The organism is Rubinisphaera margarita (genome assembly GCF_022267515.1).
GTDB lineage: Bacteria > Planctomycetota > Planctomycetia > Planctomycetales > Planctomycetaceae > Rubinisphaera > Rubinisphaera margarita.
In genome coordinates, this window is sequence record NZ_JAKFGB010000013.1 from 57,672 (window position 1) to 112,043 (window position 54,372).

Sequence of the window (54,372 nt, forward strand, 5' to 3'; positions counted from 1 at the left end):
CTTCGGCTGGTTGCCGACCTGCTTTGCAGCCGAGAATCCGGTGTACATGTAGGACTGGTTGACTTCGCCGATGGCGTCGCCAACATCGTTCAGTTCAGCAACAACAGCGTGCTGAATGGAGCTCAGACCGACGATCAGACCGATCACCAGCAGGGTGGCGACCAGAACGAGTTCAGCCGAAACGATGAAACCAGCTTCGTCATTAAGCAGTGCTTTAATCATGAGGGGTTACCTTAATCTGTTGAGATTTCGATTTTGTGAAACTTTTTAGACTTGGTGCACTTCATGACTCAGTGCCTTGCGAATTTGCGGCTGGAAGCCGGAGTCTCACTGGGGCGCCGAACCTTTGCCCCGACAGATGAGTAATGACGTGCGACTCACTTTTTTTTCCGGTGTCCGCTGGCCAGAACAGAAACCGAAACCTTCTTCGCTGCAGCGACGGGAAACCGTTTGAACGAAGCCAAAACGGCCATCCATTGGCTTCCCGTGCCTCCGACCGTGTTGCAGAAAAGCAACGTTGTCGGACAACGGGTAGGAACATAATCGAAGGTGAACTTAAGGCAATATCCAATTTTACCGATCTTTCCTATTTTATCCAAATTTACCGATATTGTCGGTGAGAATGCCAATTGACAAGCAGAAAAGACGTGATCCAAACCCCCGAAAATGGCGTCCTGGTGCAGGAAATACTGACCCGCTGCACGGGATATCTCGATCAGATTTCGTCCCATTCCCTGCAGCCATACCGGGGCTGCAGTTTTGGCCGATCTCTTTGTGGAGTCGGGTGTTACGTCCAGCACAACTTTTTCGTCACCCGGGGGCGCCCCTGGGGGAGTTTCCTGGAGATCCGCCGCAATGCGGCTGAGGTTTATCTGCGGACGGTCGAGCGTGAACGTCGCTGGGCGAGCCGCCAGGAAAAAAAGTTTTCAGTTTTCTGCTCCAGTTCCACCGACCCCTTCGTTCCGCAGGAACGGAAGTCCGGCATCACTCGATCGGTCCTGATGGCGATGATGGAGCAGCCTCCGGAGGAATTGATCCTGCAGACCCACTCCGCCGATGTGGCCCGAGAGGGTCCGCTGCTCGCTCAGTTGCGGGAGCGAACGAAAGTTCGCGTGCATGTGTCGATCGAATCAGACCGAGAGACTCTGCCGTCATTACCGCCCCCGGCGGCTTCGGTGGAGCGGCGGCTGGAAGCCTGCCGACAACTCACGCAGGCCGGCATTCGCGTTCTTGTGACCGTGGCTCCGTTGCTGCCGATCAAGCATCCCGAGAAATTCTTTGAACGAATCGCCGCCGTCGCGGATGGGGTGATCATCGATCACTTCATCGAAGGGGACGGCAGCCCGACCGGACAGCGGACCCGTAAAACGCCGCTGGTGGAAGCGATGCGAGCCGTCGATCCCGCGTCCGTGGAACTAGACTATCGGGATCGCATGGTCGAAATCGCCCGCCAGGTTTTACCGGGAAGAGTGGGTGTCGGTCAGGACGGCTTTGCCGATCGTCTGTTTTGATCGATCCACGAGGTTTTCGGGTCGACGCGGACTCTCGTTGCATACAATAAATCGAGTTTCGTCTGCCGGGAGTGCTTCATGTCCGACCGTTTCCAATCCGATCTCCTCAGCCGCGTTCGTCAGGGCGACGAATCAGCCTGGCGGCACGTGATTGAAACCTATGAAGGGCGATTACAGGCCTTCGCGATCAGCAGGCTGGGAGACGCGGCTCTGGCGGAAGATGTGGTCCAGGAAACGTTCGTCGGCTTTCTGACCGGACTCCCGAACTACGATGAAGAACGGACCGCGCTGGAGTCATTCCTGTTCCGCATTGCCGCCTACAAGATTACCGATGTTCTGAGACGGCAGGGGCGTCGACAGACCTTCGCCATGACCGAGGGGGGACCGGAACTCAGCGGAGGAGCCCGCAAAGCATCCAGCATGGCCCGCAGCCGAGAAGGAGCTCAACAGAAGAAGCGACATCTGGAAGAGACGTTGCGGGACCAGATCCGCTCCTGGATTCAGGAAGCACAATACGAGCGGCTGCAGTGTTGTGAGTTGCTGTTTGTCCGTGGCTGGCCGAACAAGGTGGTGGCCGAGTCGTTGGATCTGACCGAGCAGCAGGTCGCCAACCATAAGCAGGCGCTGTTGCAGAAACTGAAAAAGCACGATCTTCCAGAACTGGCGCAGTGAGCGGGAACAGCTGCTCGCGTTAGACCAATGCCCTCCCGATAATGTACAGTACCAGATGCTTTGGCACTCGACCTAGAATCGTGCTGAACTGGAATCCTCGGAAGCGGATTCCGCGACACCAACGAGGCTTCCGGAAAGTATGACACGATGATTTCACCGGACGACGAACAATACGAAGACGACCAGAACTTTGACAGCGTGGAATCGGCTCTTGCAGCCATCCGCGAGGGAAAGGCGGTCATCGTCGTTGATGCCCGGGATCGGGAAAACGAAGGCGACTTCATCTGCGCCGCGGAAACGATCACGCCGGAACTGGTCAACCTGATGCTTCGGCATGGGGCAGGCGTGCTCTGCGTTCCGCTTGTGGACGATGTGGCTCATCGGCTGCATTTGAGTTTCGCAGCCGGGCAGGACCCGAACACGAGTCCTCATCACACCAACTTTCTGGTCCAGGTCGACCACCGCGACGCTGGGACCGGCGTCAGCGCGGAAAACCGCGCGCGAACGATTCGGGCCCTGGCCGATCCCCATTCGGAACCGGCTCACTTCGTCCGTCCCGGGCACATTTCGCCTCTCCTCGCCAAAGAAGGAGGCGTGTTGCGACGGGCCGGGCACACTGAAGCCACCATCGATCTGATGCGTCTGGCCGGCATGCGTCCCGTGGGAGCGCTGATCGAAATTCTGAGTCCGACCGGATCCGGCATGGCGACGTTGCCGGAGCTTCGTCAGATTGCCGAGCAGTTCGAACTGCCGCTGATTTCGATTTCGCAGCTGATCCACTACAGACGTCAGCGGGAGCAGCTGATTCACCGTGTCGCCGAGGTGCCGATCAAGACCCGAGACTTCGGCACGCCGACCTTCATCGGCTACAAAGTCGATCATGAAGACCAGGAGCCGCTGGCCATGGTCTGGGGAGACCTGCAGTCGGTCGAAGCTCCGCTGATTCGCATGCATTCGTCCTGTTTCACCGGCGACATCGTGGGCTCGCTCCGCTGCGACTGCGGCGACCAGCTGCACATGGCGATGTCGATGATCGTCAACGAAGGAGCGGGCGCGGTTGTTTATCTCCCGCAGGAAGGCCGCGGCATCGGGCTGAACGCCAAACTGCAGGCCTATCAGCTGCAGGACCAGGGATACGACACGGTCGAAGCCAATGTCCAGCTCGGCTACAAGCCAGACCTTCGCGACTTCATGGTCGGCCTGCAGATTCTGAAAGACTTGGGACTGAAGAAGATCCGTCTGCTGACGAATAACCCGAAGAAGACCGAATCGTTCCAGAAGTGGGTCGATCTGGTCGTCGTCGAACAGCTGCCGATTATCGCCCCGCCGGACGAGAACCGCGCCAAATACCTGGCAACCAAACGCGACAAAATGGGACACCGACTTCCACTGCAGTAGACCGGCAGTGACGTGTAAGCGAAGGCGGGGTTTCGTCTCGACGCACCGTGCCTCCCGTAACGGCAAGAGAGCCTCAACCAGGGTTGACTGGCGAAGACTGCGCTCTGATTTACTTCATCAAACCGCATTGACGCAGCAGGGCTGTCGGGTCTGGCTCGCGGCCGCGGAAGTCGCGGTAGATGTCCATCGGATGTCGGCTGCCCCCCTCAGAGAGGATCGTATCTCGGAAGCGCCGGCCGACTTCGGTAATGGCGTCGTCGTTGTCGAGCCCGGCTTCTTCAAACGCCGCAAACGCATCGGCAGACAGGACTTCCGCCCACTTGTAGCTGTAGTAGCCGGCCGCGTATCCGCCAGAGAAGATGTGCTGGAAGGAGCAGAGCATTCGGTCTTCGGGCAGCATCGGCATGATTGACGTCTTGTCCATCACCCGTTTCTGCACGTCGAAGATCGAGTTGTAGCCCTGCGGATCGAACTCGGTGTGCAGCAGCATGTCGGTCATGCCGAAGGTCAACTGCCGTAGAGTGTTCGAGCCGGCCCGGAAATGACGGGCTTTCACAATCTTGTTGAAGAGATCATCCGGCAGCGGTTCTCCGGTTTCCACATGTGCGGTCATGCCGATCAGCGTTGGCTTGTGATAGCACCAGTTTTCCATGAACTGGCTGGGGAGTTCGACGGCATCCCATTCGACGCCATTAATGCCGGCGACATCCGGTTCGTTGACGGTTGTCAGCATGTGCTGCAGGCCGTGGCCAAACTCGTGAAACAGCGTCTCGACTTCCCGGAAGGTCATCAGCGAGGGCTGATCGCCGATCGGAGGCGTGCAGTTACAGACCAGATGAGCGACCGGAACCTGCAGTCCGTCCTGGAGATGCCGCCGATTCAGGCAGACGTCCATCCACGCGCCGCCCCGCTTGTTCTCGGGTCGCGAGTACGGATCGTAGAAGAACCCGGCGATCGGCTCGTCGTTCTTGAAGACGGTGAAAAACCGGACGTCTTTATTCCAGAACGCGACATCCCCTTCGGTCTGACGGATCTGCACGTCGAAGAGCCGTTCGATCAACTGAAACAACCCATTGAGCACCCGCTCGTGCTGGAAATACTCACGGAGCGTTTCTTCGGTCACTTCGTACCGTTTCTCGCGGAGTCGTTCGGCCCAGAAGGCGATGTCCCAATGCTTGAGATCGCCGACGACGCCCTCGGCGTCTGCCATGACCTGCAGTTCGGAAAGGTCTTCTTTGGCCGGTTCAATTGAGTGCGTTCGCAGTGTTTCGAACATCTCGTTGACGGCACCGACGTTCTCGGCCATTTTCTCGGCGAGGCTGACTTCGGCGTAGTTCTCATAGCCGAGCAACCGGGCCTGTTCGCGACGCAGTTCGAGAATGCGATTGCAGAGTTGTGTGTTATCGAAGGAGCCGGACGAGGCCCGCGAAATATAAGCGAGATAGGTTTCCTTACGCAGTTCCGGATTGCGGCAGTGCTGCCAGAACGGCTGGACGATGGGAACTTCGAGTGTGATCCGCCACGGGCCGCTCTCGGCGGTGGACGCGGGATCTTCGGCTCCACGTGCCGCGTTGTGGGCCTGACTCGTCAGCTTCTTGAGGCTGGCCGGCCAACCTTCGGCATCTTTCGGATCGGTGACCGTGAGGTGATAGGCCTTAGTCGCATCGAGCACGTTGTTGGAGAACTTGTTAGACAACTGAGACAACTCGTGCGTCATCTCGTTGAAGCGTTCCTTCTGGTCAGCCGGCAGGGCGACACCGGAAAGCTCCGCGGAGAGGAGTCGCTGTTCAATGATTCGCTGACGGGTCGAACCGAGAGACTCCCAGTCCGCGGACTCGCGAATCGCCTTGAGTTCCCGATAGACCGGTTCACTCTGACTGACACGAATCCCGAACTTCACGACGTCCGGCAGGACCTTTTCGTAAGCCTCCCTCAGCTCGGGCGAGTTGTTCACACTGTTGAAGTGTCCGACCGGCTTCCAGGTCTGTTCGAAGAGACGGTCGATTCTGTGCAGCGGCCCAAACAGATCGTCCCAGCCGGGATGTTCGAGGGCTTCGACCTGATCGAAAAGTGCCGAGGCCTGTTCCAGCATGGCCTTCACGGCTGGTTCGACATGTTCGGCTCGAATATCGCTGTATCGCGGGAGGCCGGCAGCCTGCATCAGTGGATTTTCGGAGACCTGTTCCATCGTCGTTATCCTTCCCGATCAGCCATTCCGGCCGACCTCCATACCTTCAATTCGTTGTTCCGTCGTTCGATTCTTCGAGTGTGATGACTTCCGGACTTGCAGACAAGAGAGGGCTCAACTGCGAGTTTAAGAAGAAATCTGAATATGTTTTCGCTATTATTTAAGGAAATCTGCTTTCGGGAGCTCCGCGATCGAATAAGCTGCAGTTGATACACCCCTCATTTTTGTGCCCGCCCTCGGCCCGGTACTGTACCCAAAGGACGTCCTATGGCCCGCCTTCTCCCCCTTCTGCTGTCCGCCGCGTTTCTACTTCCACTGTTCGCTGGAACATCCCTGAAGGCTCAGCCAGCCGCTGAAGCTGATGCCGACGCCGGTGTGATCGTCGACTCGTCGATGCTGAAATTGCCGGAATTCGATCCTCAGGCTCCTCCCGAGGAAACCCTGAAGACTGTCGAAGGCCTCTGGCAGACCCGCATCGATGTCGAAACCCCAACTGAGGCCAACCTGCTGAAGGTGCGGGTGCTGGAACACATCATTAAAGGCGCCGAAGCGATTGTCGGCAACGACAAGGCGGAGGAAGAAGTTGCCCTGAAAGCGGTTCAGAACAAGATGGAAGCACTGGGCGTTCTCGCTCAGGCAGGGGATCCGGCGGCCACGCAGAAAGCCATCGCCATGGCTCGGGATCTGGCCGAAGACAAACGGCCGCTGCTGGCTCGTGAAGGTAAGCTCATCCTGCTCTCCAGCCGTCTGGCCGAACTGCAGACCATGGATGCCAAAGGACGACTCGCGTTTGTCGATGATCTGATGGGGCTGCTGAAGACCGCCAAGATCTCCGGCCGCGAAGTTCAAATTGCTTCGATCACCGCGGATATCCTCGAACAGCTCGGCGATCTCGAAGCGGCCCGGTCGCTCTACACCCAACTGGCTGAAGAAGCCGCGAAAGCCGATTCGCCGGAAACACGCGCTCGAGCCGAAGAGTTTGGGGGAGCCGCCCGTCGTCTGAGCCTTCCGGGTTCGGAAATCAAGATTTCTGGCGAGACGCTTGCCGGCGAGAAGTTCGATATCAAGAATCACCGCGGGAAAGTCGTGCTCGTCCAGTTCTGGGCGAGCTGGTGTGGGTACTGTCTGCAGGAGATGCCGAACATCAAGCAGATGTACAACACCTATCACGAAGACGGTTTTGAGGTGATCGGAGTCAATCTCGATGAATCGGCTGAACGTGCCTCAGCCATCGTGAGTGATATGAAACTTCCCTGGCCGAGTCTCTTCAGTAGCGACCCGACCGAACAGGGAATGGAAAACCCCAACGCCACGTTTTATGGCATCGCCAGCATCCCGCAGTGCATTCTCGTCGATCGGGAAGGCAAAGTGGTGACGCTGAATGCTCGTGGCGAAGAGCTGACCCGGCAGCTGGAACGTCTCTTCCTCGAGAACGCTCCGAAAACTCCGGAAACCACGGAAACGACTCCGTCTGATCCCGCTCCGTAGGTCGCTGTGCGGGTCCAGACGATTCCAGGGGGGAGCTTTCCAGGCTCCCCGTTTCACGACCATGTCCAGCTGCAGGTGAGGTCATGATGTGCTCGGATCGCTGTGCTTCGATCATCCTTCGATCATTGGTGCTGTTTTTTCTGACATTCGGTTCGATCGTCCACGCCGACGAACCCGCTGAACCCCAGCCGGAACAGCAGGGACCTTTCCCGCAACGATTTGACGCTCCTTCTCTCGAAGGAGGAAAAGGCTGGCTGAACACATCCGAGCCGCTGAACTGGGACGATCTCAAGGGCAAGGTCGTTCTGCTCGACTTCTGGACCTACTGCTGCATCAACTGCATTCACGTGCTGCCGGATCTGGAGTTCCTGGAAGAGAAATACGCCAACGAACTGGTCGTGATCGGCGTCCATTCGGCCAAGTTCGAGAACGAACAGGACACCGAAGCGATCCGGTCCGCCATCCAGCGGTACGAGATCAAGCACCCGGTGATCAACGACGCGGAGATGAAGATCTGGCGATCGTTCGGTTCGCGCAGCTGGCCGACGCTGGTCATTGTCGATCCGGAAGGCAAGTACATTGGATATGTTTCCGGCGAAGGGAATCGTGAAGTTCTCGACAACGTGATCGCCAAGCTCGTCGAATATCATCGCGAGAAGGGAACCCTGAACGAGAAGCCGCTGAAGTTTGATCTGGAACTGGCCAAAGTGCCGGAGACGCCGATCGAGTTTCCCGGCAAGATCCTCGCCGATCCTGAAAACAACTGGCTGTTCGTTTCGGACAGCAACCACAACCGGATCCTTGTGGGAAAGCTCGACGGTACCATCACCGATGTCGTCGGCAATGGCGAAGTCGGCCTGCAGGACGGCGACTACGCGACGGCCATGTTCGATCATCCGCAGGGAATGGAGCTGGTCGGGACGAAGCTGTATGTCGCCGATACCGAGAACCACGCGATCCGTGTCATCGATCTGGAGAAGAAGCAGGTCTCGACGCTGGCTGGAAATGGGAAGCAGGCCAGTTTTCGTTCGCCGGGCGGCAAGCTCTCGGAAGTCGCGTTGAACAGCCCCTGGGCGCTGACAGAACTGAACGGCATCCTCTATGTCGCGATGGCGGGTCCGCATCAGTTGTGGAAGCACGATCTCGGCTCGCCCACGATCGAAGTCTTCGCCGGCAGTGGACGGGAGGATATCGTCGACGGGTCGCTGACGAAGTCCGCTCTGGCCCAGCCATCGGGAATTACGACCGATGGAACGTCGCTGTTCTTTGTGGACAGTGAAGGCTCAGCGGTGCGCAAGGTCGACCTGGAAGGCCAGAAAGTCACCACGCTGGCGGGGCCCCGTGATTTGCCTCGCGGGCGGTCGCTGTTCGAATTCGGCGATATCGACAAGCCAGGTGAAGACGCCCGCTTTCAGCATCCGATTGGCCTGGTCTATCACAAGCAGAAGCTGTACATCGCTGACAGCTACAATCACAAGATTCGGACCGTCGATCTCGAAACTGGCGAAGTGTCGACGTTCCTAGGTACCGGCCAGGCAGGTCGCGAACTCGGAGCGATGCCGCAACTATCGGAGCCGTCTGGATTGTCCGTGGCCAACGACACGCTCTACATCGCCGATACAAACAATCACCGCATTCTCACGGTGAACCTCAAGACCCGCGAGGTCCGCGAGCTGAATCTCACTAGCATCAGCGACACGGGCAAGTGAGTTTTTGGCGGGTGATGTCGCTTCCGATGGCATCAATCAGCGCGGATCGATTCAATTCGGCGGGCTGGTGAGTATGATACAACTCGAAACCCATTCGAGTCCTGAACCAGCGAAGCCACGCCATGCTTTTTGAGATTGAAATCACCCCCCGGGAACCGTTTGTTGATCGTGAAGCCGGCCGCGTTGTCGGTGAAAGCGAGGGGCTCGGCTGCACGACCATCAGCGAGGTCGACACGGCTCGCGTGTTCCTCGTCGAAGGGGATCTCAATACCGAGCAGATCGAGTCGATCGAACGTCTGCTGGTCGATCCGGTCACCGAGACGGCACACATCACCCGTCTCGACGAGCACGACAGTCGTGCGGCTGCTGGCGATGGCCGGATGGAAATCAATGTCCTGTTCAAGCCAGGCATGACGGACAACGTGGCCTACAGCACGAAGCGCGAACTGCTCAGTCGTGATCTGCCTGTCACCGATGTGGCCACCTGCCGCCGTTACTGGTTCCCGAGCGATGCCAGTGCCCAGGACATTCAGCGAACTGTCTCGAAGGCTCTGGCGAACGACGCCATTGAGCGCGTGGTTCGCGGATCGCTCGACCTGAAGTCGATCGCACTGGGACAGGAAAAGCCGTTCAATCTGAAGATAATTCCGCTGGCCGGTCTCAGCGACGACGACCTGATGACGATCAGCCGAAACAATCTGCTGTCGCTCTCACTGGTCGAGATGAAAACCATTCAGCAACACTTCGCTGACCTGCAGCGGGATCCGACTGACATCGAACTGGAGACGGTCGCTCAAACGTGGAGCGAACACTGTTCCCACAAGACTCTCGCCGGCCGCATTCACTACACCGATGGCGAGCAGGATCTGCAGTTCGAGAACATGCTCAAGGAGACGATCTTCGCCGCCACGCAGGAACTGCGCAAGCGGTTCGGAGCCGACGACTGGTGCGTGAGCGTGTTCAAGGACAACGCCGGCATCGTCACCTTCAACGACGAATTCGACGCCTGCTTCAAAGTCGAAACGCACAACCGTCCCTCCGCTCTTGAACCTTACGGCGGAGCGAACACCGGGATTGGCGGCGTGATTCGCGATTGCCTCGGCACCGGACTGGGCGGACGGCCGGTCGCGAATACCGATGTGTTCTGCTTCGCGCCGCCGGAAACAAAGTACGAAGATCTTCCCCCCGGCGTGCTGCATCCCAAGACAGTTGCTCGTGGCGTCATTTCCGGCGTTCGTGACTACGGCAACCGGATGGGGATTCCGACCGTGAATGGAGCGGTTTATTTCGACGAACGATACATCGGTAATCCGCTGGTCTACTGTGGTAACGTGGCTCTGATTCCGGTTGGCAAGGCCGAGAAATGCGTGAAGCCCGGCCAGTACATTGTCGCCATCGGCGGCCGCACAGGACTCGATGGCATTCATGGTGCCACATTTTCTTCGGCTGTGCTGACGGACAAGAGCGAAGAAACCTCCGGCGGCGCTGTTCAGATCGGGAATGCCATCACCGAAAAGATGGTCGCGGATGCCATTCTGCGGGCTCGCGATCGGCAGCTATTCTCCGCGCTGACAGACTGCGGAGCAGGGGGCTTCAGCAGCGCGATTGGCGAGATGGGTGAAGAAACCGGAGCCGAGGTCTGGCTCGATCGGGCTCCGCTGAAGTATTCTGGCCTGTCGTACATGGAAATCTGGATTTCAGAAGCTCAGGAGCGGATGGTTCTGGCCGTGCCGCCGGAGAAGTGGGAAGAATTCGAGCAGGTCTGTGCCAGCGAAGGTGTCGAAGCGGTGATTCTTGGCAAGTTCACCGACACGAAACAGCTCGTCCTGAAGTACCGCGACGAAGTCGTCGGCGAGATGTCGATGGCCTTCCTCCATGATGGCCGCCCGCCGATTATTCGTGACGCCACCTACAGGATTCGTGAAGCCGAACCGATCTCCGTCCCTACGGGAGTGGACCTGAATCAGGATCTGCTCAGCATTCTGGGATCGCCGAACGTCTGCAGCAAAGAATGGATTATTCGCCAGTACGACCACGAAGTGCAGAGTAGTTCTGTCGTGAAGCCGCTGGTTGGTGTGCGGAACGATGGCCCCTCCGATGCCGCCGTGATTCAGCCGGACTTCGGTTCTGATCGCGGGCTGGTGATTTCCAACGGCATGAACCCGCGGCTCGGTGATCACGATCCTTACTGGATGGCGATCTCGGCTGTCGACGAAGCGATCCGCAACTGCGTGGCCGTCGGAGCCGATCCCGCGAAGATCGCCGTCCTGGACAACTTTTGCTGGGGCAATACCGATCGTCCGGAAACGCTCGGCTCACTCGTGCGGGCAGCGCTGGGTTGTAAAGACGCGGCTCTCCAGTACGGCACGCCCTTCATCAGCGGCAAGGACTCTCTCCACAACGAGTTCACCTACGAGAAAGACGGGTCCACTCAAGTGGTTTCCATCCCGTCATCGCTGCTCATCTCCGCTCTGGGACAGGTCGAACATGTTGAACATTGCGTGACCATGGACCTGAAGTCGCCGGGGAACCGCATTGCGATTGTCGGACAGACACGCGACGAACTCGGCGGCAGTCATTTCGCGATGATTCACGGTCTGAACGGAGGACAGGTGCCGACGGTTCACTTCGAGACTGCGAACCGGATTTTCACCGCGATGCATCAGGCGATTCGACAGCAACTGATCCGCAGTTGTCACGACCTCAGCGAAGGAGGCCTGGCCGTCGCCGCAGCCGAAATGGCGTTTGCAGGCGGCCTGGGCATGCAGCTCTCGCTGGCCGACGTGCCGCATGATTTCAGCGACAGTGACTCGGCCGACCTTCGTCTGCTGTTCTCGGAGAGCAACACGCGATTCCTCATCGAAGTGCCGGCTGGGGAAGTGGCGACCGTGGAATCGGTATTCGCCAATTCCCCATTCGCCTGGATCGGCGAAGTGACGGAGGCGACTTCCCTTGTGATCGAGAACGGTTCGGGGGCCCGGGTGATCGAGCAGGATCTCGCGACAATGAAAGCCGCCTGGCAGAAGCCGCTGGCGTGGGGATGATCGTCCCGGTCAAATCCCCAACTGTCGAGTGAGAGGGATTGCATTTGCCTGTACCGGGAGAGATCCTCGATCGAAGATGACCGTTACAGCCGCACCCTCACTGTCGTTGCGATCGTTACAGAGTGGCTGAACTGCCTGTTTCACCAAGCCCCCTGCCGAATTCGGTGGGAGGGGCATCGCGTGGTCGTATAATTGCGGCGACCACAAGTGATTCTGCATCGCGCCGACATTTTGTCGGATTGCCACTGAGAGACGAGGATTGACCCATGAAATTGACCGCTCCACTGACCCTGCTAATGGGCAGCCTGATTACGTTGACCGGCGCAGTCGCTGGTCCCATTTTGACGCCGCCCCCGACGACGTACTACGAAAGTACTCCGCCGGTGATGCAGGCACCGCCGAGCTACGAAGTCGCCCCGCTGCCGCCGACCGTGTCGCATGAGTCGATGTATGCTCCCGAGATCAACGAGTATCAGACGATCGTGCCTTACGTGCAGCAACCTGCTCGACTGGGGCCGGAGTTGTATCCAAATGTCGTCTACAAAGATGAACATCGCAAGCACCCGGCCGCGGTGCCGTATCTGGTCGAAGTCCCACTCTACAAGCCGATCCTGCCGCGTCGCAGGGCCAACTACTGTGGACCTGACTGTGCCCACGTGTTGATCTGCGTTCCGCCCTGCGACACTCCTCGAGTTCGTGTGACCCGACGTGGCCACAAGCTGCGATATGATTTCGGCAAGTTCGAAGTCGATGTCATCGTTTATCGAAACGGGCGAGTCGTCGTCGACTACGACTGCTGATCAGAAGCGAATCTCGTGCATAAGAAAAGGCCGCGTTGTCTGCATGACACGCGGCCTTTCTTCGTTCCGTTCCAGGTTGTCGCTTTACTGGCAACTACTCTTTGGAGGGCTTGCCGCCCTTCTTTGCGCCGCCTTCGGCTCGCTTTTCCATCATGGCTTTGATCTCGCTGACATCGATCCCACCGTTGCCGTCGGCATCAATTCGGTCGAAGTGAGTCTGCATGTTTTCCGGAGCTTCGCTCTTGGAAATGCTGCCGTTGCCATCGGCATCCAGTCGCTTCAGGAGACCTTCCGGATTAGGCCCCTGTCCGCTCCCTTTCGCACCATCGGGTTTTCCTTTGCCGCCCGGCCCCGCTCCCTGGCCGGGACGATTTTTCATTGCCGTGGCAAACTCTTGACGGGTGACCTGTCCGTTGCCATCGGCGTCCAGCTTATCGAAGTGGGCCTGCATGCGTTCAGGAACTTCAGACTTCGACAGTGAGCCGTTTCCGTCCTTGTCCATTCGCTCGAACATTTGTCCGGGCTCGCGTTGACCCGATTTTCCGCCGGGACCCGGCTTGCCCTTGCCAGCACCTTTAGCGCCCGGATTACCCGGACCAGCCAGTGCGATCGACGAAGCACAGCAGAGCGTGAGAGACAAAGCGCAGAGGGATGTCAGTTTCATGAAATGTTCTCCAACAGGGAATGCGAGAAGGAATCGCGAAGCAAGTGCAGGTGTGGGCTGCGATCGCGAGTGTCAGAGATCAAACACCGCAGATTGCTTGAAGTTCCTGCCCCGTTGGAAATATCGCGTCAGTTGAGCCGAAGTCGCTTGCGGGCGGCCACGAGTCCATCGAACAGCGCGTCGACCTCTTCGCGGGTGTTGTAGGCCGCGAAGCTGGCCCGGACGCTCGCCGAGATGCCCAGATGATCATGCAGTGGCATCGTGCAATGGTGGCCATGTCGAACGCAGACGCCATGTCGGTTCAGCAGGAAAGCAAGATCCTGCGGATGAGCTCCATCGACGGTAAAGGTAATGATCGCCCCTTTGTGCTCGGCGGCAGGGCCATAGACCGTCAACCCGGGAATGCCCTTCAGACGTTCCAGCCCATAGGTCAGCAGATCGAACTCGTGGGCACAAATCGCCTCAAGCCCGACAGACTGAACGAGTTCAACCGCGGGCCGCAAAGCGATGGCCTGCACGAATGGAATCGTTCCGGCTTCAAACTTCGCAGGCGGCTGCGCCCAGGTGGAATGATCCTGGAAGACGCGATCAATCATGTGTCCGCCGCCGAGCAGAGGCTCCATCATCTCCAGCAGATCGTGGCGTCCATACATCACGCCGACACCGGTGGGACCATAGAGCTTGTGTCCGGAGAACGTGAGAAAGTCGACTCCAGTGGAGCTGACGTCGATCTGTTCGTGCAAAATCGACTGAGCCGCATCGACAACGAATAGCGCACCGACCGCGTGGGCAGCCGCGGAGAGTTGCGGAAGATCGTTAATCGTTCCGAGCATGTTCGACATCCCGGTTACGCTGAAGATTTTCGTCTTCTCCGTCAGGTACTGCGGAAGCTGTTCCAGATCGAGACGGCCGTCTTCGGTGATCGGAAGAACGCGAACGATCGCGCCGGTCCGTTGAGCGACCATCTGCCACGGAACGATGTTGGCATGATGCTCCATCAGCGTAATGAGAATCTCGTCCCCTTCCTTGAGGATCGTGGAGCCGAGACCTTGAGCAATCACGTTGAGCGATGCGGTCGTGCCCGAGGTGAAAACAATTTCTTCCCTGCGATGGGCTCCGATGAAATTCCGAATCGTCTCCCGGCTCGCTTCCAGTTCGTCGTCGATTCGCTGTCCAAATTCGTACGCTCCGCGATAGGCGTTTGCGTAGAACTTCGTATAGACATCAACCGTGCGGTCGATCACCGATTGCGGCGTCTGAGCCGAGGCTCCGTTGTCGAGGTAGACGACCTTGCGGCCATGGTCGTCCTTCTGCTGCAGAATCGGAAACTGAGCACGGAACGCGGCGACATCGAGTGGCGTGTGTGTGGCTGTCATAACGTTTCCAATAGAGATAGAGCAGGCTCCCGCCTGCTGGGCGTGGATCGCACACCGGTCCCCTTCTTAACTCGAAGCGTGAGCGAGGGCTTGTCCGTCCGAGTCCCTCGCTGACGCCCCGGGTTGGGAGGTTGAGTCGTACGGGGAGTCGACCGTGGCGCTCCTGACATTGCCCCGCCTTGCCTCAGTCCGGTTACTCTTCAAGTCGAGCCAGTGCCGACTGGCGGATGCGGTTCACCATGCCGTTGAGGCCATTCTTTCGCTGGGGACTGAGATGACGATCGAGTCCGAGGCGATCGAAGACAGCGTGGATGTCCGTTTCCAGAATGTCCCGAGGTGTCCGCGACTGGAAGGCGGCCAGCAGAACGGCAATGAGTCCGTTAACGATCATCGCGTCGCTCTCTGCATGCAGATGCAGCTGGCGGGAGTCTTCGTCGTAGTCGGTCACCATCCAGACATTACTCTGACACCCGTGCACCCGATTGTGTTCGGTCTTCTCTTCCGCGGGCATGCGAGGAAGGTCGAGACCGAGGTCGATCAGGTACTCCATCTGCGCTTCGCTGTCGCCGAGGAAATCGAATTCGTCGTAGATTTCCTGGAGCGGCACGAGGTCGGAAGTGTCGTTGTTGGTCTTATCGATCATCACGCGGTTCAATCAACGGAAGTGGAGTAAGTCAGCAGGTTCCGGAGTTTGCGGCGGCTTCCTGTTCATTATTGCAGGATATCGAGCGTCGTCTTGGGGGGTTTGACAAAAAACTGCTTCGCGGCCTGCAGAGCCACTGCGGAAGCGACCGCTTCGAGCCGCTCGCGCGTGGCCGACTCTTCCGTAAACAGGCTTTTAATGCGGCTCTCGTCGCAGCGGATGCGAATATTGGCGTCGGTCGGAATCTCGCCCAGGAAGGGGATTCCCTTCTCTCTGGCCGTCTCTTCCGCTCCACCTCGACCGAAGATTTCTCCGCTCATGTTCTCGACCATTCCCAGAATCGGAATGTTCACTTTCTGATACATGCCAATCGCTTTCACGGCGTCGAGCAGTGCTACTTTCTGCGGCGTGCAGACAACCACGGCTCCGGCCAGCGACATCATCTGGGAGAGAGTCAGGGCCACGTCCCCGGTTCCGGGAGGCATGTCGACGATGAGATAATCGAGATCGCCCCAGTGTGTCTCCGAGACGAACTGTGTGAGCAACTTGTGAAGCATCGGTCCACGCCAGATGACTGCTTCTTCTTCCGGCACCAGAAAGCCGATCGACATCACTTTCAAACCGTCGTGTTCAACCGGATGGATGCGCTGGACGACGGAGCCGTCCTGATTGAGGTGCTCGCGAACCTCTGGCTTGCCGGTAGCGCCGGTCAGATGCGGAATACTCGGCCCGTAAACATCGGCGTCGAGCAGTCCAACGGTGGCTCCCAGTGAACGCAGACCGTAAGCCAGCGAAGCGGAAACCGTGCTCTTCCCGACGCCCCCTTTGCCGCTGCCGACCGCGATGACGTTCTTCGCCCGCAGTCCGACAGTTCCGCCCGACTGGGGTCCCTTCACATCGAGTTCACAGCTGACTTCGACGTTCTGCACGTCACCCTTCTTCAAATGTTCGGTAACGACTTCAGTCAGCTTCTCCTGCAGACCTGCGCCCGGAAAAGGAAGCACCAGTTCCACACGGGCGGTGCCATTTTCGATGGTGCACGAGCGAATCGCCTTCACGGCGTCGAGGGTGCGATCCAGGCCGGGGAACACGACCGATTTCAGGGAGTCGGGAATCTGGGAGCTCATCAGGAATCCGCTTTACAAAGTCATACTTCCGGGGTCGGGACGGCAGCGTCCAGCAACCTACGTAATAACAAGGTCAGGGCCCGAATTACAAATGCAGCAACGCCGATGGATCGACTGAACCCCGGCGGGCTTCCCGGCGAAGTCAGCTTACGATTTCAGGATCGCGTGCACCGACGTCTGCGGGTTGACCCCCGTGAGCCGCATATCCAGTCCCTGCGACTGGAACGTGAAGCGGGAATGATCGATGCCCATGCAATGCAGGATCGTGGCATTCAGGTCATGAATGTGCACCGGGTCTTTGATGACATTATAGCTGAAGTCGTCGGTTTCCCCATGAACAATGCCCGGCTTCACGCCGCCGCCCGCCATCCAGACACAAAAATTGCGAGGGTGGTGATCGCGGCCGTAATTCTCGCGGGTCAGCTTGCCCTGGCAGTACACCGTGCGGCCGAATTCTCCCCCCCAAACGACCAGGGTGTCGTCGAGCATGCCCCGCTCTTTCAGGTCCTGAATCAACGCCCAGGCGGGTTGATCGACATCGTGACACTGATTGACCAGATCGCGGGCGATATTGGCGTGCTGATCCCAACCGCGGTGGAAGATCTGCACGAAACGCACGTCCCGTTCCGCCATTCGACGGGCCAGCAGACAGCTCGCGGCAAACGTCCCCGGCTTCGTGACATCCGGGCCATATTTTTCCAGCGTCTCCTTCGTCTCGTCGGACGTGTCGACCAGTTCCGGCACCGACGACTGCATGCGGAAGGCCATCTCGGCCTGTTCGATTCGGGCCCGCGTCTGAGGATCGGCCCACTGCGAGTACGCCTGCTCGTTGAGTTCGTTCATCCGATCGAGCATTCGCCGCCGCATCTCGCGATCGATGCCGCTGGGATTGGACAGGAAGAGCACCGGATCGCCCTGCGATCGCAGCGAAACGCCCTGATGCCGCGTCGGAAGGAAAGCGGATCCCCAGAGTCGATTATAGAGAGCCTGTGCTTCCGGCCGCCCGGTCCAGGAAGGTGTCATCACGACGAACGAGGGAAGGTTGTCGTTGATGGAGCCCAGTCCGTAGCTCAGCCACGAACCGAGACTGGCCCTGCCAGGCAATTGATTGCCGGTGCAGATGTAGGTGATCGCGGGATCGTGATTGATCGCCTCGGTATTCACGGTCTTGATGATGGCCAGGTCGTCGACCATCTTCGCCGTGTAAGGAAGCAACTCACTGACCCAGGCTCCCGACTGCCCGTGCTGAGCGAATTCGAATTTCGAGGGAGCAATCGGCAGCGAACTCTGTCCCGACGTCATCGTGGTGATTCGCTGGCCCTTCTGGACGTCGGGCAGAGAGCGGAGATCTTTGTCGAACAGATCGTCGAGTTTCGGTTTGTAGTCGAACGTATCGAGCTGAGAGGGAGCTCCAGCCATGAACAGATAAATCGCCCGTTTCGCCTTCGGAGCAAAGTGAGGCAGATCGGGTAATCCCTGGGAAGAATCGGTCGGCGTATTCGCCAGCGCAGAACCTCCCAGCGACGCCAGAGCAGCCGTGCCAAGCCCCAGCGATGCCTGGCCGAAGAAGTGGCGTCGCGTGAGTTGCAGCCCTAATGATTCGCGAAGCGATTCGCCGTCTCGCTGTGACCAGAACGATTCCATTGAAGTACCTCGAAATGAACTCGATTCAATTGGCAGATCGACGCGTGCCACTGGCTTCGTCAATGCGACGAAAGCCGTCTTTCAGAACTGACCGAGTCAGTTGTACGTTCGATCTTGCCTGCGTTTCTCAGCGGGGAATGATGACGTCGACCTCGCAGAACTGATACGGCGTCGCGGCGTACGCTTTGGCCATCGCCTGCAGGGTGCCCCAGCGGGTTTTGTGGTTGGGACTCTCCAGCTTGGGCATATCGGACGGAAGTTTCAACAGCAAATCCTTCCGGATCACCATGGCTCGCATCTTCCGCGTACGGACATCGCCATCGGCTTCATTGGTCAGACAAACAAGAAAGGTGACCGGTGTCACGGGCAAACCGGCTTCCTGGGCGATTTGGCCTGCGGAATATTTCTCCGAGATCTCGTTGAGCACCGCGTTCAGAAAGTACCAGCAGTCGTCTTGGGGGACCGGAATAATCGGCTTGCCGGGAACTGTTTTCGTCGCGTGCGACTGCAGTGTTTTCACGGCATGTTTATTGAGAAAGATGTCTTCCGCATCCTTCTCGATCAGCGTGCGGATCCGAAGGGTGCCGTCGGTGATCTGGTTCAACGAAACGTTGAGCCGATCCATGAACTCGCGTCTGGTCCAGTCGCGGCGTTCGCGTCGGCGTCCGAAGTACCAGCCAACGACCATGAAGGCGGCCGCCGTCAGGATTTTGATCCAGTGGTCCTGCAACTCTTCCGAGACCGCGCGAATGAACTCAGTCAGCATGGGATGCTCCGTGCGGAGGTTACTGATACTCGGCTGGATCGCTCAGCCCGGCTTCGGCGAATCCCTGCAGGCGCAGCAGACAGGCATCGCACTGGCCGCAGGCTCGCCCCTGCTCGTCGGGATCATAACAGGTGTGCGTCAGCCCGTAATCGACGCCGAGTTCGGTCCCTTTGCGAACGATCTCCGCCTTGGTCATGTGAATGAGCGGGGCATGAATCTTCCATTGCTCCCCTTCAACGCCCGACTTCGTCGCGAGCTGAGCGACATGTTCGAACGCCTCGATGAAGGCGGGCCGACAGTCGGGATATCCACTGTAGTCGACGGCATTCACGCCGATGAAGATATCGCAGGCACCCACACTTTCCGCCCAGCCCATCGCCAGGGAGAGAAACACCGTATTCCGAGCCGGAACATAGGTGACCGGAATGCTGTCGTTCATTTCCTTGACGGACCGCGACTTGGGGACGGGAATGTCGGAGGTCAATGCCGAGCCCCCGAAGGCGGCCACATCGAGAGGCAGGACGACGTGCTGCTTCACGCCGAATTCCCGGGAGAGCTTCGCGGCTGCATCGAGCTCAAAATCGTGCCGCTGACCGTAACTGAAGGAGAGGGCGTAGATCTCGAACCCCTCCGCTTTAGCGATCGCCAGCGTCGTCGACGAATCGAGTCCGCCGCTGAACAGAACCACGGCTTTACGTTTCATGAGTCGATCCTCTCATCCTGTTCGGGATGTTCAGCAGACCCTTTCAGGCCGCAAAGTTTACCCAGCTTGACCAGCAGTTACCGATAGAAACGGAGTGAGCCGCTTATTCAGTATATCCGTTAAATTCGTGCGTCCACAACACGGCGAACGGCCGATCATGATGACAACCCGAACCCGCCTGGGGAGGAGATTGCCCTATTATGCCGTCACGAATTCTCGCCGTCATCTTACTTTGTGGAGCCGCCGTCAGCCTGACCGGTTGCCAGTGCTACCGCGTGACCTGGCTGTATGCCGATGTCATCGACGCGATTGCGGACACGAAATGGAAACTGGACCCGCTTTACGAGCCGGGGCTCGATCTGAGCCGCATCGGAATGCCCGACTGGCAGCGGTTCGGGATCAACCACCTGCTCTGTCCGTGCGCGGATGGGCGTTGCTGTCCCCATTGTCGGAAATGCCGAAACGTCTACTATCCGGCCGAATACCGGATGAAGTACTGGGCCTACCTGGCGGAAGAAGAAGCCGAAGCGGCCCGAGGGGATGCGAACCTGCTGGATTCGGACCCCGAACTGATGCCAGTTCCCGAGATGATCCCGCTGCCGGAGCCATCCGGAGTTCCCTCCGGGGAAACGACCGACGTCCCCCAGGTTCCCGCGCCGGTTCCTGAAGCGGATGAGCCGATCGAAGTTCCCGTCGAATAACCGGCTCCGCTGTTCGCTCTTTCAGCGGATCTGAGTTCGGTAGCAGGACCGGAGCCGCATCCGCTACACTGTCGGGCCGCCCGGAGAAAACGCTTCGCCGCTGTGCGACGGGTTTGCTGCGGGCATTCGGGGCTTTTCGTCTTCTCCGTGGAAATTCTGCCCCTACAATGCAAGGTCGGACACGATCGATGAGTGGGGAGGTGCGCTGGATTCGCACGAAGTTCCTTCAGCGGTCTGAAATACGGTAGCCGAAAACAGTTGGAGGTTAAGCGTGGATCTGGATGCGTTACTGTCCGTTACGGGCGGCTGGCTCTCAGGGAAGGGTGATGAGTCGGATGTGGTGGTTTCCAGTCGCATCCGTCTGGCGCGGAATCTGGCGCAGTATCCGTTTCTCACCCGCACCGACGACCAGACTCGGCTCGAGATCGAGCAGACGCTCCGAGACGCCGTCTCTCAGCTGCACCGTCGTGCGGCTGCCCGTTCCGAATCCGTCGGCGAAGCCGCCTCTTCAGCGCGAAAAGCAGCACCGGGCGGAGACACGAACGATTCGAGTCTTTACTACGACGACCTGGCGTTCATCGACGTGGAAGTTCTGTCCCGCATCGATCGGCAGTTCCTGATGGAGCGTCAGCTTATCAGCCGGGAGCTTTCCGAAGCTTCCGGGCCGCGAGCCGTCGTGATCGGCAACAGCCAGCAGACCAGCGTGATGATCAACGAGGAAGATCATCTGCGGATGCAAATCCTCCGCAGCGGGTTCAATCTTGATGACTGCTGGGCGGAAATGAATCGGCTCGACGATGCGATCGAATCGCAGGTAGCCTACGCCTTCCACGAACAATTCGGCTATTTGACCGCCTGTCCGACCAACGTCGGCACCGGGATTCGCGTCAGTGTGATGATGCACCTGCCGGCTCTGGTACAAACCCGGGAGATTCAAAAGGTCTTCCAGGCGATGCAGAAGATGGGCCTGGCCGTACGCGGACTGTACGGAGAAGGCAGCCAGGCCATGGGCGACTTCTACCAGATCTCGAACCAGATCACGCTCGGCAAGAACGAAGTCGAGATCATCGATATGATTCGCGACGTGGTGCCGAACATCATCAATTACGAACGCCGCGTTCGCAAAGCTCTGGTGACCGAGAGTCATCAGCAACTGCACGATCAGGTGGCCCGGGCGTATGGCATTTTGCGAAATGCCCAGACCATCAGCTCGGAAGAAACCCTGCACCTGCTGTCGAGCCTGCGGATGGGCGTGAATCTCGGATTGATCGAAACGCCTGATCTAAGTCTGGCCAATGAGCTGTTCATTCAGACGCAGCCTGCTCATCTGCAGAAACGCTATTCCCGCGAACTGAGCTCGGCCGAACGCAACACCGCCCGGGCCGGTTATCTCCGCGAACGCCTCTCTGAAGCCGAAGGCGACGAAGACTAATCTCCCGGTACCGGCGGCATCCTGCCGCCGAAGGGAGTCGGCAAGCAGAGATCACGGTCCGTGTTGATCGACGGTCCTGCATTCCGCCCGGACGTCCAAGGACTCCACCCAAGTAGGGAGACGGTCACGCACACTCGGCGGCAGGATGCCGTCGCTACGGAACAGGGTGTGGAAACGAAACAAGGCAGGCCGAAGCCTGCCTTGTTGAGAATCGTCGCTCCTGCGGGCCTCAGGCTGAAAAAGCGAGGACGCGGTGCAGTTCTTCGATCGTCGTTTGACCGGAGAGGACTTTGTTCTTGGCGGCCTGCTCCAGGGTGATCATGCCGCGGTCGAGTGCCAGTCGCTGCAGTTCGCGGGCGGATCTGTTGCGGAGAATCGCCTCGCGAATCTCGCTGTCGACGACGAGCACTTCGAAGACGCCGGTCCGTCCGCTGAACCCCGTGTGAAAGTTGCAGTCGGCAGGCACGCCGCGTTTCAGAGTCACCGATTCCGACTGAGCGGGATCGATTCCCAGGAACTCGCAGGCGGCCTGGTCGGGATGATACTCCTCGTTCGACTCGGTGCACACTTTGCGGAGCAGACGCTGAGAGATCACACAGTTCACGCTGTCGGCGATGAACATCGGCGGAATGCCGAAGTCGCGGAAGACATCGATCGTCGCTGTCGTCTCATTCGCATGCAGAGTGCTGAGCACCCGGATTCCAGTCAGACCGGCTCGCACGGCGATGTGGGCGGTTTCGGGATCGCGAATTTCCCCCACCATGATGACGTCTGGATCCTGTCGCAGGACGCCACGGAGTGCCTCGGCAAAACTGAAATCGATCTTCTGCTCGACCTGAATCTGGTTAACGCCATCCATCCGCCGCTCAACCGGGTCTTCGATCGTGATCAGACTCCGCATCGGATCATTGAGCAGACTGAGGCAGCTGTACATCGTGGTACTTTTTCCGGAACCAACAGGGCCGACGCTCAGAATCATTCCGTGAGGGGAATGGATCTGCTTCCTGATCTTTTCCGTCTGCGCGCTTTCGAGCCCGAGCTGTTCGAGAGAGACGAAGTCGGCTGAGTTCGGCATCAGTCGCAGGACGAGACGCTCGCCATAGAGAGTTGGCCCGCCGCCGACACGAATATCGCGTTTCCCTTTGAGAACGGCGTTGGAGATGTGGCCGTCCTGAGCGTAACGTCGCTCCGTGATGTCCATCCCGGCCATCAGTTTGAGGCGGGAGATGACCTGCGAGGTCATTGCCGGTGAGAGCTGGAGGATATCGTGGAGGATACCGTCGACACGCAGTCGAATCCGCAGGCCATCCGGGCGGGGATCGAAATGAATGTCGGTGGCACCGAGTTCGAAAGCCCGTTCGAGGAGCAGATCGACAAGCGGGCCGGGACCAACGACGTCGATCAGGCTGCGAAGCTCCTCCTGCAGGGCCTTCTGCCGCACTTCTCCCCCAGGGTGAGTGAATCCATCCTCAGTTTCGACCGACTGCTCATTGCTCATGGTGTCCACTCCTTTGCATTCAGGACTATTCGCCGGATTGATCGACGTTTCAGTTCAGTGATTTCCCGATGTGATCGTGGATATTGATGAAGACCATTTTCACGAATTCTTAAGCTCTTGGTAATTTGTCGGGAAAATGAAAGGACGCTCTCCATTTATTGCGGAGCGAAGGGGTTGCCTTCGGGCAGAGTACTGGTCGCCGCCGGAGCCGGTTCGGTTGTCAGAACGGGCGGCGGAGTCGTCAGCTTGACGGTATCTGCCGGACCATACGCCGGACTGGTCATTTCTGGCGCGGGGACTTCAGGAACCGAGCGGATCCGGGGTTCAACCGCAGCGGAGGTTTCCGACGTGCTTTCGGGAACGGGCTCTACCACCCTGATGACTTCCGGCCGAATCCCGAAGATTCCCGGATTGAAGGCGAACACGGCCAGGCCGATGCAGATCAACAGAAGAATGCCGGCCACAATCCACCCCGCACTGCCGGAGGACTTCGTCGTCCCCGTGCTGTTCGGCATCGCACTCCCTTTGAGGCCGAGAGCTTGACGAGCTTCTTCGGTCGTGTTGACTATCGGCCAGACACGGTCGAGCGAGGCCAGTTTCAAAACCTCTCGAACACCATCGTTCGGGCAGACAACGCTGATCTTGCCCCCTCGGGCCTGAGCAGCTTTCCAGACCCGGACGATCAGAGCGACCATGGCTGAGCCCATATAACTCAACTGCGACAGGTCGATGATGACCTGCGGGTTCTTCTGCGTCGCCATGGCGTTCAGGACTTCGGTACCGATCGAGTCGATATCGCCCCATTGAACGTTATTCAACTGGGGCAGCAGTCTCAGGATTGAAACATTGCCTTCCTGGGTTAACTCGAACGACTGTTCTGCTTGTGTCACCACATTCTCCAGATCGGTATAAGAGAAGCTGCCTTCGAACAAGCGGATACGATGGGACGATATAAGAAGTGATCCCGCTTTTTCGACGCGGCCATGAATACGGCGTTGATGTTGAGCATTCCATCGTTCAGGAATCTGCGGCGCCGCGCACGGACCGGGATCAAGATCGACCCCGTCAGCTTTCTGCCTGGCCCGCGGAAACCGGACGGTCACTCTGAACCTATCATAAAGCCGACTCGGGCTTAAAAACAAGAACGGTCAAAGTCTTCACCGATTTCTCACCTCGCCGCATCGCGCACGCCTGTCTACGTCCCGAAGCGATTTTCCGGACGTGGAATCCGGGGGGCTTCACCTCCTTTATCGGCGTTCGACTCCCGTTGAATTCATTCCGCTGCCGGCATCTCCTGAGGCAACGAGAATTCGATGGAACATTTGCGGCAGCGCAGTTGCTGCCCCGGCACCTCGGGATCGACATCGAAGTCCGGGTTGCCCGCGATCTCAGTGACGTCGTACTTGGCTCCACATCCGGGGCACGTGGCGACAGCCTTGCCACCGCTCATTCTGAGTTCGCCCATCGGTCCCGTCTGCACTCCCGTTGAGTCGCCCCGGGGAGCGCGGTCTCCTTCGGAACGTTGATTCTGGAACATCGTCAGCAATTCAATCGGAATCGGCATGACAACCGTCGTCTTGTCATTGCTGACATCGCTGAGGGTCTGCAGCACACGAAGCGTCATCGCTCCCGGAGAGCTTCCGAGAGTCTTGGCGGCGTCGGCGAAGATCTGCGAGACGAACTTGTCGGACTCGGCTTTGATCTTGATCGCGTTGGCTTCTTTCTGCGCTTCGGTCTCGCGCATCATCGCCCGCTGCAGCGAGTGATCGAGCTGGGCATCGGTCAGACGAATATCGAGATCCCGCAGGCCCCACTCTTTCGCATTGCGAGCCACGATCGCTTCGATCTCCTGTGCGATCTTAATCTTCTCGTTGCGAACTTCTTCGATCGTCTTGGTGCCGAGAACGTCGGCAATGGTAGTCAACGCGAGTTGTTGAATGGTGTAGCGATAGTTGCTGACATCGAGCAGAGCTTTTTCAGGATCGTCGACACGGAAGTTGAGATTGCCGGAGATCCGGACCGAGATATTGCCGTTGAGCACGATCTGCTGTTCCGGGAGATCGATTGTCTGCAACGAGCGTCTGGTCTTGGTAATCTGCTGAAAGAACGGGATCGCAAAGCCGAGACCCGGACGAACGATTCCTGAAAACTGTCCCAGCGTCAACCGGACACCAATCTCATCCTGCCGAATCACGTAAAACCCGAAGAATGTCATCACACCGCTGCTGGACATAAAAAGGCTCCCGGTTTTCTTCGTTGCTGGTGATATTCAGAGAAGATCGTGATATGCTGTTTCCGACCAGAAGACAGCGTAGCACAGTCTCGCTGGAAGTTCTTCTGCGGTCCGTCGGCCACCGGGTCAGCGCTCGCGTAACAGTGGCAAGCGGCTACGGCAGAAACTCTGTCCCGCCCTACTTTCCATCCGCGATACTCCACTCACAGGAGCCCCATTCATGACTGAAGTCAACCGTCGATCGTTCCTTCAGGGCAGCTCCGCTGCCGCCCTCGGTATGCTTTCCGCTCCGGCTTTGTTTGCCGATGCAAAATCCCCCAACGAAAAAGTTCGCATCGGCGTGATGGGCACGTCCGGACGCGGGCTGGCACTCACGAAAGGTTTCTCCAGCCTGCCCAACTGCGAAGTGGCCTGGGTCTGCGATGTCGACTCGCGGAACGTCGGACGGGCTCAGGATGTCGCCCAGACAAATCAGTCCCTCAAGCCACAGGGAACCGATGACTTCCGTCGGATTCTCGACGACCAGAATGTCGATGCCCTCGCCATCGCCACGCCGGATCACTGGCACGCCCCGGCCGGGATCATGGCCTGTCAGGCCGGCAAACATGTGTATGTCGAGAAGCCGTGCAGCCATAATCCTCGGGAAGGGGAGATGTTCGTCGAGGCGGCTCGCAAGTACGACCGTCGCGTTCAGATGGGCACCCAGCGCCGGAGTCGTCCTGGGATTCAGGAAGGAATCAAGCAACTGCACGATGGCGTGATCGGCGATGTTCTGTATGCCCGCTGTCACTACTACAACGCTCGCGGCAGCATCGGGAACGGTAAGCCGGCTTCCGTGCCCGAGTGGCTGAACTGGAAGCTGTGGCAGGGCCCGGCTCCCGACACGAAATACCAGGACAACTACGTGCACTACAACTGGCACTGGTTCTGGAAATGGGGAACCGCGGAACTCGGAAACAACGGCGTCCATTACCTCGACGTACTTCGCTGGGGAATGAACGTTGACACTCCGACCACGGTCTCCTGCACCGGCGGTCATCTGCGTCATCCCGACGATGACCAGGAAACGCCAGATACCAGCATCGCCACCTACAACTTCGGCGATAAATACATCGTCTGGGAACAGCGAAGCTGGTTCAAGAAAAGCCCGGTCGATTCGCCAGCCGCGATGACGTTCTTCGGCACGAAGGGCTCGCTGGATATCACCGGCGACGCGGGCTACACGGCTCGCGACATGAACGGCAAAGAACTCGCTTCCGGTAAAGGGAGCACGGATGAGAAAGACCATTTCCAGAACTTTCTCGATTCGATCCGCGGTGAAGCCAAGCTCAACTGCGAAATCGAAGAGGCTCATCGCAGTACGCAGCTCTGCCATCTGGGGAACATCTCGTATCGCGTCGGTCGCCAGCTGACGATCGATCCGCAGACGCATCAGATTAAGGACGATTCCGAAGCAATGAAGCTCTGGAGCCGCGAGTACTCGAAGGAATTCGAGCCCAAGGTGTGATGTCACCGCAGAGATGGCATCGTGCGTAGAAAAACGTTTTCAGGCTGGGACGAACGAAGACTCGTCCCGGCCTGTTTTCGTGCACTTCACTGGAGCAAATTCAAAATTCGACTGCAGGCGTTTGCAGGAGAAGCATGAAAATGCGTTAAGACATTTGGTCAGGGTTTCGACCTTCCGTGACAATCTCTTCTCACGAGCGCCCGTTCCGCAGAAAGTTATTCTTCCGTCTGGCAGCGATCCTGCTCGGACTGTCGCCGTTTCTATTGCTGGAGGCGACTCTCAGGATGACCGGCTGGTCACCTCCTGTGGAAGAGTTCAATCCGGTCGTCGAGTTTGTGAATCCGCAGCCGCTGTTCGAAGCGGACAAAGAATCCGGGTTGTATCGGACGCGGAAAGATCGCCTCGGCTACTTCCGTCCTGAACAGTTCCCGATCGAGAAGCCCGCGAATGAGTTCCGCATCTTCTGGCTGGGCGGGTCGACCGTGCAGGGGAGGCCGTATGCGATCGAGACGTCGTTCACGACCTGGCTGGAACTGGCGCTCAACGAGACGGACTCCACCCGCGACTGGAACGTCGTCAACTGTGGTGGAGTCTCCTATGCCAGCTATCGACTCGTGCCGATTCTTGAAGAAGTGCTCGAGTACCAGCCTGACCTGATCCTCGTCTACTCGGGTCACAACGAGTTTCTGGAAGATCGAACTTACGGAGCAATCAAACCGATTCGCGAGTTTGCCGGAGGCGCCCAGGGAGTTCTCGCCTCGTCAAAAACCGTGCAACTGGTTCGAGAGCTGACGGTCCATGACGAATCCCCTCCGCCCGCTCCACTGCAGTTCCCCGCAGAAGTCGACGCCATGCTCGACTATCAGCAGGGGTTGCAGAACTATGTCCGCGATGACAACTGGCGGACCGGCGTGCAGGCCCATTTCCGCTTCAATATCGAGCGGATGATCGCGATGTGCAGGGAACACGATCTGCCAATCATCCTGTTCAACCCGCCGCGGAATCTCAAGGACTGTCCTCCGTTCAAGTCGCTGGACTCACCCGGGTTGACTGTGGAACGGAAGCAGGAGATCCAGCGGTTATTTGCAGGCGAAGACGACGGGGAGACACGGCTCATTCGACTCAAGCAGGCGGTGCGGCTCAATCCGCGACACGCCGGTTTGAACTACGCGCTCGCTCACGAGCTATTGCAGCAGCTCGATTATGAGGGAGCAGCCGGGGCGTTCCGCCGAGCCTGCGATGAAGACATTTGTCCGCTGCGAATTCTCACGGGGATGCAGCAGGGCCTGCTTCAGCTCGCCGAGTCGACTCACACGCCGTTGATCGACATCGAGGTTCTGTTCCGAGAACTCTCGCCGACCGGTGTGCCGGGTGAGCAACTCTTTCTCGATCACGTGCACCCCACGATTGAAGGGCATCAGACAATCGCCCTCAGGACCCTGGAACGGATGCAGGAACTGAAGCTGGTTCCGGTCAGCGAGGCCCCGGAGATCAACACGCGGATTTCTGATCGCTTCCGGGAATCGATCGCGGAGCTCGATCCGATTTATTTCGCGGAGGGGCAGCGTCGACTTGGGGGATTACTTCGCTGGGCGGCGGGACGAGGCGACAAGATCCGCCGGAATCCGGCGGCGTCGGCTATGGACCGGTGATGTGATGGGCGTCGCGAAGATGACGCTCCATACAGAACTGGGCCCGCTGCGGGTCGCGATCGGTGATGGCGTCGAGAATTTCGTGGTGAGCCGTCGAGGCTCGGTGATGCTGCTCCGGATTGTGCTTCCCGCTCTCCCGCTGAGAGTACTTCACATAGGAGCCGAGCACGTTGAGCAACACCCAGAAGAGCGGATTGCCGGTCGACTTGGCGATCTGCACATGAAACTGATGGTCCGACTCGATCGACTCCGGAGTGTCGGTATCAAACGAATCGAACCGGGATGCCAGGTCCGTCAGACGATTGAGATCATCAGCCGTGCGTTTCTGGGCCGCGAGCCGAGCCGTTTGCAGTTCCAGCCCCAGGCGGACTTCGAACACATGCACGAGCGACTGTTCGCCTTCCATCGACAGCATGAGCGGGAAAAGCTTGGCGAGCGTCTCGGAGTTCATCTTCCGGACCGTCGTGCTGCGTCCGTGAGAGATATCGAGAACGCCAAGCGCCCGGAGCATTGAAAGCGATTCACGAACCGCGATCCGACTGACACCGAACTGGGTCATCAGATTTCGCTCGCTGGGAATCGGGCCGCCCACTTCCCATTGACCCGATTCGATCAGATGGATCATCTCCTCATAGAGGCGGCTGGTCGTGCTCTGCCGCTTTCCAGTCTCCTCGGTACAGTCTGTTCGACTTTCGGCCCGGTCTAAGTTCATTGGCGAGGTGACATTTGGTCTGAGGAATCTCAGCTGGTGATCCTAGTTGGGCGGCTTGCGTCCCGTGAACATGGCCAGGATTGCCAGTGCGATGAAAAGGGGAATAATTAACAAGAACTGCTTAATAAACGCTACCAGTAAAATGCCGGTAAGCAAGACGTACCACGGCAGCCGTCGGAGAATTCGCGGGTGACTTACCATGGTCGGAATGGCCAGCCACAGACACCCCATCACAATGCCAACGCGCAGCATTACAGCAATGACGCCCTGCCGGCTACTATCAACAAAAGCCAGCACCGCGCAGCCTGTCAACAACAGCAGGGCGATCGCGCCGACCTGCCACCGTTTTGCCTGGAGTTCCTGTGGATCCATGGCCGATTCTGCCGCAAAGGTGTCATCGGACGCAATGATTTCCAGCCTTTTGAGGACGAATTCGCCAAAATCCATGCCTCGGACTTGTGTCTCAGCGACAGAATCCAAAAGATTCCCCTTCCCGCCCGGGACCGCAAACCCCACGCAGAATGCCGAGGTCTTCCTTGACTCAGGACGCCAATTCCCCCGCCGCCAAGCCATCGCTTTCTCGAATCGTTGTCACGGTCTGTACGTACAACGAGTCGGAGAACATTGGCCGGCTGCTGACCGAAATCCGCAGCTCGCTGCCGGAAGCCGATATCCTCGTTATCGACGATGAATCTCCGGATGGCACCGGTCAGGTCGTTCTCGATCGAGCGGCCAGTGATCCGAAGGTTTATCTGCACAGCCGTCACGGCGAGCGTGGCCTGGGCTCTGCGACCCTGTTCGCGTTCCAGCACGTCATCGCTCAGGACTATGACATTCTGATCAACCTCGATGCCGATTTCAGCCATCATCCGAGGTACCTGCCAGAACTGGTGAAAGCGCTGCAAACGACTGATGCCGATGTGGCGATCGGCTCGCGGTATGTCGCCTCTGGATCAATTAAGGGCTGGCCCCTCAAGCGACACATCATGAGCAAGTCGATCAACTTCTGGGCCCGCAGCTGGATGGGGTTGCCGATTCGTGACTGCAGCGGCAGTTACCGGGCGTACCGATGCGATCTGCTGCGGAAGGTCGACTTTTCGGAATTCCGATCCCGCGGCTATTCCGTGCAGGAAGAGTTATTGTTCCGCTGCGCGCGAGGCGGGGCGAAGTTTACGGAAGTCCCCATCGAGTTTGTCGATCGCGAAGTGGGCGAATCGAAAATCAATATGAACGAAGCGATGAAGGCGGTGTGGATCATCGCCCGCTGCGGCCTGGAGCCGAAGAAGAAAGGAACGACGGAACGTGTCTGATCTACGCGCCTGGGACAACACTGAACTGTGGCATCCCTTCACTCCCATGACCGCCTGGGGCGAGGAACAGGCCCCGATCATCAAATCGGGTGAAGGGTTCTATCTCACCGACGTCGATGGCCGACGCTATCTGGATGGCATCTCCTCGCTCTGGTGCAACGTACACGGACATCGCGTCCCGGAACTGGATGCGGCGATTCGGGACCAGCTCGACAAAGTCGCTCATTCGACATTGCTCGGCCTGTCGAGTCCGCCCGCCATTGAGCTCGCTCACGAACTCGTGCAGCGGACGCCGAACGGTTTGAATCACGCCTTTTTCTCAGATGCCGGGGCCACTTCTGTTGAGGCCGCACTCAAGATGGTTGTGCAGTTCCATCATCAGAAGGCACAGCCTGAACCGGAACGCCGGATCTTCGTTCGCGTGGCCGAGTCGTATCATGGAGACACCTTCGGTTCGGTGGCCGTCGGCCGGGTCGAAGCCTTTCACCGCCCCTTCAGCGGCATGCTGTTCGAAACGCTGACGGTGCCGAGCCCGGTTGCCTATCGCGTTCCGCCAGGCTACGACGCCGCATCGTGGCTGAAGCACTGCTTTGATCAGGTCGAATCGACGATCGCCGAGCATCGCGATCGCATCGCCGGCTTCATCATGGAGCCGATCGTTCAGGGAGCGGCCGGGATTCAGGTGCACACCCCCGGCTATCTTAAGCATGTTCGCGAAGTGACCGCTCGACATGGAGTGCCGCTCATCACCGATGAAGTCGCCGTCGGCTTCGGCAAGACCGGAACGATGTTCGCGTGTGAACAGGAACAGGTCGTGCCCGATGTCCTGTGTCTGGCCAAAGGAATCACCGCTGGCTATCTGCCGCTGGCGGCAACGATGGTCACATCCGAGATCTACGACGCCTTTCTCGGCCAGCCGCACGAAGGCCGCACGTTCTATCACGGCCACACCTACACGGGAAATCCGCTGGCCGCTGCCGTGTCTCTGGTCAATCTGAGATTGTTTGATGAGCGGAATGTTCTCGGGAACGTCGCCGAGATTACTGAGCAGATGAAGAGTCGACTATCCGAGCTCAACGATCATCCCCACGTCGGTGAAGTCCGGCAGAAGGGGGTCATGGTCGGCATCGAACTGGTCATTAATCGCGACACGAAACAGCCGTACGGACCCGAGGTGCGGATCGGACACGAGGTGACGCTGGCCGCCCGGCGGCGGGGAGTGATTATTCGACCTCTCGGGAACGTGATCATCCTCATGCCGGCCGTCGCCATGCCGGCAGCCGAGATCGACGAACTCTGCGATGCGACGATCGCCTCGATTCGCGAAGTGTGTGGCGAGACCGCGCTCTCCGCGAAAAATCGGTGAACGTCAAGACTTTACGGCGGTCAGAAACTACAATACCGGTCGCTGTCGGCGGTTCCGACCACTGTTTCTTTGATCTTCGCTATTGCCTGTTGACTGATGTCCGCGTCCTCTGAAACCTGCTCGATTCCCAAGGCTTCTCCCGAAGAGAAGTCGATCGTCAATATCGCGTCTTACAAGTTCGTCCCGCTCGACCGGTTGCCGGAGCGGCGGCACGAACTTCGCGAACTGTGCGAAGCTCAGGAACTTAAAGGGACGATTCTGCTCACTCCGGAAGGGGTTAACCTCTTCATGGCTGGAAGCAGGGAGGGGGTCGATGCACTGCTTCAGCATCTGCGACGCGATCCACTGCTCGCCGACCTCGAAGTCAAGGAGAGCCTCAGCGACTATCAGCCGTTCAGCCGACTGCTGGTGAAGATCAAGAAAGAAATCATCGCCTTCGGCGTCGAAGGGATCGCGCCCGGCGAACGGACTTCTCCGAAGTTGTCGCCGGAGGAACTCAGAAAGTGGCTCGACGAAGGCCGTCCCGTCACGCTGCTCGACACCCGAAACGACTACGAGGTCGAGCTGGGCACGTTCGAGAACGCATTGCCGATCGGGGTCGATCATTTCCGCGATTTTCCGGAAGCCGTGCGGCTTCTGCCCGAGGACCTGAAGAAGCAGCCGATCGTGATGTTCTGCACGGGCGGTATCCGCTGCGAAAAAGCGGGCCCGTTCATGGAACGCGAGGGCTTCGAGCACATCTATCAGCTCGAAGGGGGCATTCTGAAATACTTCGAAGAATGCGGGGACGCGCACTATCAGGGCGACTGCTTCGTGTTCGATCATCGCGTCGCGTTGAATCCTGACCTCAAGGAAACGGCGGCCACGCAGTGCTACGCCTGTCAACACCCGTTGACTCCGGAGGATCAGCAGCACGAACATTATGAACTGGGGAAGTCGTGCCCGTACTGCTGGGAACCAGCGCGCGATCAGCCGGCCCCCAGCATTGAAGAACGGGAAGCAAGGATTCTGAAAGCTGCAACTCCGCTGCCGGGATCAATTGCCTACACCAATGAGCGGCCCCTGAATGTGCCGCTGAAGTATCACCAGTGGACGTTGCTCGACTTCGTATGCGATTACCATCCGCATCTGGGACGGGAGGAATGGCTGCGAATTTGCGACGCCGGATTGATCCGCGATCGTCAACACACGTTGACTTCCGATGCGATCGTCCGTTCCGGGCAGCGGCTCACGCGACTGGAACCCGATACGATTGAACCGGACGTGAATGCCGACATTCGCATCGTATCCTGGGAAGACGATTTCGTCGTCTTCAACAAACCGGCTCCGCTGCCGATGCATCCCTGCGGTCGCTTCAACCGAAACTCAATGACTGGCCTGCTCGATCGAGCGTTTCCCGAGCTAAAGTTACGTCCCGCTCACCGGCTCGATGCCAACACCACGGGCCTGGTTGTCTTCACGATGCATCGCGATATCTCACAACGCCTGCAGCGGCAGTTCGAGAAGGGAACGGCGAAGAAGAGGTACGTCTGCCGCGTGCTTGGACATCCGGAATGGGAGGAAACGCGGTGTGAAGCCGCTATTTCCGCCAGACCGAACGAACTCGGCTTCCGCGGCGTCGATGCAGCAGGCGATGCCGCCGTCACCGAGTTTCGTGTTCTGCAACGATTCGAGAATAATGAAACGTTGATCGAAGCCGTTCCGGTCACCGGTCGCACGAATCAGATCCGGGTCCATCTCTGGCACCTTGGTGTGCCGATTGCCGGCGATCCGGTGTACAAAGTGAATCAGCACTGGGGGGAACGGCAGACACTCGGCCCGACCGATCCGCCGATGATGCTCCATGCCCAGCAGTTGACGTTCGCCGACCCACGGTCAGAATCCCTGCGGACTTTTGAATCGCCCTGGCCCGACTGGACTCGCTGATGGTCGGCCCCACCCCTGGAGGAACTGCGATGATGTGCTGGATGAACCGAGCTGCGTGGATGCTGACCGCGACCTTGCTTCTGTGTTGCGGAAGTGTCCAGGCGGAAGACTGGCCTCAATGGCTTGGCCCCGACCGAGACAGTGTCTGGACAGAAACCGGCATTCTCCAGAAGTTCCCCGAAGAAGGCCCGCCCGTGGTCTGGCGGAAAGAGATTGGCCTCGGCTACGCCGGTCCGGCGGTCGCAGGCTCGAAGGTTTATCTGTTCGACTATCAACTCGACAGCGGGGACCTCACACCCAGTGCATCCGGTCGAAATCGATTGATCGGAGAGGAACGCATTCTCTGCCTCGACGCCGACACCGGCAAGCAGATCTGGGAACACAAGTACGACTGTTCGTACTTCGTTTCGTATCCGTCCGGCCCCCGCTGCACGCCAACTGTTCACGACGGTCTGGTTTACGCCTTGGGATCCGAAGGAGATCTCACCTGCCTGAACGCCGAGAATGGCAAGAAGCAATGGTCGCATTCACTGAAGGAAGAATTCGGATTCGAGGAAGCTCCCTTCTGGGGATACTCGGGACATCCGCTCGTTGATGGCGATTTGCTGTACTGCATCGTCGGTGGCGAAGGAAGCACGGCTGTAGCATTCAACCGGAAGAGCGGTGAAGTCGTCTGGAAGAATCTGACCGCCGATGAGCCTGGTTATGCTCCGCCGACGATGATCAATGTCGCCGGAACGAAGCAGCTCATCATCTGGCACGCGGAATCGATCAACAGCCTTAACCCGCTGGACGGTTCGGTCTATTGGAGTCAGCCGCTCAAGCCGCAGTACGGCATGTCGATTGCCACGCCGCGACTCGAAGGGGATTTGCTGTATGCTGCCGGCATGGGGGATACTGGAGCCGCCTTCCGCATCTCCGCCGATGACGAAGGGCGTCCACAGGCCGAAACGGTCTGGACCGGGACGGGGCGAACGGGGGTCTATCCTGCCAACAGCACTCCCTTCATCGAAGACGGTGTCATCTACGGTTGCAACGTACGGCCCGGGAATTTCGTCGCAGCCGATCTGGAGACTGGCGAACGACTCTGGGAGACAACCGAACTGATCACCGGCGATCGTCCCGCTCCGCATGCGACCGCGTTCATTGTGAAGAACGGGCGGCGGTTTGTTCTGTTCACGGAGACCGGGGATCTTGTGTTCGCGAATCTGAGCCGAAACGGTTACCGTGAGATCTCCCGGGCTCATATCATCGAACCAACAGGAGACGCATTCGGCCGTCCGGTCGTCTGGACCCACCCGGCCTTCGCGCATCGCCGCTGCTACATCCGCAACGACAAAGAGGTGATCTGTGTCGACTTGTCCGCTCAGAAGTAGATTCGGGCTGATCACTGTTCTGCTGCTGGTCGGCCTCCTCGTGGTCTCGTCCACGAGAGCCGAGGAGATTGTCGCAGAGTCGACATTCCTGTCCGTCATTCGCTCAGCCGAGATTCCTGCGCGGGATCTCGGCGTGATTGAGTCCCTCAAGGTCCGGGAAGGGCAGTCTGTCGAAGCCGGACAACTCGTGGCCGAACTGAATCAGGCCGAAGCGGAGCTTGATCTGGAGAAGACGGCGACTCAACTCGAGATCGCCCGGCGGGAAGCCCGCAATCAGATTCGCGAAGCCCTGGCGAAGAAGACGACAGAGGTCGCCCGAGTCGAACTCGAACGGGCCGAAGAGGCGAACCGGAAGTATCCGGACACGGTGTCACAGACCGAGGTCGCCCGACTTCGACTGCTTGCTGAGAAAGCCGCCCTCGAAGGCAAACAGGCCGTGCACGAACAGGAGGTTCTCGACCTCAACGCGACGCTGGCCGGAATTGAACACGAGATCGCCACGACCGCGCTCAAACGCCGCTCGATTCTGTCTCCACTGAAGGGCATCGTCGAACGGATCGACCGGCAGCCCGGCGAATGGGTGCAACCCGGCACAACGCTCGTGAAGGTGATTGATCTTTCTACTCTCCGAGCCGAAGCGGTCCTGCCGGCGAAGTACCGACATCATCAACTGCTCGATGCTCCGGTCTCCATCGCTGTTCCGGGAAACGGCGACAACGCCTCACCGCTGCAGGTCGAAGGTTCGATCACGTACGTGCATCCGCAGTTCGACCCGATCGATGGTTCGTTTCGAGTCTGGGCCACGCTGGATAATGCCGAACATCTGCTGCGTCCCGGAGAATCGGTCACGATGGTGATTCACATCGAAGAGCCTTCCGGCTCGCGGACATCGAAGTGAGCCGAATCGACAATATCATCGGCATCGATCTCGGCGGAGCGAACATCAAATTTGCCGATGCGTACCGCGAAGCCTTCTCGCTTCCATTTCCGCTCTGGACGGCCTGGAAGGACGTCTCGAATGCCATTCAACAGGAGTTGACACGGTTTCGGCCCGCGCGGTTGATCGTGCTGACCATGACCGGCGAACTGGCGGACTGCTTTGCTTCGCAGTCCGAAGGCGTGGAGTATCTGACCGATGCCGTCGTCGCCGCGGCGGGCGATCTCCCTGTTTTCGTCTGGCAGACGTCGCGGGAGTTCGCGGAGCCGGAAATGGCGAAAGAGTATCCGCGTCTCACGGCTGCGGCGAACTGGATGGCCCTCGCCACCTGGACCGCACGCGTCCTCGCTCCGGAGACCTGCGGTCTGTTGATCGACATCGGCTCGACGACGACGGACCTTATCCCGCTGCAGAACGGGGTCGCGATTCCGACGGGACTGACCGACTTCGAACGGCTGCACTCGGGAGAGCTGGTCTACACGGGAGGATTGAGGACTCCCGTCTGTGCCGTTGCGCAAAGCGTGACCGTCGACGGCAATGTGATCGGTCTGGCGGCGGAACTATTCGCGACGATGCATGATGTCGCCCTGCTGCTGGGAGACATTCCCGAAGATCCTGCGGAGTCTTTCACGGCTGACGGTCGTCCGGCGATGATCGTCTGTGCCCGACAGCGGCTGGCCCGAATGCTCTGCTCCGATGCCGATTCTCAACCAGAAACCTTCTGGCTGGAGATCGCTCGCCAGCTGCGTGAGCGGCAACTCGAACAGATCTCCGTTTCACTTCAACGGGTGCTCGATTCACTCCCCGCATCGCCCCGATCGGTCGTAATTTCAGGCAGCTGCGAGTTTCTGGTCCGTGAGGTGATTCGCCGCGAGCCTCGTTTGCAGGACGTTGAACTCGTCTCCGTCTCCCAGGCTCTCGGTCCTCAGCTGTCGACCGCGGCCTGCGCGTACGCGTTGACACAACTGGCGATCGAGCAGCGAATCTGAAGTCGGATGCATTGATCGGGCTGGAGAATCGTTGAGAATTTTTTGAAACGTCTCACGATGCGCATAACCGTCAACTGAATCGCGTATTCCTCACATTGGTGAAGCTGAGGTGAGTTTGACGGGGCCGCAAGGTTGGCGCCGATTAGCCAGTTTGTCAGGTGATAGCGGAACTGATGCGCGATGCCCCTCGCGGCAGTCGATGTGGAACCGGAGTACGGAAACCACAGATTGACACCCTTTCGGAGCAGGATTAAAGTGCAGATCCGAAGTCGAGACAAATCGTTCCACTGGAGTTGAATCACTGCCATCCGTTCATTTTTCGCATCCGAGTCTTCGGCGGGTTCCGTGGCGAGCGATCGCAACGGTTACGCTGTTCCTCATCTGCGGAACAATCGGATCGGGCCGTGTTTTCGGGGACAGCCGGTTGGAACGATCGGTACGGCAGGACGCCGCCTCTGCGAAGGAATCGACCACGTCTTCTCCCTGGACGCTCAAGATTGAGCCGCGAGGCTGGAAGTACGTCGTGATTCATCACTCGGCCACCGAGGCCGGGAGCGTGGAGGCAATTCACCGTGTTCATTCGCAACGGCGCGACAATGAGGGGAAGCCGTGGCGGGGAATCGGGTACCACTTTGTGATCGGCAACGGACACGGGATGCTGGACGGCGAAGTCGCGCCGACCTTTCGCTGGCATGAGCAAATTGAGGGGGCTCATGCCGGTCATCCGCTGTTCAATGAGTTTGGAATTGGCATCTGTCTGATTGGAAACTTCGAGGAAACGCCCCCGACTCCGGCTCAACTCCGGGGTCTGGAACGGCTTCTCAAGTTCCTTCAGCAGGAGTTTAGGATCTCCCGCGACCGGGTCGCCGGACATGGGCAGATCAAATCGACCGAATGTCCTGGAACGCACTTTCCGCTGGAAAAGTACTCGCGGTATCGCGACTCCGGGAAGAATGAGCCGCACGCGCCGCAGCCGTAACTTCGACTGCAGACTGCGGGAACAGCCTCTTCGAGGCGATTACGGAAGCACAGGTTACCACACCCGTCATGAATCGAATCACGCATTTCGGACACGACTCCTACTCCGGCCCGGTCTCGGCCGATGATCTCTTTGAGCAGATCATTCCGACCAGCGAAGCCGGCGACGTCGAATATGAGTTTCATACCAGTTTCGACTGTGAATCCCAGGTGTTCGTGCCTTCCAAATACGAGCCGCGGTATGCCTATCCGCTGATCGTCTCCCTGCAGTCTCGCGAGGAGTCGACCGATGACTTCTACTGTCAGATGGACCAGATCAGCTCGCAGAACTACCTGGCAGTCGAGATCGATTCCCGACAATTGCGCGAGGCTCCCACGACAGCCGAACTGATGCAGACGATTGAAGCCATCGTGAGCCGCATGGGGGGCTACTACCATATTCATTCCGAACGCATCTTCGTGATGGGTCGGAACGAACAGGCCAACCGGGCGATGGATCTCGTGCTGAGCAACCCGCTCAAGTTCTCTGGCTTCATTGCCATCGATCCTCAGCAACAGGCCGCCGGCCGGCCGTTGGGTCAGTTCCGCCATCTGCATCACCTGCGCGGACTTTTCCAGATGCATGGTCCACAGTCGTGGATCAAGGACTACGGGCATCTGCTGCACGACGCCGGCATCAAAGTGCACATCAACGATGTGAATAGCGAAATGTCTGTCCGCTGCGACGAAGATCGCGAATACAAAGCCGCCCGTCTGATCGATCGCTTCATCATGCAATCGATTCTGGAAACGTACCTCACGCGCTCATAAATCGCTTTGCTCCGGAAGTTCGCCGCCCCTCTGGGAAGAGGGTTACGGTGAGGGTGAGGGGCAATCGACGCATTCTGCGATGTTCAGCTCGTTGACCGTCGAATCGAAACTGGCTTTGTTCGGCTGCATCTTCGGCGGGATGAAGGCGAGATAGCCGGCCGCGCAGAAGAACAGCAGGGCGAGCGTGAGCACGATGTTGCTCCACAGCGGATTGCGACAGTGGCTGCCGATCGCTTTGGACCAGTTCCCGAGAATCAGCAGGATGATCGCCAGCAGCGGAATGACGAGCGCTCCGAAGACGGCGTAGAGTTTCTGCAAGGTCTTGAAGTCGTTGGTCAGCGCCAGCATTGGCAACAGCGCCAGGCCCAGGAGATAGATTCGATAGGGACGGGAGCTGGTGGAGACGGCTCGTCGTTCGCGCTTTCCAATTCGAGCCGTCAGCGACTCGTACACATCAGCAAACAGATACGGCACGCTTTGCCAGACGCCAAGCAGACTGCTGGCGACTGCCCCCCAGGCTCCGATCAAAAAGATCCACATCGCAGCCGGGCCAAAGCTGCCGAGGCTCGTTCGGAGTTCATCGGCCAGGAGCACAATCGTCCGGGCTGGCGAGCCTTCATCAAGTTGAATTCGCGACCCAATGACGACCATCGCCATACCAAAGATGGCGGTCATCAGATACCCCGCGGCGATATCGATCCGGCAGTTGGGCAAATCATCGAGTGAGCATCGGCCGACCTCGCGAATCCAGTAGCCATAGCAGAGAATCGTCAGCGTCCCACCGACGCCACCAATCAGGGCAATCGTCCACGTCAGTCCGGCGCCGTTGAAGTCGGGGATTGTGGGAACGAACATGCCGTTGAGCATCGCGCTCAGATCGGGTCGCACAATGATGGCGGTCGCGGTCACGGTGACGAACATCAGGCCAATGCAAACGAGCATGACTCGTTCAAAAGTCCGGTAGCCGCCGGTCCAGATCAGGCCCACCGCGAGCAGACTGTGCAGAATGCCCCAGTAGAACTTGTCGCTTTCCGGACTGCCGAAGACGGGCCAGATGGCATGCATGACCACGCCGCAGGCACTCATCAGAGCGGACGCCACGAAGAACGACCAGAGCAGCAGATAGAACAGGAAGCCGATCAGAAAGAGCCAGCCGAAGTGGCGAATGCAGCCTTCGAGCAGCGTCGTTCCGGTCGCCAGCTGCCAGCGGGTGAGTCCTTCATTCAGTGCGAATTTGAAGAGGGCTCCAACAAGCACGGCCCAGAGGACGACCGTGCCGAGAATGCTCCCGGTGAGCGCCCCCGTCGCCAGGTCGCCCGCACCGACACCTGTGGCGGCGACGAGAATGCCGGGGCCGATGATTTTCAGTTTCCCCAGCAGTCGCTGCATGGTCAACGCTCGTTGATCTGGACGAGATAGGCCTTCAGATACTCCGTCTCCGGACAATGCGTCGCGACCGGATGATCACCCGCCGCTCCCCATTTATACAGAAACTGTCCACTGCGGTCACTGGGAATCGAAGCGGCGATCGTTTTGGAGAATTCCTCAGGAGGCATCAGCCCGGAACAACTGCAGGTCAACAGCAGTCCGCCCGGCTTGACCAGCTGACAGGCCAGCCGGTTCAAATCGAAATACTTCTTGCGGCCTTCGTCGAATTCGTCTCGACGGGAAATCAGCTTGGGCGGATCGAGAATGACGACTTCGTACCGCTTCTCATTCCGCAGCATGTCTCGCATATACGGAAAGACGTCGGCGTGGGTGAAGCGGATCTTCTGCTGGTTCAGATTCGCGTTGGCTTTGGCGATGGCGATGGCTTCTTCATCGAGGTCCACTCCGGTTACATCGGCCGCATTTCCCAGAACTCCCGCCTGCATCGAGAAGCCGCCGGTGTAGCAGCAAAGATCCAGAACGGACTTCCCGCCGCAGAACTCGGCCAGTCTCTTCCGATTATCCCGCTGATCGCAGAAGAAGCCCGTCTTATGCCCCTGCAGAAAGTTGACGCGGAAGCGGGTACCGAATTCCTGCACGACCGTGGTATCGGGGCAGTCCGGCGAAGCCTGTCGCGGCTCGTCGAAACCTTCCGTATCGAGCGAGGCCGGCGCGGTCACAATCTGCCAGTGCTCCGTGCCCAGCAGCGACTGAAGAATCTCAAGGATCTCTCCCGCACGACGGAACATGCCGAGAGAGAAACATTCCGCGCTCAGAATATTGTCGTACCGGTCGATCACGATCCCCGGCAGCAGGTCGGCTTCCGCATGGACGACACGATAGGTGTTAGCGACCTCATCGAGCCGAAATCGTTCCTGCCGCAGTTCGCAGGCCTGACGAAGAATTCGCTCCCACCAGGCGCGAGTCGGCAGTTCTTCAGTGCGGTTGAGCACACGGACTGTCGCTTCCGCCCGCGAGTTGAACAGGCCGTAGCCGAAGTGGGAAGCGTCTTCAAGCTGCAACCGGACCAGATCGCCGGGTCGGGCCTGCGGATCGAACTTGCCGAGCCGCTTGCGGTAGAGAATCGGATGCCGCACTGGCGATCGAACTTCGACGGCCGGCAGCATTTCGGCTGGATCGACATCGAGTGGCAGCGGCGAGACGTGTTCGGCGGCTAGAGGACCGCGGGGAGCCGGCTTGCTGCGAGTAGGATAGCGCTTCCGCTGAGGAGCCATGACAGTCTGCTTGTATGAAAGAAAGAAGAGGACGTGATCGAACGCGCCGGCTTCAGGTGCTGGCCTGTTCGGCTGCATCCAGCAATCCGAGGATGTAGGGATCAATCAGTGAAGTCGCGATATACCGGGCCTGGGAGAAATCCTGTCCGGCACTGAATTGATGGGGCACCGAAACGATATGAGCCCCGGCAGCCGCTGCGGCCTTCGTGCCATTGCTACTGTCTTCCAGCACGAGCACTTTCGGCGGTTCGTGTCCCAAGTGTTTCGAAGCGGTGAGATAAATCTCCGGATGCGGCTTGCCGTGCGTCACGTCTTCCGAGGTGAACGTGACCGGGAAGCGATCAAGCAGGTCAAAATGACCGAGGACTTCCTGCAAATAACTGCGACCGGATGACGTCGCGACCGCTTTGGGAAGGCTCAACGAATCAATCCGGTCGAGCAGCTCAAACAGTCCCGGCATCGGTTCGATCTGTTCGAACAGCAGCTGGTGGAAGATCTCGTTCGACTCCTTCTGCAGATCGGCGACTGTTTCATCGAGCTTACAGAAGGTGATCATCTCCGTGAACGCTTCGTGGGCGCGGCGGCCCATCATCCGGTCGATTACCGGCTGGACATCCATGATTCCCCGCCGACGCAGCAGCTCGGTGCCGGTCTGGTTGAAGATCATCTCGGTATTGAACATCAGGCCATCGAGGTCGAACACGACGGCCCGGATTTCAGTTGTCATCCCGGGGTTCTCACTCCTGCAGGGGGATTCTGATTGGCGAATGAAGGGAACTATCTCACACAAACGACGGTCAGGCAATGCACCCCGGCGATTTCCTCACACGCCCGGAACGCATCTTGCTGCTCAGATCTTCATCTATAGGATCGAAGTAAGGCGGGTCACGAATTCGACGCCCGAATGTCACAGTCGTCCGCAATTGCCATGACACTCGAAAAGTACCGACAGAAGCGAAAGTTCGACCGCACGCCGGAACCTGAGGGGGAACAAGGTTCTCGATCGGGGGCGAGTTTTGTCGTCCAGATGCACCGGGCGAGACGGCTGCATTACGACTTTCGTCTCGAGATCGACGGCACCCTGAAGAGCTGGGCCGTGCCGAAGGGGCCGAGTCTTGATCCTTCAGAGCGGCGGCTCGCCGTCCATGTGGAGGACCACCCCCTTTCTTACGCCGATTTCGAAGGCATTATTCCGCAAGGCAACTACGGAGCCGGCACGGTCATCATCTGGGATCGGGGCGAGTGGGAAGCCGATTCCGATCTGACTGCCGACTACCGGAAGGGAAAATTGAAGTTCCGTCTGCACGGCGAGAAACTGCAGGGAGGCTGGACGCTGGTCCGGATGAGAAGCAAAGGGGAATCGGCCGACAACTGGCTGCTCATCAAGGAGAAGGACGAGGAGGCCCGTTCCCTGGACGAGTATGACGTTACGACCGAGTCAACCGAGAGTGTGCAGTCCGGACGAACGCTCGACGAAGTGCAGGCCGGGACGAAACCCCGGACTTCGGCCCGCAAGAGCAAACGCACCCAGAAGAGCGCCCCTTCAACGCCGGGAGAGTCCGTCCCGGAGAAGGTCGATCCGCAACTGGCGACATTGAGTCCGAACGCTCCGGAAGGGGACGACTGGTTCCACGAGATCAAGTTCGACGGATATCGCCTGCTCGCATTCCTCAACCGGGGTGGAGTGCGACTGCTGACCCGCAATCAGAATGACTGGACGGCCCGTTTCCCCGAATTGGCCGAGTCGATCGCGAAGCTCGATGCCGAGTCGGCTGTGCTCGATGGTGAAGTGGTCGCCGTCGATAAGAACGGAGTCAGCAGTTTTCAGCAGCTGCAGAACGCCTTTCGACGCAAAGCGACCGGCAAGCTGGTCTATCAGGCGTTTGATGTCCTCTTCCTCAACGGCAGCGACCTGCGGAAGAATCCGCTGGAAGCCCGCAAGAAGGTTCTGGCCGATCTGATGACGTCGGCTGACGCAGCCCGGTTGCAGTACTCCGACCACCAGATCGGCTCCGGTCCGGCGTTCTTCAAAGAGTGCTGCAAACTCGGACTGGAAGGTATCATCTCGAAACGACGCGATCGACCGTATCGTTCCGGACGCGGGACTGACTGGCTGAAGACGAAATGTCTGTTTCGCGAAGAGTTCGTCATCGGCGGTTTCACGCCCCCGTCGGGATCGCGACAGGGACTCGGCGCTCTGCTGCTCGGTTACTATTCGCCGGATGGCGAGTTGATCTACGCCGGTCGAGTCGGCACCGGTTTCAGCGACGCCGTGCTTCGCGACCTGACGAAACGGCTGACCGCGCGGAAGATCAAAGCAAATCCATTCGCGACGAAGCCGGAGGGGACCGATCGTCAAACCACGTGGGTGCGGCCTGATGTCGTGGCTCAGGTCGAGTTCTCCAACTGGACTGGCGACAATCGTCTGCGGCATCCCTCGTTTCAGGGGCTGCGGGAAGACAAACCGGCTACATCGATTGTTCGTCAGCAGAATGGCAATGGGCCTCCGACGGAGAAAAAGACCGTGAAGAAGTCCCCCACTCCGAAATCGACCCCGGCTGCGGAGATGTCGCTCTTCGAAGAGCAGCTCGGAGAACTGGCCGACGTTCGCATCACCAGCCCGAACAAGATTCTGTTCAAGGACCCCGGTATCACCAAGCTGGATCTGATCTGCTATTACGTCGATATCGCCGACTGGATTCTGCCGCATCTCATCGATCGTCCGCTCAGTCTGGTGCGCTGTCCTTCCGGAGCAAGCGGAAAATGCTTCTTCCAGAAACATGCCGCAGCGGGAACGCCCGATGAACTCAAGCGGATTCCGATCCAGGAGAAAGACGGGGTCGAAGACTATCTGATGGTCAACGATTTGCAGGGCCTGGCGGCGGTTGTGCAGATGGGCGTGCTCGAAATGCATCCCTGGGGGTCACGAGCCGACCGACTCGAACAGCCCGACCGCGTGATTTTCGATCTCGATCCCGATGAAGCGGTCAGCTGGCCCCGCGTGGTCGAAGCGGCGCTGGAGTTGAGGACGTTCCTTGAAGAACTTGAGTTGACCAGCTTCGTAAAGACGACCGGCGGCAAAGGGCTGCATGTCGTCGTGCCGATGACTCGCCGTCAGGACTGGGACGAAGTGAAGACCTTCAGCCAGCGAGTCGCCGAGGAAATGGTGTCCGCTTCCCCCGATGCCTATACCGCCACGATGTCGAAGAAGGCAAGGACCGGGAAGATCTATATCGACTATCAACGGAACGGCCGTGGAGCAACCGCCATCGCAGCCTACTCCACCCGCGCGCGAGCCGGGGCTCCCGTCGCAACCCCGCTGACATGGGACGAACTTCCCGACATCGAAAGCTCGCAGGCTTTCACCATCAGCAACATTCGCGAACGGTTGCGATCGCTCAACGAAGACCCCTGGGCGGAACTGGACACAATCCGGCAGTCGATCACGAAACCGATTCGCAAGCGGCTGCGGTTGTCGTAGTCCGCCTAAGCAGACGATTCCCCAAGGCATCGCTTCGCGTACTCTGACCATTCGCTCTGGGGATCAAGGCGAACGTATTGTTTCCAGTACGGGCGAGCCTCTTCGCAGCGGTCGAGAGATTCGAGCGTCTCGGCAAGGTTGTAAAGGGCATCCAGACTGTGCGGATTCCACTGCAGTGCAGTCTTCCACGCGGTCAGGGCATCGTCGAACTGTTCGAGTTCGGCCAGAGCGTCGCCCATATTGTTCCAGGCTTCGACAAAATCGGGTTCGAGTTCGACGGCCTGACGATAGCGTTCAATGGCCGCTCCGTACTGGTCGAGTTCCTGCAAGGTGTTGGCCAGGTTGAAACAGACCGCCGCGTCGGGGCCGCATTGTCGAAGGTGCTGGCGATAGCACTCGGCGGCTTCGGCGAGACGTCCCTGCAGCTCCAGCTCGACCGCGTGCTGAAACAGCGTTTCTGGATCCTCGGCCTTCGGCTCCGAAGATGGCCAGGCGACCGAGATCGGAGCGGAGGCTTCGCTTTCGGTTTCGTAGTCCATCAGTAGTTGCCCGGCGACATCAGCGAGCCGCCCATCGTCGCGACGGAATGCGAGGAGGCTCCCGAACTGATCGAGTTGAGGCAGCGTTTCCCGTGTCTGTGGCAACCAGCTCTGCAACTGCTTCAGACTGTGCTGCAGTCGACGGGCGCTGACTCCGGCCTGCAGCAACTCCTGCAGCCTTTTGATGGCGGCCACCTGTCGGAAATTGAAGTAGTGAAGTGACCCCGCGGACCGCGACGGCTTCACGAGACCCGCTTTGACCCAGCTGCGGAGTTGATCTCGCTGAACGCCGGCCAGCCGAGCTGCCTCGCCGAGCGGATGTGCTCCGCGAGTCGCCTCCATCGGTGTGACGAGTTCGATTCGCTGCAGAAACTCGTCTTCCGAGAGGATCACCAGCGCCGCTCCGAGTCGCTGCAGTTGAACCGCGCGGCGAAGGTTCACGGTTGGCTTCCCGTTGGATCGCAACGGCAGACGGTCATCGCCGACAACGAGCATTGTGGTGTTGCGGACGACATGCGGATGATGGCGCCCGCCGTGCTGTCGAATCAGTTCGGCGGCTTCCGGACGAGAGAGTGAACGGAGCCGTCCCGTGAGGGCGACGGACTCGCCGCTCAAATGATGGAACGTTGTCTCGTTCGAACGGTCTTTCTCCAATGCCGTATCCATTCCCTCATCGTAATCGAGAAACGTTCCCACTCGAAGGGTGAATCAGCCGGACTTCTTCTTTGTGCTCTTGCGAGACGAAGAGGCCCGCGTTGATTTTGAGCTGGCCGCCCGGCGTCGGCTCGGTTTGGCGGTCTTCCCGCCGGCATCTTTCACGCTCTGCTTCAGGGCTTCCATCAGGTTGATAACCTGCGGCTCTTCCTCAGCCGGAGCCGTGACGAGTTCTTCGCCCTGAACCCGAGCTTCGATCAACTGCGTGAGCCGCTCGGTGTAGAGGTCTTTGTACTCGGACGGATCGAACTTCTTTTTCGCCAGAGCATCGATGAGCTGTTTTGTCAGCTTCTTCTCCTGAGCACTCAGCGTCGTCTCGACCAGTTCGTCTTGGAAAGAAGTCGGATCCTTCACCTGGGTTTTATATTCGAGCACATCCATGGCCAGCAGGCCTTCGCGGGGGCGGATGCGAACGATCTGTTCCCGCTTGGAGAGCACGACAGTGGCGATCGCGTGCAGGTTGCCGCCGGACATCGCATCCTGAATGAGCTGATACGGCTTTTGCCCCACGGGACCGTCGGGAAGCAGATAGTACGTTTTGCCCGTGAGCAGTGCCGGGTCGATCGAATCGGACGGCACGAAGGAGTCGACGTTCACGGAGTGATCGGTCTCAGATCGCAGCTTCTCGAGTTCGTCGGTATCGATGACAACGTACTGATCTTTGCTGTATTCGTAGCCCGAAACAATCTCGTCGTTGGGGACTTCGCCGTGAATCGGACAAACTTTCCGATAGCGAATTCTGCTGTGACATTTCTCGTGCAATTGATTCAGGCTGATCGGTGAGCCACCACTCGATGACCCCGTGTAAGCCTTCACAGGCAACGAGACGAGACTGATTTTCAGGTAACCCTTCCACGAAGATCGGGGAGCCATAACGTGTTTTCCAGCGTAAACATCACGTTCAACCTTCCCCTGGTCATGCGGAATTCCCTTTGTCACTTCGAGCCGCGAGCCATGCTCACTGCGGCAATAATCCGACGTCGCAAATCGTGTGCCGACCGCTGGTTGGGAATCCTTTGCGGCTGTTTGCTCAAAGTCGGGTTTGCAAACTCTTCATCAGATCGTGCCGGATGTCGCTATTATGACGCCTCTAGGACTTGGTCAAATTCGGCTGAGATTGCCAGGGCTCTGCACTCGATGATACCGATGCGGTCCCTAAAGCTTGCCACCGTTCCGCGCTTTAACACTCTCCCGAAGCGAGCTCGCCCGACGGCCTCCCGGCTTCGCACTTCTTTCGTCAACCCAGGTAAGACACCAATGATGTTCCAATCACGCTCCCAGTCTACTCGTATCTCCCGGCGACGAGCCGAGACACTTCGTCCTCAATTCGGAGCTTCGGAAGTCCTCGAAGGCCGGACGCTGCTGGCGGGTTTGACGGTCAACACGCAGGCCGACAATACAACGTCGGACAATGAGCTTACCCTGCGAGAAGCGGTCCTGTTGATCAACAACGGGGGAGACGCCAATGCCGCCCTGGGGCGTGTCCTGACGGCTGGCGAGTCGGCCCAGATCAATGTCGGTGGCGGTTACGGCTCGAGCGATCAGATCACCTTCGATGCCGCCCTGTCCGGTAGTTCGATTCTGCTGACAAGCGGCACGCTTTCGTTGAGCCAGTCTGTGTTGATCAACGGTCTGGGAGCTGAAAACCTGACGATCAGCGGGAACAATGCCGCCCGCGTCTTCACTGTGCAGTCGGGAACAATCCATCTGGCTCACCTCACAATCGCCGATGGTCTGGCCCAGGGGGGCGACGGCGGCGCGAGTGAATTTGGCGGCGGGGGCGGCGGTGGAGCTGGTCTCGGGGGCGGGGTGTTCGTTAACACCGGAGCGAATGTCACGATTCAGAACGTGATTCTGTCAGGGAATCAGGCGGTCGGCGGTGATGGTGGCGATGCCGGCGTTCCGGGAGCCGGGACGTCCACGGTTGCGGGTGGATTCACATCGACCGGTGGAACTAGTGGAACGAGTTCGTTCGTCGACGGCAACTTCGGTGTCGGCGGCGCGGGGGGAGCCGGAACCACGGTCGATGGCAACGCCGGCTCTGCCGGGTCTCAAGGCAACTTCGCCGGCGGTGGTGGCGGCGGTGGCGGCGGCGGACTCGTCGGCAATCGATACAACGCCGGAGCCGGCGGGCAGCGGGGAGTGGTCTCCGATGGTCTTGATGTCGATGATCAATCGTTCCTGCCCGGGGTCGGCAACGGGAAAGCCGGTTCGGATGGTCACGACAGCGCCGTGCGGAATATGGATGGCTTTTCCCTTTACAACGCGGATATTCCGGCGGGCACGGGCGGCGGTGGTGGCGGCGGAGCGGGACTGGGCGGCGGGATCTTCGTTCGCAGCGGCAGTACGCTCACTGTGGTCGACAGCTACTTTGAAGCCAACGAAGCGATTGGGGGAGATCCCGGGCGACGGGGAGAAGGGTACGGCGTCGGCAAAGGCGGATCGATCTTTGCCATGGACGGAGTGACCGTCAATCATTATGGCACGACGTTCGGTCACGGTTCGCAGCTCGCCAACTTCGGGTCAACGCCGAACCAGTTTCCGTCGAGCCCCGCGACCCCGCTTGACTATCGACAGGGACTGTGGGGAACATTCTCGCGAACACTGCCGATGCAGACGTATGTGGACGGTCCCGCTGTCCCTGCATCGCTCGAGTATTCGTATCTCAACGCAGGGATTCAGGATCCAGATCCTAACATCCTGGAGGCCGATGGAGGAACGGCAACGCTGGTCTCCGACATTCTGGCGCGACTGGGACGCGGGGGACTTCGTAGCGAAGTCGCTGCTCCGACGGCTCTGGCGATTACTTCAATCGACAGCTCGAACGGTCTCTGGCAGTACTCAGATAACGGGACCGACTGGACCGATCTGACCGATGCGACGGAGTCCAACGCTCTCCTGCTCAGTGATACGTGGGAAGTGCGATTTGTCCCCAATGAGGGATTCAACACCGTCTTCGGCAACCAGCCGACAATGACGTTCCGTTCCTGGGACGAAACCGGGGGCGTCGCCGGAGATTTTGTCGACACATCGACGAACGGTGGCGGGACACCCTTCAGCACTTACGAAGCGACCGCAGTCGTGAACGTCTCCGATCCGACCTTCTTCGATGATGGGAATGACCTGTTCCCTTCCGAGGGAGTGAGCTTTTTCATGTCGTCCGATGAGTACTTCAACAATACCTTTTCGCTCGATTCAATGAAGACGACCGGAAGCCGGGAGTTCCGGTTCACACTCACCGGTGTCGGCGGAGTCTGGGCGGCCGGCCCGTCGGTTTCATCGATTCACATGACCGTGAAGAATGGTTTGGACGAGATTTACGGGTACGCCACTACCCGAAACGGCGTGCTGCAGTTCGCTTCAACGGACGCGTTCACCACGGCGAACGGCAACGTCTCCCATTCCATCTTCAACGCAAATATTCATGTTGGCGACTTCACCGATGTGAACACCGACAGTGGAGCGATTGCCATTATCCGGAGTCAGACGTCACGAGATGCTGGAGCGACCCACTTCAAGGTCGAAGGCATTACCGGCGGGACGTTGTACAAAGACGCCGCTTTCACGCAGGCGGTCGTCGAGGGAGAGTTCATCAGCTACGGAAATGGCAACGTCTATCTGTATTTCCGGCCGGATGTCGATTTCGCGGGGGAAGCGACTTACACCACAATCGATTCGACGAGCAACAACGATGGCGGACTGCTTATTCAGGACGGATACGTGGCCCAGGCGTCAACGACCGATGCCATTACGCTCAACCAGAGTGATATGTCGTCGACGCACATCAAGATCACCGGCATCACCAACGGAACGCTGTACCTCGACGCCGCCAAAACAATGTCGGTCAGCAATGGCGATTTCGTCGCCTGGGACGGAGCCACGGTTGATCTCTACTTCGAAGCCAGTGGCGGCGTCCGCCGCGGAACCGGGTCCTTCACCTATGAAGAATCGACCAGTTCGGACGACCCGGGCCTGCTCGGCGGCCCGACCCAGCATGATCTTTCGATCATTCCCGATCACGTCGTCGCGGTGCTGGCTCCGATTGTCACCCTGGCTGCGACCCATTCGGAAATCGTCGAAGGCGATTCCGGGACAACGACCATCAATTACACCGTGCGTCGTTCGAGCACCGATTCGTCGACACTCCCCGCGGCGACATACAACTACGCCGTCACGGGCGATGTGAATGCGGATGACTTCGCGGGAGGAGTTCTGCCCAGCGGAAGCGTGGTCTTTGCTGAAGGACAGACCGAAGCGACCTTCTCGATCCAGGTTACCGGCGACATCGATGCGGAATCGGATGAGGATTTCACGGTCACGCTGTCGAACATCCCATCGGCCTACACCACAACCGATGCGAACGCGACGACTACGATCACGGCCGACGACACCTCGATGGCGCTGGCTGTCAGTACGGCGTCTGTGCTTGAGAACGGAGCGACGAACATCGTTTATACGTTCACCCGCTCGGGTGTTGTGACCGATCCGATGACGGCTAACTTTGACATCGGCGGAACGGCGACGTTCAACACCGACTACACGCAGAGTGGAGCCGCGACGTTTGACGGCACGAATGGCACGGTCACTTTCGCGGCCAATGTGACGACCGCAACCGTGACGATCACACCTACAGGCGATACCACGGTCGAGCTGAACGAAACGGTCACGCTGACGCTCGCTTCGGGAACAGGGTATGACATCGTTACCGCTGCAGCGGTCGGTTCTACGATCTCCAACGACGATTCGGCGACCTTCTCGATCGACGACGTTACTCACGATGAAGATGATGCCGGCACGACCAGCTATGTCTTCACGGTCACGTTGAACAATGCCGTCGACACCTCGATCGATGTCGACTACGTCACCGCGAACAACACGGCCACGAGCGGCTCGGGCGACTACACCGCACTGGCTTCAGATACGCTGACGTTCAATGGAACGGCCGGTGAGACCAAAACGATTACTGTGCTGGTCAACGGCGATGAAACGACCGAGCTCGACGAAAGCTTCTTCGTCAATCTGTCGAGTATCGTGGCTTCGGGCCGCAACGTAACGTTCGCCGATTCCCAGGGACTCGGAACGATTACCAACGATGACAGTTCGACTGTCTCCATTAACGATGTTTCGATTGCGGAAGGCCTGGGCGGAACTACGAATCTTGTCTTCTCGGCCACGCTGAACAACGCCGTGGATGCCGGGTTCAGTGTCGATTTCGCGTCTGCCGACAACACAGCCGCGGCGGGGACGGACTACACCGCGAATTCAGGCACGTTGAACTTCGCCGGCACGGCTGGCGAGACGGAGACGATCACCATTGTTCTGAGTGGCGATCAGGTTGTGGAACTCAATGAGACGTTCTACGTCAATCTGTCGAATCTGGTGATTGCCGGCGGACGCGATGTCACGATCGCAGACGCCCAGGGGATTGGCACGATTACGAATGACGACGCCGCCGGATTCTGGATCAACGATGTCGCTCTCGATGAGGAAGACGACGGCGTCACCAGTTTCACTTTCACGGTCACGCTCGACGCCGCCGTTGATGTGCAGACCACGGTCGATGTCTCCACCACGGGAGGCACGGCGACGGCGGGAAGCGATTACACCGCGATCAGCGGACAGACTCTGACCTTCGCGGGCAACGCCGGCGAAACGCAGACCTTCACGCTGCAGGTCAACGGCGACGAAGTCGTTGAGTTCGCCGAGACGGTGCGCTTGACCCTGTCCAACCATCAAGTCTCCGGACGCAACGTCGGTCTGTCCGACAGCGAAGGATCTGCCGTCATTCTCAACGACGATCAGGCGGGGCTGACAATCAACGATGTCTTCAAGCGTGAAGGAAACGGAGGCGGCCAGACTGCTTACGATTTCCACGTGCAACTCGATAAGGGCGTGGACGGAGCCTTCCAGGTCGATTATCGCATCGACGATGTGACCGCGTATTTCAACTCCGATTTTACCATCGTCGGGGGGAACCAGACCGGAACGCTTAACTTCACGGGACAGGCCGGCGAGCAGAAAACGCTCACCATCAATGTGAACGCCGACTCGAATGTCGAGTACGACGAGACCTTCCAGGTCGCCCTGTTCGATCTGATGAATGGCGGACTGGATATTGTTCTGTCCGATGCCACCGCAACCGGATTCATTGGAAACGATGATCGAGCCATCGTTTCCGTAGCGGATGTCGCGACGGCCGAAGACCAGAGTCCAACCGTGGAACTGACCCTGGACAACACCGTCGATCAGAACGTCACGGTTCAGTACGAGATCCGTCATATCTCGACGGACGCTCGAGACTTCAGCACATTGACGGGAACAGCGACTATTCTCGCTGGTCACGATGATGAAACCGTGTTACTACCGGTCATCGCAGACGGTGAGATCGAGTACAACGAACAGTTTGAGTTCGTGATCACGTCGGTCGACTCCCAGGGAGCCTTTGTCTCCGTCGAAGACGATACCGCCCTCGTGACGATCCGCAACGACGACTCGTCGACGATCACCGGACGCAGCAACGGCAACTGGTACATGACCTATGCCGACGCGGACGGAAACTACACCAACAATCTGGCCGCAGCGTCTCCGGGGAATATCCTTGAATCGTTCCAGGGCGACTTCAACGGCGATGGCGAACAGGACATCGCGCTGCGGATGGAGAACGGTGACTGGCAGATTGGGTTGTGGAGCGGAGAAGGGCACTACAACTTCGAGAACTGGGGCAACTGGCGGACGAACGATGTGAGATCGATCGTCGTCGGCGACTTCAACAACGATGGCCGCGATGACATCGCGGGACTGTTCCGTGCTGGCCAGATGGGTCGTTGGTGGGTGGCCGAGTCGAGTGGATCGGACTTCACGAACCGGGCCTGGGGCCTGTACGGCAAGTACGACAACATCGATCAGGTTGTCGTCGGTCAGTTCGACGGCGTGCGAGGCAGCGACCTGGCGATCCTGGCCAACACCGGCGTCTGGTGGCTCACACGTTCCGCCACGGGCCAGTTCAGCAACTCGCTGGGAGCCGACTGGCGTGGCATGGACTCAATCGATCACGTCAGCGTTGGGGACTTCAACAACGACGGACGAGATGATATCACCGCGATCCGCCAGATGGCCGGGCAGAACTCCGCTCGCAGTGATGTCGCCCTTTCGGCGGGATCGATCTTCAACACCCGCACCTGGAAGATCTGGAACAACGTCGATGCCAGCAACATCCAGGCGGCCGTCGCCGGCGACTTCAACGGCGATCAGTCCGACGACATCGCCGTCATTATCAACTCGTCCGAGTGGCACGTCGGCCTGTCGGGAGACAATCGCTTCCAGACATCACTCTGGCTGAATTACGATGCGAGCGTCTCCGGCCTGGTCGATCTCCATGTCGGGCAAAGCAATGGCGATGAGTACGCCGACATCCTGGCTCGTCGCGCCGATACCCAACGCTGGATCAGTCTGGAATCGACCGGAACCGCTCTGCGGGGACGCGGGCTGATCACCTGGAACCCGGACGGCAACTGGGAACATGTGCAGGTCCAGCGGAACGAGGACGACTACCACGATCCCGCCGGCTCAGTCCGACGACACATGGCCCTTCCGGCCGGTGACTTCGAAGCATTCGGCGACAGCGAACTGCTCGACCAGCTCTTCATCAAATAGTCGCAACAGTTGAAAACGCAAAAACGGAAGGCAGTAGGAACGCGGGATCTATTGGTCAGAGGGTTTTCAATGAACGACTCTGAGGGGAAGCACCAGTAAGCGAGTTCCCTCGCCCCCTCGGGGGGGAGAGGGTTAGGGTGAGGGGGGGAATGCGGGTGACAT

The 54,372-nt window shown here is 58.8% G+C and carries 40 protein-coding genes and 1 pseudogene (1 of these 41 cut by a window edge); 22 read left to right on the forward strand and 19 right to left on the reverse strand.

What is annotated here, in order from left to right; translation table 11 throughout:
• Positions 1-222: the 5' portion of a hypothetical protein gene (locus tag L1A08_RS12630; protein WP_238756767.1), read on the reverse strand. It extends 111 nt beyond the left edge of the window; only the first 222 of its 333 coding nucleotides appear in the window; the start codon lies at positions 220-222; its stop codon lies off the left edge, out of view.
• Between the two features lie 425 nt (positions 223-647).
• Between L1A08_RS12630 and L1A08_RS12635 the strand changes: the two genes are divergently transcribed.
• The 3 genes from L1A08_RS12635 to ribA all read left to right on the forward strand — a co-directional run bounded on the left by L1A08_RS12635 (position 648) and on the right by ribA (position 3,581).
• Positions 648-1,511, forward strand: a complete 864-nt coding sequence (locus tag L1A08_RS12635) for a radical SAM protein (protein WP_238756768.1) — start codon at positions 648-650, stop codon at positions 1,509-1,511.
• A 78-nt stretch (positions 1,512-1,589) separates the two neighbouring features.
• On the forward strand, positions 1,590-2,183 hold the full coding sequence (locus L1A08_RS12640; protein ID WP_238756769.1) for an RNA polymerase sigma factor: 594 nt from the start codon (positions 1,590-1,592) through the stop codon (positions 2,181-2,183).
• Positions 2,184-2,330: 147 nt separating this feature from the next.
• Positions 2,331-3,581 carry a GTP cyclohydrolase II gene (ribA, locus tag L1A08_RS12645; protein WP_238756770.1) on the forward strand — a complete coding sequence of 417 codons (1,251 nt, stop codon included), beginning with the start codon at positions 2,331-2,333 and terminating at the stop codon, positions 3,579-3,581.
• A 109-nt stretch (positions 3,582-3,690) separates the two neighbouring features.
• On the opposite strand, the gene L1A08_RS12650 is transcribed toward ribA, so the two are convergent.
• Complete coding sequence (locus L1A08_RS12650; RefSeq protein WP_238756771.1) at positions 3,691-5,769, reverse strand: M3 family metallopeptidase; 2,079 nt, start codon at positions 5,767-5,769, stop codon at positions 3,691-3,693.
• A gap of 267 nt (positions 5,770-6,036) precedes the next feature.
• Between L1A08_RS12650 and L1A08_RS12655 the strand changes: the two genes are divergently transcribed.
• From L1A08_RS12655 to L1A08_RS12670, 4 genes are all read left to right on the forward strand, one after another.
• Entirely contained in the window at positions 6,037-7,257 is a 1,221-nt protein-coding gene (locus L1A08_RS12655) for a TlpA disulfide reductase family protein (protein ID WP_238756772.1), read from the forward strand.
• An 83-nt stretch (positions 7,258-7,340) separates the two neighbouring features.
• Positions 7,341-8,966 carry a thioredoxin-like domain-containing protein gene (locus L1A08_RS12660; RefSeq protein WP_238756773.1) on the forward strand — a complete coding sequence of 542 codons (1,626 nt, stop codon included), beginning with the start codon at positions 7,341-7,343 and terminating at the stop codon, positions 8,964-8,966.
• A 122-nt stretch (positions 8,967-9,088) separates the two neighbouring features.
• A complete protein-coding gene (gene purL, locus L1A08_RS12665; RefSeq protein ID WP_238756774.1) occupies positions 9,089-12,010 on the forward strand; it encodes a phosphoribosylformylglycinamidine synthase subunit PurL in 2,922 nt (973 codons plus the stop codon).
• A 266-nt stretch (positions 12,011-12,276) separates the two neighbouring features.
• Positions 12,277-12,810: a hypothetical protein gene (locus L1A08_RS12670; protein ID WP_238756775.1), complete on the forward strand. Its 534-nt coding sequence runs from the start codon at positions 12,277-12,279 to the stop codon at positions 12,808-12,810.
• A 94-nt stretch (positions 12,811-12,904) separates the two neighbouring features.
• Here the strand turns inward: L1A08_RS12670 and L1A08_RS12675 are convergent, their stop codons facing one another.
• The 7 genes from L1A08_RS12675 to queC all read right to left on the reverse strand — a co-directional run bounded on the left by L1A08_RS12675 (position 12,905) and on the right by queC (position 19,733).
• On the reverse strand, positions 12,905-13,474 hold the full coding sequence (locus tag L1A08_RS12675; protein ID WP_238756776.1) for an EF-hand domain-containing protein: 570 nt from the start codon (positions 13,472-13,474) through the stop codon (positions 12,905-12,907).
• Positions 13,475-13,602: 128 nt separating this feature from the next.
• Complete coding sequence (locus L1A08_RS12680; RefSeq protein ID WP_238756777.1) at positions 13,603-14,850, reverse strand: aminotransferase class V-fold PLP-dependent enzyme; 1,248 nt, start codon at positions 14,848-14,850, stop codon at positions 13,603-13,605.
• Between the two features lie 193 nt (positions 14,851-15,043).
• On the reverse strand, positions 15,044-15,493 hold the full coding sequence (locus L1A08_RS12685; protein ID WP_238756778.1) for a SufE family protein: 450 nt from the start codon (positions 15,491-15,493) through the stop codon (positions 15,044-15,046).
• A 68-nt stretch (positions 15,494-15,561) separates the two neighbouring features.
• On the reverse strand, positions 15,562-16,620 hold the full coding sequence (locus L1A08_RS12690; protein ID WP_238756779.1) for an Mrp/NBP35 family ATP-binding protein: 1,059 nt from the start codon (positions 16,618-16,620) through the stop codon (positions 15,562-15,564).
• A gap of 147 nt (positions 16,621-16,767) precedes the next feature.
• Positions 16,768-18,264: a DUF1501 domain-containing protein gene (locus L1A08_RS12695; RefSeq protein WP_238756780.1), complete on the reverse strand. Its 1,497-nt coding sequence runs from the start codon at positions 18,262-18,264 to the stop codon at positions 16,768-16,770.
• Between the two features lie 127 nt (positions 18,265-18,391).
• Positions 18,392-19,030 (reverse strand): hypothetical protein, encoded by a 639-nt coding sequence (locus tag L1A08_RS12700; protein ID WP_238756782.1) that lies wholly within the window; start codon positions 19,028-19,030, stop codon positions 18,392-18,394.
• A gap of 19 nt (positions 19,031-19,049) precedes the next feature.
• Positions 19,050-19,733 carry a 7-cyano-7-deazaguanine synthase QueC gene (gene queC, locus L1A08_RS12705; protein ID WP_238756783.1) on the reverse strand — a complete coding sequence of 228 codons (684 nt, stop codon included), beginning with the start codon at positions 19,731-19,733 and terminating at the stop codon, positions 19,050-19,052.
• Positions 19,734-19,933: 200 nt separating this feature from the next.
• Here queC and L1A08_RS12710 point away from each other — a divergent pair, with 200 nt between their 5' ends.
• Positions 19,934-20,434, forward strand: a complete 501-nt coding sequence (locus L1A08_RS12710; protein WP_238756784.1) for a hypothetical protein — start codon at positions 19,934-19,936, stop codon at positions 20,432-20,434.
• A 271-nt stretch (positions 20,435-20,705) separates the two neighbouring features.
• The gene (locus tag L1A08_RS12715) at positions 20,706-21,866 is read left to right on the forward strand and encodes a protein arginine kinase (RefSeq protein ID WP_238756785.1); all 1,161 of its coding nucleotides are present in this window, start codon (positions 20,706-20,708) and stop codon (positions 21,864-21,866) included.
• 229 nt (positions 21,867-22,095) lie between these two features.
• Here L1A08_RS12715 and L1A08_RS12720 read toward each other — a convergent pair whose 3' ends face one another.
• From L1A08_RS12720 to L1A08_RS12730, 3 genes are all read right to left on the reverse strand, one after another.
• Entirely contained in the window at positions 22,096-23,364 is a 1,269-nt protein-coding gene (locus L1A08_RS12720) for a GspE/PulE family protein (RefSeq protein ID WP_238756786.1), read from the reverse strand.
• Between the two features lie 155 nt (positions 23,365-23,519).
• Complete coding sequence (locus L1A08_RS12725; protein ID WP_238756787.1) at positions 23,520-24,254, reverse strand: STAS domain-containing protein; 735 nt, start codon at positions 24,252-24,254, stop codon at positions 23,520-23,522.
• 383 nt (positions 24,255-24,637) lie between these two features.
• Positions 24,638-25,597, reverse strand: coding sequence for an SPFH domain-containing protein (locus L1A08_RS12730; protein ID WP_238756788.1), 960 nt, complete (start codon positions 25,595-25,597; stop codon positions 24,638-24,640).
• A gap of 220 nt (positions 25,598-25,817) precedes the next feature.
• On the opposite strand from L1A08_RS12730, the gene L1A08_RS12735 reads away from it, so the two are divergent.
• Positions 25,818-27,104 carry a Gfo/Idh/MocA family protein gene (locus L1A08_RS12735; protein ID WP_238756789.1) on the forward strand — a complete coding sequence of 429 codons (1,287 nt, stop codon included), beginning with the start codon at positions 25,818-25,820 and terminating at the stop codon, positions 27,102-27,104.
• A gap of 176 nt (positions 27,105-27,280) precedes the next feature.
• The gene (locus L1A08_RS12740) at positions 27,281-28,756 is read left to right on the forward strand and encodes an SGNH/GDSL hydrolase family protein (RefSeq protein ID WP_238756790.1); all 1,476 of its coding nucleotides are present in this window, start codon (positions 27,281-27,283) and stop codon (positions 28,754-28,756) included.
• Here the strand turns inward: L1A08_RS12740 and L1A08_RS12745 are convergent.
• Entirely contained in the window at positions 28,743-29,468 is a 726-nt protein-coding gene (locus L1A08_RS12745; protein ID WP_261362865.1) for a FadR/GntR family transcriptional regulator, read from the reverse strand. The two genes, L1A08_RS12740 and L1A08_RS12745, sit on opposite strands and share 14 nt — an antisense overlap.
• Before the next feature lie 42 nt (positions 29,469-29,510).
• Entirely contained in the window at positions 29,511-29,915 is a 405-nt protein-coding gene (locus tag L1A08_RS12750; RefSeq protein WP_238756792.1) for a hypothetical protein, read from the reverse strand.
• 89 nt (positions 29,916-30,004) lie between these two features.
• Here L1A08_RS12750 and L1A08_RS12755 point away from each other — a divergent pair, with 89 nt between their 5' ends.
• From L1A08_RS12755 to L1A08_RS12790, 9 genes and pseudogenes are all read left to right on the forward strand, one after another.
• Positions 30,005-30,778 (forward strand): polyprenol monophosphomannose synthase, encoded by a 774-nt coding sequence (locus tag L1A08_RS12755; protein WP_238756793.1) that lies wholly within the window; start codon positions 30,005-30,007, stop codon positions 30,776-30,778.
• The gene (gene bioA, locus L1A08_RS12760; RefSeq protein ID WP_238756794.1) at positions 30,771-32,144 is read left to right on the forward strand and encodes an adenosylmethionine--8-amino-7-oxononanoate transaminase; all 1,374 of its coding nucleotides are present in this window, start codon (positions 30,771-30,773) and stop codon (positions 32,142-32,144) included. The genes L1A08_RS12755 and bioA overlap by 8 nt, the downstream gene beginning before the upstream one ends.
• Positions 32,145-32,240: 96 nt before the next feature.
• Positions 32,241-33,122, forward strand: a pseudogene (locus L1A08_RS23130) (sulfurtransferase); the annotation flags it as partial.
• Between the two features lie 285 nt (positions 33,123-33,407).
• Complete coding sequence (locus L1A08_RS23135; protein WP_449314321.1) at positions 33,408-34,070, forward strand: RluA family pseudouridine synthase; 663 nt, start codon at positions 33,408-33,410, stop codon at positions 34,068-34,070.
• Positions 34,071-34,099: 29 nt separating this feature from the next.
• Positions 34,100-35,446, forward strand: coding sequence for a PQQ-binding-like beta-propeller repeat protein (locus tag L1A08_RS12770; RefSeq protein ID WP_238756796.1), 1,347 nt, complete (start codon positions 34,100-34,102; stop codon positions 35,444-35,446).
• The gene (locus L1A08_RS12775) at positions 35,421-36,344 is read left to right on the forward strand and encodes an efflux RND transporter periplasmic adaptor subunit (RefSeq protein ID WP_238756797.1); all 924 of its coding nucleotides are present in this window, start codon (positions 35,421-35,423) and stop codon (positions 36,342-36,344) included. The genes L1A08_RS12770 and L1A08_RS12775 overlap by 26 nt, the downstream gene beginning before the upstream one ends.
• A complete protein-coding gene (locus L1A08_RS12780) occupies positions 36,341-37,372 on the forward strand; it encodes a hydantoinase/oxoprolinase family protein (protein ID WP_238756798.1) in 1,032 nt (343 codons plus the stop codon). The genes L1A08_RS12775 and L1A08_RS12780 overlap by 4 nt, the downstream gene beginning before the upstream one ends.
• A gap of 424 nt (positions 37,373-37,796) precedes the next feature.
• Positions 37,797-38,351 (forward strand): peptidoglycan recognition protein family protein, encoded by a 555-nt coding sequence (locus L1A08_RS12785; protein ID WP_238756799.1) that lies wholly within the window; start codon positions 37,797-37,799, stop codon positions 38,349-38,351.
• Between the two features lie 68 nt (positions 38,352-38,419).
• Positions 38,420-39,160, forward strand: coding sequence for a hypothetical protein (locus tag L1A08_RS12790; protein WP_238756800.1), 741 nt, complete (start codon positions 38,420-38,422; stop codon positions 39,158-39,160).
• A gap of 42 nt (positions 39,161-39,202) precedes the next feature.
• On the opposite strand, the gene L1A08_RS12795 is transcribed toward L1A08_RS12790, so the two are convergent.
• Genes L1A08_RS12795 through L1A08_RS12805 form a run of 3 tightly spaced genes read right to left on the reverse strand, consistent with a single transcriptional unit; the run spans position 39,203 to position 42,550 of the window.
• The gene (locus tag L1A08_RS12795) at positions 39,203-40,549 is read right to left on the reverse strand and encodes an Nramp family divalent metal transporter (RefSeq protein ID WP_238756801.1); all 1,347 of its coding nucleotides are present in this window, start codon (positions 40,547-40,549) and stop codon (positions 39,203-39,205) included.
• A 2-nt stretch (positions 40,550-40,551) separates the two neighbouring features.
• Positions 40,552-41,823 carry a class I SAM-dependent rRNA methyltransferase gene (locus tag L1A08_RS12800; protein WP_238756802.1) on the reverse strand — a complete coding sequence of 424 codons (1,272 nt, stop codon included), beginning with the start codon at positions 41,821-41,823 and terminating at the stop codon, positions 40,552-40,554.
• Positions 41,824-41,875: 52 nt separating this feature from the next.
• Positions 41,876-42,550 carry an HAD family hydrolase gene (locus L1A08_RS12805; RefSeq protein WP_238756803.1) on the reverse strand — a complete coding sequence of 225 codons (675 nt, stop codon included), beginning with the start codon at positions 42,548-42,550 and terminating at the stop codon, positions 41,876-41,878.
• A 177-nt stretch (positions 42,551-42,727) separates the two neighbouring features.
• Between L1A08_RS12805 and ligD the strand changes: the two genes are divergently transcribed.
• Positions 42,728-45,304 (forward strand): DNA ligase D, encoded by a 2,577-nt coding sequence (gene ligD / locus L1A08_RS12810; RefSeq protein WP_238756804.1) that lies wholly within the window; start codon positions 42,728-42,730, stop codon positions 45,302-45,304.
• Positions 45,305-45,309: 5 nt separating this feature from the next.
• Here ligD and L1A08_RS12815 read toward each other — a convergent pair whose 3' ends face one another.
• On the reverse strand, positions 45,310-46,509 hold the full coding sequence (locus L1A08_RS12815) for a tetratricopeptide repeat protein (RefSeq protein WP_238756805.1): 1,200 nt from the start codon (positions 46,507-46,509) through the stop codon (positions 45,310-45,312).
• A gap of 42 nt (positions 46,510-46,551) precedes the next feature.
• Entirely contained in the window at positions 46,552-47,430 is an 879-nt protein-coding gene (gene ku / locus L1A08_RS12820; protein WP_238756807.1) for a non-homologous end joining protein Ku, read from the reverse strand.
• Between the two features lie 384 nt (positions 47,431-47,814).
• On the opposite strand from ku, the gene L1A08_RS12825 reads away from it, so the two are divergent.
• Positions 47,815-54,210, forward strand: a complete 6,396-nt coding sequence (locus L1A08_RS12825) for a Calx-beta domain-containing protein (protein WP_238756808.1) — start codon at positions 47,815-47,817, stop codon at positions 54,208-54,210.
• Positions 54,211-54,372 lie beyond the last annotated feature (162 nt).

What these genes read in the sequence shown, in the direction of transcription:
- L1A08_RS12790 (WP_238756800.1), top strand. Translation starts at nt 38,420, where the DNA reads ATGAATCGAATCACGCATTTCGGACACGACTCCTACTCCGGCCCGGTC.
- queC (WP_238756783.1), bottom strand. Translation starts at nt 19,733, where the DNA reads ATGAAACGTAAAGCCGTGGTTCTGTTCAGCGGCGGACTCGATTCGTCG.
- ku (WP_238756807.1), bottom strand. Translation starts at nt 47,430, where the DNA reads ATGGCTCCCCGATCTTCGTGGAAGGGTTACCTGAAAATCAGTCTCGTC.
- purL (WP_238756774.1), top strand. Translation starts at nt 9,089, where the DNA reads ATGCTTTTTGAGATTGAAATCACCCCCCGGGAACCGTTTGTTGATCGT.
- L1A08_RS12690 (WP_238756779.1), bottom strand. Translation starts at nt 16,620, where the DNA reads ATGAGCTCCCAGATTCCCGACTCCCTGAAATCGGTCGTGTTCCCCGGC.
- L1A08_RS12825 (WP_238756808.1), top strand. Translation starts at nt 47,815, where the DNA reads ATGATGTTCCAATCACGCTCCCAGTCTACTCGTATCTCCCGGCGACGA.
- L1A08_RS12735 (WP_238756789.1), top strand. Translation starts at nt 25,818, where the DNA reads ATGACTGAAGTCAACCGTCGATCGTTCCTTCAGGGCAGCTCCGCTGCC.
- L1A08_RS12660 (WP_238756773.1), top strand. Translation starts at nt 7,341, where the DNA reads ATGATGTGCTCGGATCGCTGTGCTTCGATCATCCTTCGATCATTGGTG.
- L1A08_RS12650 (WP_238756771.1), bottom strand. Translation starts at nt 5,769, where the DNA reads ATGGAACAGGTCTCCGAAAATCCACTGATGCAGGCTGCCGGCCTCCCG.
- L1A08_RS12675 (WP_238756776.1), bottom strand. Translation starts at nt 13,474, where the DNA reads ATGAAACTGACATCCCTCTGCGCTTTGTCTCTCACGCTCTGCTGTGCT.
- ligD (WP_238756804.1), top strand. Translation starts at nt 42,728, where the DNA reads ATGTCACAGTCGTCCGCAATTGCCATGACACTCGAAAAGTACCGACAG.
- L1A08_RS12720 (WP_238756786.1), bottom strand. Translation starts at nt 23,364, where the DNA reads ATGAGCAATGAGCAGTCGGTCGAAACTGAGGATGGATTCACTCACCCT.
- L1A08_RS12745 (WP_261362865.1), bottom strand. Translation starts at nt 29,468, where the DNA reads ATGAACTTAGACCGGGCCGAAAGTCGAACAGACTGTACCGAGGAGACT.
- L1A08_RS12750 (WP_238756792.1), bottom strand. Translation starts at nt 29,915, where the DNA reads ATGGATTTTGGCGAATTCGTCCTCAAAAGGCTGGAAATCATTGCGTCC.
- L1A08_RS12655 (WP_238756772.1), top strand. Translation starts at nt 6,037, where the DNA reads ATGGCCCGCCTTCTCCCCCTTCTGCTGTCCGCCGCGTTTCTACTTCCA.
- L1A08_RS12770 (WP_238756796.1), top strand. Translation starts at nt 34,100, where the DNA reads ATGATGTGCTGGATGAACCGAGCTGCGTGGATGCTGACCGCGACCTTG.
- ribA (WP_238756770.1), top strand. Translation starts at nt 2,331, where the DNA reads ATGATTTCACCGGACGACGAACAATACGAAGACGACCAGAACTTTGAC.
- L1A08_RS12700 (WP_238756782.1), bottom strand. Translation starts at nt 19,030, where the DNA reads ATGCTGACTGAGTTCATTCGCGCGGTCTCGGAAGAGTTGCAGGACCAC.
- L1A08_RS12815 (WP_238756805.1), bottom strand. Translation starts at nt 46,509, where the DNA reads ATGGATACGGCATTGGAGAAAGACCGTTCGAACGAGACAACGTTCCAT.
- L1A08_RS12795 (WP_238756801.1), bottom strand. Translation starts at nt 40,549, where the DNA reads ATGCAGCGACTGCTGGGGAAACTGAAAATCATCGGCCCCGGCATTCTC.
- L1A08_RS12670 (WP_238756775.1), top strand. Translation starts at nt 12,277, where the DNA reads ATGAAATTGACCGCTCCACTGACCCTGCTAATGGGCAGCCTGATTACG.
- L1A08_RS12800 (WP_238756802.1), bottom strand. Translation starts at nt 41,823, where the DNA reads ATGGCTCCTCAGCGGAAGCGCTATCCTACTCGCAGCAAGCCGGCTCCC.
- L1A08_RS12695 (WP_238756780.1), bottom strand. Translation starts at nt 18,264, where the DNA reads ATGGAATCGTTCTGGTCACAGCGAGACGGCGAATCGCTTCGCGAATCA.
- L1A08_RS12685 (WP_238756778.1), bottom strand. Translation starts at nt 15,493, where the DNA reads ATGATCGATAAGACCAACAACGACACTTCCGACCTCGTGCCGCTCCAG.
- L1A08_RS12680 (WP_238756777.1), bottom strand. Translation starts at nt 14,850, where the DNA reads ATGACAGCCACACACACGCCACTCGATGTCGCCGCGTTCCGTGCTCAG.
- L1A08_RS12710 (WP_238756784.1), top strand. Translation starts at nt 19,934, where the DNA reads ATGCCGTCACGAATTCTCGCCGTCATCTTACTTTGTGGAGCCGCCGTC.
- L1A08_RS12640 (WP_238756769.1), top strand. Translation starts at nt 1,590, where the DNA reads ATGTCCGACCGTTTCCAATCCGATCTCCTCAGCCGCGTTCGTCAGGGC.
- L1A08_RS12730 (WP_238756788.1), bottom strand. Translation starts at nt 25,597, where the DNA reads ATGTCCAGCAGCGGTGTGATGACATTCTTCGGGTTTTACGTGATTCGG.
- L1A08_RS12805 (WP_238756803.1), bottom strand. Translation starts at nt 42,550, where the DNA reads ATGACAACTGAAATCCGGGCCGTCGTGTTCGACCTCGATGGCCTGATG.